The 57671-nt window shown below is 71.6% G+C and carries 50 protein-coding genes and 2 pseudogenes (1 of these 52 cut by a window edge); 23 read left to right on the forward strand and 29 right to left on the reverse strand.

All coding sequences use genetic code 11. The annotated features are described in order from the left end of the window. A protein-coding gene (locus ACFY7C_RS07890; protein ID WP_389645352.1) for an FAD-dependent monooxygenase crosses the window boundary here: on the reverse strand, nt 1-1309 show its 5' portion. It extends 1115 nt beyond the left edge of the window; only the first 1309 of its 2424 coding nucleotides appear in the window; the start codon lies at nt 1307-1309; its stop codon lies beyond the left edge, outside the window. Next, complete coding sequence (locus ACFY7C_RS07895; RefSeq protein WP_356691129.1) at nt 1294-2121, reverse strand: enoyl-CoA hydratase family protein; 828 nt, start codon at nt 2119-2121, stop codon at nt 1294-1296. Before ACFY7C_RS07895 ends, ACFY7C_RS07890 begins: the two co-directional genes overlap by 16 nt. A 153-nt stretch (nt 2122-2274) precedes the next feature. On the opposite strand from ACFY7C_RS07895, the gene ACFY7C_RS07900 reads away from it, so the two are divergent. Beyond that, entirely contained in the window at nt 2275-2763 is a 489-nt protein-coding gene (locus ACFY7C_RS07900) for an ATP-binding protein (protein ID WP_389645355.1), read from the forward strand. Here ACFY7C_RS07900 and ACFY7C_RS07905 read toward each other — a convergent pair. Together ACFY7C_RS07905 and ACFY7C_RS07910 are read right to left on the reverse strand one after the other, a co-directional pair. Beyond that, complete coding sequence (locus ACFY7C_RS07905) at nt 2714-4252, reverse strand: amino acid permease (RefSeq protein ID WP_389645358.1); 1539 nt, start codon at nt 4250-4252, stop codon at nt 2714-2716. The genes ACFY7C_RS07900 and ACFY7C_RS07905 overlap by 50 nt on opposite strands. 113 nt (nt 4253-4365) lie before the next feature. Beyond that, nucleotides 4366-5217 carry an MBL fold metallo-hydrolase gene (locus tag ACFY7C_RS07910; RefSeq protein WP_389645361.1) on the reverse strand — a complete coding sequence of 284 codons (852 nt, stop codon included), beginning with the start codon at nt 5215-5217 and terminating at the stop codon, nt 4366-4368. Nucleotides 5218-5282: 65 nt separating this feature from the next. Here ACFY7C_RS07910 and ACFY7C_RS07915 point away from each other — a divergent pair, with 65 nt between their 5' ends. Then, a complete protein-coding gene (locus ACFY7C_RS07915; RefSeq protein ID WP_389645365.1) occupies nt 5283-5738 on the forward strand; it encodes a MerR family transcriptional regulator in 456 nt (151 codons plus the stop codon). 25 nt (nt 5739-5763) lie between these two features. Here ACFY7C_RS07915 and argF read toward each other — a convergent pair whose 3' ends face one another. The 6 genes from argF to ACFY7C_RS07945 form a co-directional block, all read right to left on the reverse strand. Next, nucleotides 5764-6774, reverse strand: coding sequence for an ornithine carbamoyltransferase (gene argF / locus ACFY7C_RS07920; protein ID WP_389645368.1), 1011 nt, complete (start codon nt 6772-6774; stop codon nt 5764-5766). 131 nt (nt 6775-6905) lie between these two features. Next, a complete protein-coding gene (locus tag ACFY7C_RS07925; protein WP_389645371.1) occupies nt 6906-8138 on the reverse strand; it encodes an arginine deiminase in 1233 nt (410 codons plus the stop codon). A 164-nt stretch (nt 8139-8302) separates the two neighbouring features. Further along, nucleotides 8303-10951 carry a polynucleotide kinase-phosphatase gene (locus ACFY7C_RS07930; RefSeq protein ID WP_389645373.1) on the reverse strand — a complete coding sequence of 883 codons (2649 nt, stop codon included), beginning with the start codon at nt 10949-10951 and terminating at the stop codon, nt 8303-8305. Further along, nucleotides 10948-12489 carry a 3' terminal RNA ribose 2'-O-methyltransferase Hen1 gene (locus tag ACFY7C_RS07935; protein ID WP_389645376.1) on the reverse strand — a complete coding sequence of 514 codons (1542 nt, stop codon included), beginning with the start codon at nt 12487-12489 and terminating at the stop codon, nt 10948-10950. Before ACFY7C_RS07935 ends, ACFY7C_RS07930 begins: the two co-directional genes overlap by 4 nt. Before the next feature lie 86 nt (nt 12490-12575). Then, entirely contained in the window at nt 12576-13478 is a 903-nt protein-coding gene (mmuM, locus tag ACFY7C_RS07940) for a homocysteine S-methyltransferase (protein ID WP_389645379.1), read from the reverse strand. A gap of 4 nt (nt 13479-13482) precedes the next feature. Then, entirely contained in the window at nt 13483-14406 is a 924-nt protein-coding gene (locus ACFY7C_RS07945) for an LLM class F420-dependent oxidoreductase (protein WP_389645382.1), read from the reverse strand. Nucleotides 14407-14655: 249 nt separating this feature from the next. Here ACFY7C_RS07945 and ACFY7C_RS07950 point away from each other — a divergent pair, with 249 nt between their 5' ends. After that, on the forward strand, nt 14656-14922 hold the full coding sequence (locus ACFY7C_RS07950) for a hypothetical protein (RefSeq protein ID WP_389645385.1): 267 nt from the start codon (nt 14656-14658) through the stop codon (nt 14920-14922). Nucleotides 14923-15042: 120 nt separating this feature from the next. On the opposite strand, the gene ACFY7C_RS07955 is transcribed toward ACFY7C_RS07950, so the two are convergent. The 5 genes from ACFY7C_RS07955 to ACFY7C_RS07975 all read right to left on the reverse strand — a co-directional run bounded on the left by ACFY7C_RS07955 (nt 15043) and on the right by ACFY7C_RS07975 (nt 21818). Further along, the gene (locus tag ACFY7C_RS07955) at nt 15043-15546 is read right to left on the reverse strand and encodes a DUF6099 family protein (RefSeq protein ID WP_389645388.1); all 504 of its coding nucleotides are present in this window, start codon (nt 15544-15546) and stop codon (nt 15043-15045) included. A 146-nt stretch (nt 15547-15692) separates the two neighbouring features. Continuing rightward, nucleotides 15693-16073 (reverse strand): nucleotide pyrophosphohydrolase, encoded by a 381-nt coding sequence (locus ACFY7C_RS07960; RefSeq protein WP_389645391.1) that lies wholly within the window; start codon nt 16071-16073, stop codon nt 15693-15695. Next, nucleotides 16060-17196: an ATP-binding protein gene (locus ACFY7C_RS07965; protein WP_389645394.1), complete on the reverse strand. Its 1137-nt coding sequence runs from the start codon at nt 17194-17196 to the stop codon at nt 16060-16062. The genes ACFY7C_RS07960 and ACFY7C_RS07965 overlap by 14 nt, the downstream gene beginning before the upstream one ends. 499 nt (nt 17197-17695) lie before the next feature. Further along, a complete protein-coding gene (locus ACFY7C_RS07970) occupies nt 17696-18118 on the reverse strand; it encodes a cell division protein SepF (protein WP_389645396.1) in 423 nt (140 codons plus the stop codon). Between the two features lie 169 nt (nt 18119-18287). Next, nucleotides 18288-21818, reverse strand: a complete 3531-nt coding sequence (locus ACFY7C_RS07975; RefSeq protein ID WP_389645399.1) for a BTAD domain-containing putative transcriptional regulator — start codon at nt 21816-21818, stop codon at nt 18288-18290. Between the two features lie 157 nt (nt 21819-21975). Between ACFY7C_RS07975 and ACFY7C_RS07980 the strand changes: the two genes are divergently transcribed. After that, complete coding sequence (locus ACFY7C_RS07980; protein ID WP_389645402.1) at nt 21976-23265, forward strand: MFS transporter; 1290 nt, start codon at nt 21976-21978, stop codon at nt 23263-23265. A gap of 76 nt (nt 23266-23341) precedes the next feature. Here the strand turns inward: ACFY7C_RS07980 and ACFY7C_RS07985 are convergent, their stop codons facing one another. The 8 genes and pseudogenes from ACFY7C_RS07985 to ACFY7C_RS08020 form a co-directional block, all read right to left on the reverse strand. Next, nucleotides 23342-25423: a calcium-binding protein gene (locus ACFY7C_RS07985; RefSeq protein WP_389645405.1), complete on the reverse strand. Its 2082-nt coding sequence runs from the start codon at nt 25421-25423 to the stop codon at nt 23342-23344. 223 nt (nt 25424-25646) lie between these two features. After that, nucleotides 25647-27452: a rhamnogalacturonan lyase gene (locus ACFY7C_RS07990; protein WP_389646069.1), complete on the reverse strand. Its 1806-nt coding sequence runs from the start codon at nt 27450-27452 to the stop codon at nt 25647-25649. Between the two features lie 203 nt (nt 27453-27655). Next, nucleotides 27656-27892: pseudogene (locus tag ACFY7C_RS07995) on the reverse strand (Na+/H+ antiporter NhaA); the annotation flags it as partial. Then, complete coding sequence (locus ACFY7C_RS08000) at nt 27862-28107, reverse strand: Na+/H+ antiporter NhaA (RefSeq protein WP_389645408.1); 246 nt, start codon at nt 28105-28107, stop codon at nt 27862-27864. The gene ACFY7C_RS08000 and the pseudogene ACFY7C_RS07995, both read right to left, overlap by 31 nt. Before the next feature lie 163 nt (nt 28108-28270). Continuing rightward, nucleotides 28271-28681, reverse strand: a complete 411-nt coding sequence (locus ACFY7C_RS08005) for a hypothetical protein (RefSeq protein ID WP_389645411.1) — start codon at nt 28679-28681, stop codon at nt 28271-28273. Nucleotides 28682-28761: 80 nt separating this feature from the next. After that, nucleotides 28762-29760, reverse strand: coding sequence for an ABC transporter ATP-binding protein (locus ACFY7C_RS08010; RefSeq protein WP_389645414.1), 999 nt, complete (start codon nt 29758-29760; stop codon nt 28762-28764). 7 nt (nt 29761-29767) lie between these two features. Further along, nucleotides 29768-30814 carry a FecCD family ABC transporter permease gene (locus tag ACFY7C_RS08015; protein WP_389645417.1) on the reverse strand — a complete coding sequence of 349 codons (1047 nt, stop codon included), beginning with the start codon at nt 30812-30814 and terminating at the stop codon, nt 29768-29770. Continuing rightward, entirely contained in the window at nt 30811-31905 is a 1095-nt protein-coding gene (locus ACFY7C_RS08020; protein WP_389645420.1) for a FecCD family ABC transporter permease, read from the reverse strand. The genes ACFY7C_RS08015 and ACFY7C_RS08020 overlap by 4 nt, the downstream gene beginning before the upstream one ends. A gap of 172 nt (nt 31906-32077) precedes the next feature. Here ACFY7C_RS08020 and ACFY7C_RS08025 point away from each other — a divergent pair, with 172 nt between their 5' ends. From ACFY7C_RS08025 to ACFY7C_RS08045, 5 genes are all read left to right on the forward strand, one after another. Then, the gene (locus ACFY7C_RS08025; RefSeq protein ID WP_389645423.1) at nt 32078-33079 is read left to right on the forward strand and encodes an ABC transporter substrate-binding protein; all 1002 of its coding nucleotides are present in this window, start codon (nt 32078-32080) and stop codon (nt 33077-33079) included. A 247-nt stretch (nt 33080-33326) separates the two neighbouring features. Continuing rightward, complete coding sequence (locus ACFY7C_RS08030; RefSeq protein WP_389645426.1) at nt 33327-34958, forward strand: serine/threonine-protein kinase; 1632 nt, start codon at nt 33327-33329, stop codon at nt 34956-34958. Nucleotides 34959-35105: 147 nt separating this feature from the next. Continuing rightward, a complete protein-coding gene (locus ACFY7C_RS08035) occupies nt 35106-36248 on the forward strand; it encodes an EcsC family protein (protein ID WP_389645429.1) in 1143 nt (380 codons plus the stop codon). 1100 nt (nt 36249-37348) lie between these two features. After that, nucleotides 37349-38638 (forward strand): hypothetical protein, encoded by a 1290-nt coding sequence (locus tag ACFY7C_RS08040; RefSeq protein ID WP_389645432.1) that lies wholly within the window; start codon nt 37349-37351, stop codon nt 38636-38638. Between the two features lie 265 nt (nt 38639-38903). Continuing rightward, complete coding sequence (locus tag ACFY7C_RS08045; RefSeq protein WP_389645435.1) at nt 38904-39689, forward strand: DUF4145 domain-containing protein; 786 nt, start codon at nt 38904-38906, stop codon at nt 39687-39689. Nucleotides 39690-40010: 321 nt separating this feature from the next. Here ACFY7C_RS08045 and ACFY7C_RS08050 read toward each other — a convergent pair whose 3' ends face one another. After that, complete coding sequence (locus ACFY7C_RS08050; RefSeq protein WP_389645438.1) at nt 40011-40931, reverse strand: hypothetical protein; 921 nt, start codon at nt 40929-40931, stop codon at nt 40011-40013. Nucleotides 40932-41088: 157 nt separating this feature from the next. Here ACFY7C_RS08050 and ACFY7C_RS08055 point away from each other — a divergent pair, with 157 nt between their 5' ends. Both ACFY7C_RS08055 and ACFY7C_RS08060 read left to right on the forward strand, forming a co-directional pair. Continuing rightward, entirely contained in the window at nt 41089-41253 is a 165-nt protein-coding gene (locus ACFY7C_RS08055) for a hypothetical protein (protein WP_389645441.1), read from the forward strand. Between the two features lie 358 nt (nt 41254-41611). Continuing rightward, nucleotides 41612-41926 (forward strand): phosphotransferase family protein, encoded by a 315-nt coding sequence (locus tag ACFY7C_RS08060; RefSeq protein WP_389646072.1) that lies wholly within the window; start codon nt 41612-41614, stop codon nt 41924-41926. Nucleotides 41927-42018: 92 nt separating this feature from the next. Here ACFY7C_RS08060 and ACFY7C_RS08065 read toward each other — a convergent pair whose 3' ends face one another. The 3 genes from ACFY7C_RS08065 to ACFY7C_RS08075 form a co-directional block, all read right to left on the reverse strand. Then, nucleotides 42019-42954: a tyrosine-type recombinase/integrase gene (locus tag ACFY7C_RS08065; RefSeq protein ID WP_389645443.1), complete on the reverse strand. Its 936-nt coding sequence runs from the start codon at nt 42952-42954 to the stop codon at nt 42019-42021. 211 nt (nt 42955-43165) lie between these two features. Beyond that, on the reverse strand, nt 43166-43372 hold the full coding sequence (locus ACFY7C_RS08070; protein ID WP_389645455.1) for a helix-turn-helix transcriptional regulator: 207 nt from the start codon (nt 43370-43372) through the stop codon (nt 43166-43168). A gap of 44 nt (nt 43373-43416) precedes the next feature. Further along, nucleotides 43417-44187: a helix-turn-helix domain-containing protein gene (locus tag ACFY7C_RS08075; RefSeq protein ID WP_389645458.1), complete on the reverse strand. Its 771-nt coding sequence runs from the start codon at nt 44185-44187 to the stop codon at nt 43417-43419. A 54-nt stretch (nt 44188-44241) separates the two neighbouring features. Here ACFY7C_RS08075 and ACFY7C_RS08080 point away from each other — a divergent pair, with 54 nt between their 5' ends. The 7 genes and pseudogenes from ACFY7C_RS08080 to ACFY7C_RS08110 all read left to right on the forward strand — a co-directional run bounded on the left by ACFY7C_RS08080 (nt 44242) and on the right by ACFY7C_RS08110 (nt 50208). Next, entirely contained in the window at nt 44242-45171 is a 930-nt protein-coding gene (locus ACFY7C_RS08080) for a hypothetical protein (RefSeq protein WP_389646075.1), read from the forward strand. Beyond that, a pseudogene (locus ACFY7C_RS08085) lies at nt 45168-45854 on the forward strand (ATP-binding protein); the annotation flags it as partial. The gene ACFY7C_RS08080 and the pseudogene ACFY7C_RS08085, both read left to right, overlap by 4 nt. Before the next feature lie 106 nt (nt 45855-45960). After that, a complete protein-coding gene (locus tag ACFY7C_RS08090; protein WP_389645461.1) occupies nt 45961-46773 on the forward strand; it encodes a DUF2637 domain-containing protein in 813 nt (270 codons plus the stop codon). Nucleotides 46774-47087: 314 nt separating this feature from the next. After that, the gene (locus ACFY7C_RS08095; protein ID WP_389645463.1) at nt 47088-47579 is read left to right on the forward strand and encodes a plasmid mobilization protein; all 492 of its coding nucleotides are present in this window, start codon (nt 47088-47090) and stop codon (nt 47577-47579) included. Then, nucleotides 47576-49285: a relaxase/mobilization nuclease domain-containing protein gene (locus ACFY7C_RS08100; protein ID WP_389645466.1), complete on the forward strand. Its 1710-nt coding sequence runs from the start codon at nt 47576-47578 to the stop codon at nt 49283-49285. Before ACFY7C_RS08095 ends, ACFY7C_RS08100 begins: the two co-directional genes overlap by 4 nt. Before the next feature lie 102 nt (nt 49286-49387). Continuing rightward, nucleotides 49388-49768: a hypothetical protein gene (locus ACFY7C_RS08105; RefSeq protein WP_389645469.1), complete on the forward strand. Its 381-nt coding sequence runs from the start codon at nt 49388-49390 to the stop codon at nt 49766-49768. 128 nt (nt 49769-49896) lie between these two features. Beyond that, nucleotides 49897-50208 carry a hypothetical protein gene (locus ACFY7C_RS08110; protein WP_389645472.1) on the forward strand — a complete coding sequence of 104 codons (312 nt, stop codon included), beginning with the start codon at nt 49897-49899 and terminating at the stop codon, nt 50206-50208. Nucleotides 50209-50489: 281 nt separating this feature from the next. Here ACFY7C_RS08110 and ACFY7C_RS08115 read toward each other — a convergent pair whose 3' ends face one another. Then, nucleotides 50490-50915, reverse strand: a complete 426-nt coding sequence (locus ACFY7C_RS08115; protein ID WP_389645475.1) for a hypothetical protein — start codon at nt 50913-50915, stop codon at nt 50490-50492. A gap of 427 nt (nt 50916-51342) precedes the next feature. On the opposite strand from ACFY7C_RS08115, the gene ACFY7C_RS08120 reads away from it, so the two are divergent. From ACFY7C_RS08120 to ACFY7C_RS08140, 5 genes are all read left to right on the forward strand, one after another. Continuing rightward, entirely contained in the window at nt 51343-52332 is a 990-nt protein-coding gene (locus ACFY7C_RS08120; RefSeq protein WP_389645478.1) for a hypothetical protein, read from the forward strand. Next, nucleotides 52329-52946: a hypothetical protein gene (locus tag ACFY7C_RS08125; RefSeq protein WP_389645481.1), complete on the forward strand. Its 618-nt coding sequence runs from the start codon at nt 52329-52331 to the stop codon at nt 52944-52946. Before ACFY7C_RS08120 ends, ACFY7C_RS08125 begins: the two co-directional genes overlap by 4 nt. Next, nucleotides 52940-54217, forward strand: coding sequence for a HesA/MoeB/ThiF family protein (locus ACFY7C_RS08130; protein ID WP_389645484.1), 1278 nt, complete (start codon nt 52940-52942; stop codon nt 54215-54217). The genes ACFY7C_RS08125 and ACFY7C_RS08130 overlap by 7 nt, the downstream gene beginning before the upstream one ends. Continuing rightward, a complete protein-coding gene (locus ACFY7C_RS08135) occupies nt 54214-54696 on the forward strand; it encodes a Mov34/MPN/PAD-1 family protein (protein ID WP_389645487.1) in 483 nt (160 codons plus the stop codon). Before ACFY7C_RS08130 ends, ACFY7C_RS08135 begins: the two co-directional genes overlap by 4 nt. Before the next feature lie 66 nt (nt 54697-54762). Beyond that, complete coding sequence (locus ACFY7C_RS08140; protein ID WP_389645490.1) at nt 54763-56238, forward strand: SAVED domain-containing protein; 1476 nt, start codon at nt 54763-54765, stop codon at nt 56236-56238. Between the two features lie 221 nt (nt 56239-56459). Here ACFY7C_RS08140 and ACFY7C_RS08145 read toward each other — a convergent pair whose 3' ends face one another. Continuing rightward, nucleotides 56460-57644, reverse strand: a complete 1185-nt coding sequence (locus ACFY7C_RS08145; protein WP_389645492.1) for a hypothetical protein — start codon at nt 57642-57644, stop codon at nt 56460-56462. Nucleotides 57645-57671: the final 27 nt, after the last annotated feature.

Genomic DNA, 57671 nt, shown 5'->3' on the forward strand with positions numbered 1-57671 from the left:
GGCAGCCGAACTCGGCCTCGACGGCGGCGGTGAAGCCGGGGTCGCGCAGCCGCAGGTTGTCGTGGGTGACGCGGCGGCTGCGGGTGAGCAGGTTGAAGGCGAACTGCCGTGACGGGCGGTCGAGTTGGCCGGCGAGCTCCTCGAACCAGCGCAGGCTCGCGGCGGCGGCCCGCTGGGTGGACTCGACGACGGGGCGGCGCTCGGCCTCGTAGGCGGACAATGCCTCGGCGAGGGTGGGGTGTTCATCGACGCGGGCGGCGAGGGCGACGGCGTCCTCGACGGCGAGTTTGGTGCCGGAGCCGATGGAGAAGTGCGCGGTGTGGGCGGCGTCGCCGAGCAGGACGACGTTGCCGTGGGACCAGCGGGCGTTGACGACCGTACGGAAGGCGGTCCAGGCGGACTTGTTGGAGCGCAGGGCGCGGCCGTGCAGCGCCTCCGAGAAGATCTTGGCGCAGCGGGCGGCGGACTCCGCCTCGTCGAGTTCGTCGAAACCGGCGGCCCGCCAGACCTCCTCGCGCATCTCGACGATGACGGTGGAGGAGCCGGGACGGACCCACGGCCCGGAGGACCCGAAGGACCCGGAGGGCCCGGAGGGCCCGGAGGCCGGCCGGCCGGGGCCGTCGGCTGCGGAGTGGGCGGACGAGTCGGCGGAGGAATCGGCGGAGGAATCGGCCGGGAGGGCGTACGGGTAGGCGTGCAGCTGCATCACGCCGTACTCGGTCTCGGCGATCTCGAAGCGGAAGGCGTCGAGGGCGAAGTCTGCCGCGAGCCAGATGTAGCGGCAGCGGTGGGTGGTGATCGTCGGCCGGAAGACGTCGGCGTGCGCCTCCCGGGTGCGGCTGTGCACGCCGTCGGCGGCGACGACGAGGTCGTGGGAGGCGGCGAGTTCGGCGGCGGGCGGGGCCTCAGCGCGGAAGCGGAGCCGTACGCCCAGGTCGGCGCAGCGCGCGTGCAGGACCTCCAGGAGCCGGCGGCGGCCGAGGGCGGCGAAGCCGTGACCGGTGGAGGTGAGCAGCCGGCCGCGGTGGACGATGTGGACGTCGTCCCAGTGGACGAGCTCGCGACGGAGCGCGGTGTGGACGGCCGGGTCGGCGTTCTCGATGCCGCCGAGGGTCTCGTCGGACAGGACGACGCCGAAGCCGAAGGTGTCGGTGGGTGCGTTGCGCTCCCAGACGGTGACCTCGCGCTCGGGGTCGCCTCGCTTCAGGAGGGCCGCGGCGTAGAGCCCGCCGGGGCCGCCGCCGATGACGGCGACCCGCAGCGGCCGCCGGGCCGGTGCCGGGGGGCGCACGGTCACCGCCCCCGCCATTTGGCGGGGCGCTTCTCGGTGAAGGCGGCGTGGAACTCGGCGTAGTCCTCGCCGTGCATGAGGAGGGCCTGGGTGGCGGCGTCCATCTCGACGGAGGCGGCCAGCGGCATGTCGAGCTCGGCGGTCAGCAGGGCCTTGGTCTGGGCGTGGGCGAGGGCGGGCCCCTCGGCCAGCCGGCGGGCCAGGGCGGCGGCCCGGGTGCCGGCGGCGCCCTCCTCGGTGAGCTCGCTGATCAGGCCGATGCGCTCGGCCTCCGCGGCGCCGACCGGATCGCCCAGCATCAGCAGCCGGGTCGCGTGGCCGAGTCCGACGACGCGGGGCAGCAGATAGGCGGCGCCCATGTCGCCGCCGGAGAGCCCGACCCGGGTGAACAGGAAGGCGAAGCGTGCGGTGGGGTCGGCGACCCGGAAGTCCGCGGCCAGGGCGAGGACCGCACCGGCGCCGGCGGCCACGCCGTGGACGGCCGCGATCACCGGGAACGGGCATTCGCGCAGGGCCCGGACGGTCTGGCCGGTCATCCGGTTGAAGTCGAGGAGCTGGGCGGTGTCCATGGACAGGGTGGCGCCGATGATCTCGTCGACGTCACCGCCCGAGCAGAAGCCGCGCCCCTCGCCGCCGAGGACGAGCGCGCGGACGGCCCGCTCCCTGGAGAGCTCGGCGAGCAGGTCGCGCAGGTCGGCGTAGGCGCCGAAGGTCAGGGCGTTCAGCTTCTCTGGGCGGGCGAGCGTGATCGTGGCGACCCCGTCGTCGACGGTGAGGCGCAGGTGCCGCCAGCGTTCGGTGCGGGTCGCGGAGCCGGTGAAGGGGCTCATCCGGGAGGACCTCCCTGTTGTGTGCACGTACGGGTACGGCATCACCACGAAGAGGGTATCACTGACATGTGACTGTCGTCACGAGTACGCGATAAGGGGCGCCCCTCTACGCCCCCACGCCCCCCACGCCCTCGAACCCGAACGGATCCCGCCGTGTTCGAAGTCTCAGGACCCGCATCCTGGCGCGTCGAGCTGCCGCACACCACGGCCGCCGTACCGATGGCCCGCGCCCTCGTCCGCACCGTCCTCACCGACCTCGCCGGCCTCGCCGCCATCGGCGAGAAGGGTGCGGAGAACGGTGCCGCCGACACCGACACGGCCGAGCTGCTCACCGCCGAGCTCGTCGCCAACGCCGTCGAGCACACTCCGGGCGACGGGCCCATCGAGCTCGTCGTGGAGCTGCTCCCGGCGTCCGGCGGCTGTCAGATCGAGGTCCACGACCCCCGGCCCGCGGCCCCCGGCGACCTGATCGGCCCGGGACCGGTCGCCCCGGTGGACCCCTGGCAGGAGCACGGCCGCGGACTGCTTCTGATCCGGGCCCTCAGCAGCGACTGCGGTCACCGTCCCACGCCGCACGGCAAGGCGGTCTGGTTCACCCTTCCCGCCGTGCCGGCGCAGCGGCGCCGGCCTCCGTCGTCGTGACCGGTGCGAGGACGGGCGGGACGGACGGGGCGGGCGACACGGGTGGGGCGGTGGGCAGGCCGGCCGGCTCGGCGTCCTCCTGTCCGAGGCGAGAGTTGCGGCGCCCGTAGAAGGTGTAGACGAGCGCGCCGACGGCCAGGAAGACCGCGAACTGCAGCCAGGTCGTCCAGCCGGTGCCCCAGATCAGATAGAGGCAGAAGCCGACGCCGAGCAGCGGGCTGAGCGGATAGAGCGGTACGCGGAAGGAGCGCGACAGCTCCGGGTCGCGCCGGCGCAGGGCGATCACCGCGATGTTCACCACGGCCATGATCGCGAGCGTGCCGATGGTGGTCAGGCCGACGACGGCGTCGAGCGACGAGAACGCGGCCGGGACCGCGAAGACGGCGGCCACGATCCAGGTGTTGGCCACCGGCGTGGCGCTCTTCGGCGAGACCCGCTCGAAGACGCCGGGCACGAGCCCGTCGCGGGACATCGACAGCAGGATGCGGGTCTGCCCGTACATCACGGCGAGCACGACGGAAGCGATGGCGACGACCGCGCCGAAGGCGATGATCCCGCCACCCACGGCCGAACCGGTCACCTGGTCGACGACGAGCGAGAGCGCGGCCGGCTTGCCCGCGACGGCGTCGCCGCCGAGCGCGCCGATCGCGGAGAGCGCGACCGCGCCGTAGAGCAGGGTCGCCACGCCGATGCAGATGAGGATGGCCAGCGGGATGGTGCGCCGCGGGTTCTTCACCTCCTCGCCGGCGGTGGTGATGGCGTCGAAGCCGATGTACGAGAAGAAGGCGACGGAGGCGCCCGCGGTGATCCCGGCGACGCCGTGGCCTGCGAACGGCGACAGGTTGCCGTCCCGGAAGGCGCTGAAGCCGATGGCGCAGAAGACGACCAGGATCCCGATCTTCAGCACCGCCATGGCAGCGGTCGCCCGGGCGCTCTCGCGCACCCCGCGGACGAGGAGCGCGGCGGCGAGCAGGATGACGACCACCGCGGGCAGGTTGACCACCCCGCCGTCGGCGGGCCCGGCGGAGAGCGCGGCGGGCAGCTGCCATCCGACGAGGCTGTCGAGGAGCTCGTTCAGGTACTGGCTCCAGCCGACCGCGACGGCGGAGACGGACACGCCGTACTCCAGGAGCAGGCACCAGCCGACGAGGAAGGCGACGCGCTCGCCGAGGCTCGCGTAGGCGAAGGAGTACGAGGAGCCGGAGACCGGGATCGCACCGCCGAGCTCCGCGAAGGAGAAGGCGGTGAAGATGCAGGTGATCGCGGCGAGGACGAAGGAGAGCACCACGGCGGGGCCCGCCTCGGCGACGCTGTCGGAGAGGCCGACGAAGATGCCGGTGCCGACGATCGCGCCGATGCCGAAGCACACGAGCTGGAACAGGCCCATGGTGCGCTTGAGGCCGTGGCCTTCGAGGTCGGCGCCGGACTCGGCGATCAGCCGTTGCGGGGACTTGATCCGCGGGGCGGACGGGGACATGCGGGGGCTCATCTCTGGTCGTGCATGCGAGAGGGGGGCCCGGGTGCGCAGGACGCACACCCGAACCCCCCTGAACCCGTCGATCGTAAGCCGCACGGCGCATATTCACCCAATCGGGCGTATTGCTATCGCGAGGGGGAGGGAGCGGTCCGGTGGGGGGTGGTGTACCGCGCCAGCTCCCAGGGGTCGTGCGCGGAGAAGACCTCCACCCGGTCACCGTGGTCGCGGATCAGCTCGCGCAACCGGGCCTGGGTGCCGAGCCGCAGGTCACGGTGGACCTCGGAGCCGGTCTGGACGACGTCGAGGACGGGGTGCGGTTCCTTCGCGTCCTCCAGCTCGCGGTGGTAGTAGTACGCGTCGCCGCAGTGCAGGAGCCACCGGTCGCCGTCGCGCACGGCGATCCCGGTGTGCCCGGCGGTGTGGCCGCCGAGCGGGACCAGCCGGAACCCGTGCGGCAGGCCGTCCGGCCGTACGGCGGTGAAGCCGAACCAGTCCTCTGCGGGAGCGGTGAGGGTGCCGGCCGGTTCGTGGTCGTAGGTGACCCAGTCGGGGCCGTGGGCCCAGTGGGCCGCGCGGTAGCGGCCGCCCGTCACGTCCGCGCGGGCCGCGGCGAGCTCGTCGGCGAGGACGTGCACCCGGGCGCCGGGGAAGTCGGGGAGGCCGCCGCAGTGGTCGACGTCCAGGTGGGTCACGAGGATGTGGCGCACGTCGGCCGGGTCGTGGCCCAGCCGGGCGACCTGCCGGACGGCCGTCTCCTCCTCGTCGAGGACCGGCTCGGCCATCGCGATCCAGTCGGCGCCGAGCGTGGCCTCCGGATCCCGGACGTCGCCGAGGCCGAGACCGGTCTCGACCAGGACCAGGCCGTGGGCGTCGGTCTCGACGAGCAGACAGTGGTTGACGGCGGGTGCGGGATCGGGTCCTTCGTAGGTGGCCTCGATCGTCCGCACCGAGCCGCAGTTCAGGTGATGGATCTTCATGACCGATAGGCTGCGACTTGAACCGCGCTTCAAGTCAAGGAGCGCCCGTCGAGGAGGAAGCCCGAATGTCCGCGCCGACGGAGGCGGGTGAACCGCTGCTGGACATCGGGGAGGTGGCGCAGCGGTCCGGCCTCGCGCCCTCCGCACTGCGGTTCTACGAGAAGAAGGGCCTGATCGAGGCCGCCGGACGCAACGGGCTCCGCCGCGCGTACCGCCCGGAGGTACTGGAACGCCTGGCCTTGATCACCTGCGCGCGCGGCGCCGGGCTCTCGATCGCCGAGATCCACCGCTTTCTGGTGGCGCGGCCCTCCGACGCGGACCTGCGCGCGCGGATGACCGCCCGGGCCGAGGCCCTCGACGAGCAGATCGGCCGCCTCACACGGCTCCGCGACAGCATGCGGCACGCGGCCGTGTGCACACACGCACCGATCGTCGACTGCCCCGACTTCAAGCGGGCCGTCGGCGGCGTGCCGACGGCCCTCTCGCCGACCGCGCCCCCGGCCCCGGCCCTGCAGCCGTAAGCGCGGACGGGACGGAGGAGCCCGGTCAGGCCACGGCGTCGCCCATGGTGGCGACCATGACCGCCTTGATGGTGTGCATGCGGTTCTCGGCCTCGTCGAAGACGACCGAGTGCGCCGATTCGAAGACCTCGTCGGAGACCTCCAGCTCGGTGAGCCCGTGCCGGGCGTGGATCTCGCGGCCGACGGCGGTGCCGAGGTCGTGGAAGGCGGGCAGGCAGTGCAGGAACTTCACGTCCGGGTTGCCGGTGGCCCGGATGACGTCCATGGTCACCGCGTACGGGCCGAGGGCGGCGATCCGCTCGTCCCAGACCTCCTTGGGCTCGCCCATCGACACCCACACGTCCGTGGCGACGAAGTCCGCGCCCCGCACGCCCTCGGCGACGTCCTCGGTGAGGGTGATCGTCGCACCGCTGGTCTCGGCGAGCCGGTGCGCCTCGGCGACCACGGCCTCAACGGGCCAGTACGCCTTCGGGGCCACGATCCGGACGTCCATGCCGAGCAGGGCGCCGGTGATCAGGTAGGAGTTGCCCATGTTGAAGCGGGCGTCGCCGAGGTAGGCGAAGGTCGTCCCGTCGAGCGGCTTGTCGCTGTGCTCGGTCATGGTGAGGACGTCGGCGAGCATCTGGGTGGGGTGCCAGTCGTCGGTGAGCCCGTTGAAGACGGGCACGCCGGCGAAGGCGGCCAGCTCCTCGACCGCCGCCTGGCTGTCGCCCCGGTACTCGATGCCGTCGAACATCCGGCCGAGCACGCGCGCGGTGTCCTTGACCGACTCCTTGTGACCCATCTGGGAGCCGGACGGGTCGAGGAACGTGGTGGAGGCGCCCTGGTCGGCGGCGGCGACCTCGAAGGCGCAGCGGGTGCGGGTCGAGGTCTTCTCGAAGATCAGGGCGATGTTCCGGCCCCGCAGCCGCTGCACCTCCGTACCGGCCTTCTTGGCCGCCTTGAGCTCGGCGGCGAGCGCGATCAGGCCGCGGAACTCCTCGGCGGTGAAATCCAGCTCCTTGAGGAAGTGGCGGCCGATGAGGTCGGTGGCCATGAGCCCTCCTGGGTTACGGTCGGGACGACGGACAGGCCCCCCGAGCGGGGACCTTGGAAGTCTATACGTAAGCCAGCATTCTTATACAGCCCCTCTCGCCGTCCCCCGCCGGCCGCCGCCCGGCCTCCGCGTCAGACCGCGTCCCGCTCCACGGGGCAGCTCATACAGCGCGGCCCGCCCCTCCCCCGGCCCAGCTCGCTCCCGGGGATCTCGATCACCTCGATGCCCTGCTTGCGCAGATGCGTGTTCGTCGTGACGTTGCGCTCGTACGCGACCACCACCCCCGGCTCCACGGCGAGCACGTTGCACCCGTCGTCCCACTGCTCCCGCTCCGCCGCGTGGACGTCCTGGGTGGCGGTCAGCACCCGGATGTCCTGGAGGCCGAGGGCCGCGGCGATGGCGCTGTGCATCTGCTCCGGCGGATGGTCCGTCACCCGCAGGGACTGGCCCTCGTCGCCCGGTTCGATCGTGTACGAGCGGAGCATGCCGAGCCCCGCGTACTGGGTGAAGGTGTCCTGGTCCACCATCGTCATCACCGTGTCCAGGTGCATGAACGCCCGGCGCTTCGGCATGTCGAGCGCGATGATCGTGCGCGCGGAACCGGCCGCGAACATGCCGCGGGCCAGCATCTCCACGGCCTGCGGGGTGGTGCGCTCGCTCATGCCGATGAGCACGGCGCCGTTGCCGATGACGAGGACGTCACCGCCCTCGATCGTCGACGGGTAGTCGGACTGCCCCTCCGACCAGTGGTGGAAGCCGCCCGCCTGCGCGCCGGTGAAGAGGGGGTGGTGCTTGTAGATCGCCTCGAAGTGGACGGTCTCGCGCTGCCGCGCCGGCCACCGCATCGCGTTGATCGACACCCCGTCGTAGATCCAGGCGGAGGTGTCCCGGGTGAAGAGGTGGTTCGGCAGCGGGCCGAGGACGAACTCGTCCAGGTCCAGGGCGTGGAAGCGGACGGAGGTCGGCTCGCGGTGGGACGCCAGGAACTCCCGCTTCGTCATCCCGCCGACCAGCGCCTCCGCCAGGGCGGCGGCGTCGAGCGAGTCGAAGGCGGCCCGCAGGTGGTCGGCGGCCAGCGGACCGTACTCCTTCTCGTGGAAGACCCGGTCGAGCACCATCGCGCGCGCCGCCGGCACTTCCATGGCCTCGCGCAGGAGGTCCCCGAAGAGGTGGACCGCGACCCCGCGGTCCCGCAGGACGTCCGCGAAGCCGTCGTGCTCCTGGCGGGCCCGGCGCACCCACAGCACGTCGTCGAAGAGGAGGGCGTCCTTGTTGGTCGGGGTGAGCCGCTTCAGCTCCAGATCGGGGCGGTGCAGGATGACGCGGCGAAGCCGCCCGGTCTCGGAATCGACATGGAATCCCATGCGCCCATCCTGACGGAGCGGGGCGGCCCGCGCACCGTCCTCGCCCCCGCCGCCCGACCGCCACCCCACCGCCGCCCGACCATCGCCCGACCATCGCCCGACCGCCGCCCGACCATCGCCCGACCATCGCCCGACCGCCGCCCGCCCCCGCTCCTACGGAGCCGTCACAGCCGGGGGTCGACCGGCTCCGACTCCAGGGCGAGGACCGCGAACACGGCCTCGTGGACCCGCCACAGCGGCTCCCCCGCCGCCAGCCGGTCGAGCGCCTCGAGCCCGAGCGCGTACTCCCGCAGCGCCAGCGAGCGCTTGTGGCCGAGGAACCGGCCCCGCAGTCGCTCCAGGTTGTCCGGGCGGGTGTACTCGGGGCCGTAGATGATCCGCAGGTACTCCCGGCCGCGCACCTTCACGCCCGGCTGTACGGGGCGACCGCGGCCGTCCCGCACCAGGGCCGCGAGCGGCTTGACGACCATGCCCTCGCCGCCCGCCGCGGTGAGTTCCCGCCACCACTCGACTCCGGCCCGTACGGACGCCTCGTCGGCGGGGTCGACCACCAGCCTCCGGGTGACCTGGAGCAGCCCCGTCGGATCGTGCTCGACCAGCCGGTCCAGCCAGGCCAGCTGCTCGTCGTGCGGTACGGCGGCCAGCGAGCGCCCGCGCGCCGCGAGCACCTGGAACGGCGCGAACCGCACTCCCTCAAGCCCCTCGGTGGGCCAGCAGTAGCGCCGGTACGCGTCCGTGAACGCCGCCGCGTCCGCCGCCCGCTCCCGCTGTCGGCCGAGGAGCCCGTCGAGACCGGACACGCCTCGCGCGGCGGCCTGTTCGAGCGCCCCCAGCGCGCCGGGGAACACCGCGCGGGAGGCCGCGCCGACCGCCGCGTACTGGGAACGCAGCAGACCGGTCGACTTCAGCGACCACGGCATCAGCTCGCCGTCGAACAGCAGCCAGTCCGTGTCGAGCTCCTCCCACAGCCCGGCGGCGTCGATCGCCGCCCGCAGCCGCGCCAGGACCTGCTCGGTGGTCTCCCGGTCGTCGAAGAACGGGCGCCCGGTGCGGGTGTACAGGGCGCCGGTCACGTCCTCCGTCACCCCGGCCCCCTCGGTGCCGGCCCCTGGGGCGGCACCGGTCACGCCGAATCGTTCCGCCGCCACCTTCGCGTCCCGGCAGACCAGCGCGACGGCCCGCGAACCCATGTGCTTCTCCTCGCACACGACCCGCTCGACCCCGTCCGCCGCGTACTGCGCGAACGCCTCGGCCGGGTGCTCCAGATAGCCCTCCACCTTCGACGTCGCGGTCGGTGCCATCGTCGGCGGCAGATAGGCGAGCAGCCGCGGATCGACCGCGAACCGGCTCATGACCTCCAGCGCGGCCGCAGCGTTCTCCTCGCGCACCGCCAGATTGCCCATCAGCCGGGTCTCCACGATCCGCCGTCCGTGCACGTCGGCGAGATCGAGGGGGCGGCCCTGGTGCCCGCCCGGCGCCTCGGAGGCGAGCGGCCTGGCCGGCTCGTACCAGACCCGCTCGGCCGGTACGTCGACGAGCTCGCGCTCCGGCCAGCGCAGCGCGGTCATCCTCCCGCCGAACACCGCACCGGTGTCCAGGCAGATGGTGTTGTTGATCCAGGACGTGGTCGGCACCGGCGTGTGTCCGTAGACGACGGTGGCCCGGCCCCGGTACTCCTCCGCCCACGGATAGCGCACCGGCAGCCCGAACTCGTCGGTCTCCCCGGTCGTGTCCCCGTACAGCGCGTGCGAGCGCACCCGTCCCGACGTACGGCCGTGGTACTTCTCCGGCAGACCGGCGTGACAGACCACCAGCCGGCCCTCGTCGAGGACGTAGTGGCTGACCAGTCCGTCGATGAACCGCGCCACCTCGGCGCGGAACTCCTCCGGCTCCCGCTCCAGCTGCTCGATCGTCTCGGCGAGACCGTGCGTCTGCTGCACCTTGCGTCCGCGCAGCCAGCGTCCCAGCTTGTTCTCGTGGTTGCCGGGCACGCACAGCGCGTCCCCGGCGGCCACCATGCCCATGACGCGGCGCAGCACCCCCGGGCTGTCCGGACCGCGGTCGACCAGGTCGCCGACGAAGACGGCCGTGCGGCCCTCCGGGTGGTGGCCGTCGACGTAGCCCAGCTTGCCGAGCAGGGTCTCCAGCTCGGAACGGCAGCCGTGGATGTCACCGATGATGTCGAAGGGACCGGTGAGGTGACGCAGGTCGTTGAACCGCTTCTCCAGGACGACCTCGGCCGCCTCCACCTCCGCCACGCTGCGCAGCACGTGCACCTTGCGGAAGCCCTCGCGCTCCAGGCCGCGCAGCGAGCGGCGCAGCTCACGGCGGTGCCGCTGGATGACGTGGCGGGGCAGGTGAGCCCGGTCGGGCCGGGCCGCGTTGCGCTCGGCGCACACGTCCTCGGGCAGGTCGAGGACGATCGCGATGGGCAGCACGTCGTGCTCGCGGGCGAGCTGGACCAGCTGGCGGCGCGCCTCGCGCTGCACGCTGGTGGCGTCGACGACGGTCAGCCGGCCGGCCGCGAGCCGCTTGCCCGCGATGTAGTGGAGGACGTCGAAGGCGTCCTTGCTGGCGCTCTGGTCGTTCTCGTCGTCGGCGACGAGCCCGCGGCAGAAGTCCGAGGAGACGATCTCGGTCGGCTTGAAGTGCCGCCGCGCGAAGGTGGACTTGCCGGACCCGGTCGCGCCGATCAGGACCACGAGGGAGAGGTCGGTCACGGGCAGCGTACGGGGGGCGTTTCGGTTCGCCTCGATGGTCCCGGTCGTCTCGGTGCTCTCGGTGCTGTCGGTGGTCTCGGTGCTGTCGGTCATGCCGCGTCCTCCTTCGGGGTCTCGTCGGTACGGGTCTGGTCGGTACGGGTCTGGTCGGTACGGGTCTGCTCGGTGCCGGTCTCGTCGGTGCCGGTCTCGTCGGTACGGGTGAAGACGGCCATCTGCGTGGGCGCACCGACCTCGGGGTCGTCCGGGCCGACGGGAGTGAAGGCCACGTCGTAGCCGTACCGTCCGGCGACGTCGGCGGCCCACACCCGGAACTCCCCGCGGGTCCATTCGAAGCGGTGGTCGTGGTGCCGGACGTGACCGGCCGGCAGCGACTCCCAGCGCACGTTGTACTCGACGTTCGGCGTCGTCACCACGACCGTCCGGGGTCGCGCCGAACCGAACACCGCGTATTCGAGCGCGGGCAGCCTCGGCAGGTCCAGGTGCTCGATGACCTCGCTGAGCACCGCCGCGTCGTAGCCGGTCAGCCGCTTGTCCGTGTACGTGAGCGAGCCCTGGAGCAGGCTCACCCGGGCGGCCTGCCGCTCGCCCATCCGGTCCAGGCGCAGCCGGCGGGCGGCCACCGACAGGGCGCGCGCCGACACGTCGACGCCGACGATCTCGGTGAACCGCACGTCCTTCAGCAGCGCCTGCACCAACTGGCCCTGTCCGCAGCCCAGGTCGAGCACCCGGGCCGCGTCGGCGGCGCGCAGTGCGCCGAGGATCGCCTCGCGGCGCCGCTCGGCGAGCGGAACGGGCCGCTCCTCGGTGTCGGTGGCCTCGTCGACCGCGTTGTCGACGTCCTCGACGTCCAGGCCGTCCGCCTCGGCGAGACGCACCAGCTCCAGACGCTCCGTCGCCTCGCGGGTCAGGCCCCAGCGGCGCGACAGGTAGCGGCTGGTGATCAGCTTCTGCTCGGGGTGGTCGGCGAGCCAGCCGTCACCGGCCCGCAGCAGCTTGTCGACCTCGTCCGGCGCGACCCAGTAGTGCTTGGCGTCGTCGAGCACCGGCAGCAGCACGTAGAGCTGGTTGAGCGCGTCGGCCAGCCGCAGCTCGCCCTCCAGGACGAGCCGCACATAGCGCGAGTCGCCCCACTCGGGGAACTCCGGGTCGAGCGCGACCGGCTCCGCCACCACGCTCGTCCAGCCCAGCGGGCCGAACAGCCGGGCCACGAGCTCCGCCCCGCCGCGCGCGGGCAGCGCGGGGACCTCGATCCGCAGCGGCATCACGGCGGCGGCCCGCTCGGGCATCGCCGCACATGTGCCGTGCAGCGCGCTCTTGAACACCCGGGCGAGCGCGACCGCGAGGAGCGACGAGGCCGCGTACGGGCGGTCGTTCACATACTGGGCGAGCGCCGCGTCCGGTGCCCCGCCGCGCCCCTTGCCCCTGCCCCGCCGGACGAGCGCCACGGGGTCCACCTCGAGCAGCAGCGCGGCCGTGCACCGCTCCGCGCTCGCCTCGGGGTAGAGGACGTGCGCGGTGCCGTGCGAGGTCGAGAACGCCTGCGCCTTGCCGGGATGCTTGTGGAGCAGAAAGCCCAGGTCGGTGGCGGGTTTCTCGGCGGTGCCGGTGGTGCTGATCGTCAGGAACATGCGCTCAAGGATGACCTGCCCCGCCGTCACCGGACAACGCATTTCAGGGGCGCCGGTCCCTGGCTCCGGCCTGACGCACTCCGGCCTTACTCCTTCAGCGTTCCGGCCAGGGTCTCGATCGCGCCGGGGCCGACCCGGCAGCAGCCGCCGATCAGGCGGGCGCCCGCGGTGCGCCAGGCGGCGGTCGTGGCCGGGTCGAAGGTGGCGCCGCCGTGCCAGCCGCGGGCACCGGCGTCCCACTGCTCACCGCTGTTGGGGTAGACGACGACCGGCTTGCCGGTCACCGCGGCGGCGATCTCCGCGGCCGGCCCGGCGTCGGCCGGATCGCAGCAGTTGACGCCGACCGCGACGACCTGGTCGAGACCGGCGGCGAGTCCGAAGGCGTCCTCCAGGCGCTGCCCGGCCCGGGTGTGCCGGCCGTCGACCGTGTACGAGAGCCAGACCGGCACCCCGCATCCCTCGACGGCCCGCAGCAGCCCTTCGGCCTCGTCGGCGTCGGGCACCGTCTCCAGGGCCAGGACGTCGGGGCCGGCCTCGGCGAGCACCTCGATCCGCGGCCGGTGGAACCGCTCGAGCTCGGCCACCGACAGCCCGTACCGGCCCCGGTACTCGCTGCCGTCCGCGAGCATCGCCCCGTACGGCCCGACGGAGGCCGCGACCCAGATCTCCCGCTCCGACCGCTCGCCCGCCGCCCGGGCGAGTTCCACGCTGCGCGCCAGCAGCCGGGCCGCCTCCGCCCGGTCCGTCCCGCGCCGGGCGAAGCCCTCGAAGGTGGCCTGGTAGCTGGAGGTGATCAGCACCTGGGCACCGGCCCGCGCGTAGGCCGCGTGGGCCGCCTCGATCTGCTCGGGCGCGTCGGCGAGCATCCGGGCGGACCAGAGGGCGTCGGAGAGGTCGCAGCCCTGCGCCTCCAGCTGGTTGGAGAGCCCGCCGTCGAGGACGAGCACCTCTTCCGCGAGTGCGGCGGCGAGCGTGCGGTCGGGTTTCATCGGGTCACCCCAGCTGCGTCTGGACCTGTGCGGAGATCAGCTCCAGGTGGTCCAGATCGTCCAGGTCGAGGACCTGGAGGTAGATCCGGGTGGAGCCCAGTGCACCGTACCTGCCGATCTTGTCCACGACCTCGGCGGGTGAGCCCGCGAGTCCGTTGGCCTTGAGCTCGTCCACGTCCCGCCCGATGGCCGTCGCCCGGCGGGCGACCTCCGCGTCGTCCCGGCCCACGCACACCACGAGCGCGTTGGAGTACACCAGCGCGTCGGCCGATCGCCCGGCCTCCGCCGCCGCGGCCCGCACCCGGCCGAACTGCCGCTCGGTCTCCTCCAGCGACGCGAACGGGATGTTGAACTCGTCGGCGAAGCGGGCCGCGAGCCTGGGCGTACGGCTCGCGCCGTGCCCGCCGACGAGCACGGGGATCCGCTCCTGGGCCGGCTTGGGCAGCGCGGGCGAGTCGGCCAGCTGGTAGTACTCCCCCTCGTACGAGAACGTCTTGCCGACCTCGGTGCCCCACAGCCCGGTGACGATCTCCAGCTGCTCCTCCAGGCGCCCGAACTTCTCCTTGGGGAAGGGGATTCCGTACGCCCGGTGCTCCTCCTCGAACCACCCCGCGCCCAGGCCGAGTTCGATCCGTCCGCCCGACATCCGGTCGACCTGGGCGACCTGGATGGCCAGGACGCCGGGGAGCCGGAAGGTGCCGGCCGTCATCAGCGTGCCGAGCCGGATCCGCCGGGTCTCCCGGGCGAGACCGGCCAGCGTGATCCACGCGTCCGTGGGGCCGGGCAGCCCGTCGGCGGAGCCCATGCGGAGATAGTGGTCGGAGCGGAAGAAGGCGTCGAATCCGAGCTCCTCCGTGGCCTTGGCGACCTTGAGCAGGGTGTCGTAGTCCGCCCCTTGCTGGGGTTCCGTGAAGATTCGAAGATCCATGCCTCCATCCTGCACCTTCGGTGCGCGTCAACCATTTCGTCAGCGGATGATCTCCACCGGCCCGGTCGGGTGAATATCCGACCTCCTGGCGGGCGGCCTCCCGCCGGGCCAGTGACCGGCGCCCGTGACCCGTCGTTGGCTCGGGCGGAGCCGGACCGCCCGGCCCGCGTGCCGGCGGCCGCTGCCGGTGCGTCGCTCTTTCTTGTGGTCCTGCCCTCGCCGGAGGACCCCCGGGCCGAGGAGGCCGCCATGTCCCAGGAAGCCGCGCCGGAGCGGGCCGTGCCCGAGCAGCCCGTCACACCGGTGCCGCTCGCACAGCCGTCGGTCCCGACGGTGCCCGAGCAGCAGCAGGGCGGCGGCGCCCCCAAGGGCCTGCTCCAGCAGATGGAGGAGCTGATGGCGGCCCTGACCGCCGACCTCTCCCGGCTCGACGCCGACCTCCAGTCCTCGGCGGACCGCCAGTCTCCCGCCGCGAGCCGCACGGCGCCCGACCACCCGGACGCCACCCCCGCCTGACGCCCGGGCCGCCTCCGCCACGCCCGCGCCGGCCGAGCCACTCCGGCCCACTCTCGCCCCCGCCCCGCAGCCGCTCCGGACGGCTCTCCAACCGCTCCGGCCAGGCACCGGCACCGGTGATCAGCGCGGGCCCGGGGCCGGGCCCGCGCGGTTGCGGGCGGGGTCGGGTGGGCGGTCACGCTCGCGCTCCCGTACGGCAAGGCGGCGGAGCATCGCGCGCACGCGGTCGCCCGCCTCGTCGGCGGCGTCGATGGCCTCGATGCACTGCCAGTAGAGCCCCTCCTCGTCGGTGGCGCAGGCCACGCCGACGAGGGCGATGCCCACCTCTCCGAGGAGCGCGCCGAGCGCGATCAGCGCCGAGCGTGCGTCGCTCACGGCGGTGAGCTGCGCGGCCCGCGGTCCCCCGGTGCGCAGAGCGGGGTGGTCGACCATGCCACGGCCGCCGCCTATTTCGCTCAACCCCCTTGCCTCGCCCCGCAGTTCCGGCGGACCGCAGAGTGCGAGGTGACTTCCTATCGCCTGGGCGAGGGCCTGGGTCTGCCAGGCCTCCGCCACGATGTCCTGTGCCGTTCGGCTCTCGGCCAGCGCATGCCGACCGCTCGCGACGAGTCGCTCCGCTTCCATCAACGCCGCCCCCGTTCCCACGAGTTATCCGCTCATTCATTCCATTACCCAGCGTGAGACCGACTGAGCCCAAACACCAGGGGAATTCGGAAATCTGTGGACAGGAGGCTCGATGGGGAAAACTCGATCACTCCGAAGAGTGACGATCAGCGTCCTCCAGTGTCCTCGGCGGGCGGTTCGGGGGCCTCGGACGGGCGTGGGCGTCCGCGCACCGGAAAGCGGAGCTCGTTGCGGTCGATCTTCGCCGAGAGCGCCGCGAGCGGGTCGATCCCCAGCACCTCGCAGAACTGCAGGAGATAGGCGAGGACGTCGGCGACCTCGTCCGTGACCCGGTGCGCCTGCTCCGGGTCCGCCATCACCCGCCCGGCCTCCTCCGGGGTCAACCACTGGAAGATCTCCAGGAGTTCGGCCGCTTCGACGGTCAGCGCCGCGGCGAGGTTCTTGGGCGTGTGGTAGGGCTGCCAAGCGCGGGCCGCCGCGAAGTCCGCGAGGCGGCGCCGCAGGCCGGCCACATCAAGTTCTGTCACGCCTCAGGTCTACCACCGCCACGTTCGCCAATTCCGGCCCGTCGACAACGTCCGTCACGCCGTCCCCGACCGTCGCGACGAGCCGGAGGTGGCCGCTCGCGCAGACCTCCGCGGCCAGGGCGAGCAGCGCGCGCACCTGCGGGCCGTCGAGTCCCCGGTCGAGACCGTCGGCGAGGACGGTGAGCGTCTGCATGGCCTGGGGCACCTCGGCGACCGGGTCCATCGCCAGCACCCCGGGCCCGGTGAGCAGGACGAGACCGAGGGCCAGATAACGCAGTTCGCCGTCCCCGAGGCGGCCCAAGGGCGTCACGGCGTCGGCGGTGTGGGTGCCGTGGAGGGCATGGGTGGCGTGGCCGGCGTGGCCGGCGTGGGCGGCGTGGGCGGCGCGCTCCAGTACGGCCTGGACGGTGTCGCCGTCCGCCGACTCCCGTAGCCCGAGGCCCGTGACCGGCCCCGCGCAGCCCGCGGCGGCGAACGCGGCGAGGCGGGCGTGGCGCCGGGGGCACTCGGTGGCCGTGCGGTGCAGCACCTCCGCGAGATTGCGGCAGTCGCGCCGCAGGCGCCCCTCGCCCACAGGGACCGGCGCCCGCATGTCCCACGGCCGCGGATCGCACGGGAAGACCGAGCGCAGCCCGACCACCACCTGTTCCGCCGCGGCCAGGACGTCCCGCTGCCCCTGGGTCTTCCCGGCGACGCGCAGCGGAAGCAGGGCGGTGGCGAGCAGATCGTCCGGCAGCGGGGCACGGGTGACGGGCGTGCTGCCCGCGGTGTGCCATTCGGCCTGGACGGTGCCCCGGCCGGGATCCCGCAGGGCGGTGGTGAGGAGGACGCGGCCCTGGGCGGTGAGGCGTTCGCCCACGATCCTCAGGGAGGGTTCCGCCTGGACGGCCAGGTCGAGACGCACCGGCCCCACCGGCCCGTCGACCGTGCAGCCGATCCGGAACCCGCGCCTGCCCTGCGCGTCGGGCCGCGCCCGCTCCGGTACGCGGTCCGCCGCGTCGGGCAGCGCCTCGGCGAGCCCCGCTCCCGCGCCGAGCATCGTCAGCACCTCGTACGCGCGCAGGGCGGTGGACTTGCCGCTTCCGCTCGGGCCCCGCAGCAGCGTCACGGGGCCGAGCGGCACGACGGTTCCGCGATGCGGGCCGAAGGCCGAGAGCCGTAACTCCGTGACGGCCGGCCGCGCGACCACCGGCCCGCCACCGCGCCCGGCGGAGGCGGTGGCGGCAGCGGCTACGGGGGCAGGGGCGGAGGCGGGGCCGCGAGCCCGCGCGCGTCCTTGCGAGGGGACGAGCCCGCCCGCCGGCGCGTACGTACGGTCGCGGGCGGGCGAGCCGGTCGAAGCCGGGACTGCGCCCGGCGCCCGGGCCGGGACTGCGCCGGGAGCCGGGGCCGGGGCCTGGCTCGATGCCGAGGCCGATGCCGATGCCGATGCCGAGGCCGAGGCCGATGCCGAGGCCGAGGCCGGGACCGAGGCGGAGGTCGGCGCCGAGTGAGGGGCCGAGGCCGTGGTCGGGGCCGGGACGGTGGCCGGTGTGCGGTCGGGGGCGGTGCCGCCGGTGAGGGTCATGACCGGACCGTACGCATCGGCCCGGACGACGAACCGTTACGGCGGAACGACCTTCCTACGAACGGGGGACCGCACCCTCGTCGATGTCCTCCGCGCTCCCGTCCTCCGCGCCCTCCACCTCGGTGCCGGCCGGCGCCAGCAGGAAGACGTTGCGGTCGACGCGGTGCATCCCGCTGCCGAGCCCGAAGACGACACCGCTGCTGAAGTCGAGGATGCGCTTGGCGACCTCGGTGTCGGCGCTCGTGAGGTCGAGCAGCACGGGGATCTGGGCGATGAGGTACTCGGCGACCTCGCGGGCGTCGGCGAAGACCTGGACGCGCAGCACGACCATACGGCGCTGCTCGGCGGCCTCGTACCGCTCGGGGATCGTGTGGTGGTCGACCCTGGACGGCCATTCGTCCCGGCCGCGCAGGGGCACGACCTGTGCCAGGCCCTCCCACTGCTCGTCGGTGACGTCGTACCTCTCGTACCTACTCATGCGCCCATCCTCCCGTTCCTCACCCGTTCGGCCCAACACCGACACGAACAACCGACTCGCCGCCGCTCGACGAGGCATGCGCCGTCCCCGCTCCGAGCGCGTGCCCATCTTCCGGCGAGCCACCCGGTTCCGCTCCGAGCCGCGCCCGGCGCCACGGGAATCACCGTGCTCATCCGGTCTCGCGGGCGGCGTCGAGGACGGTGAGGGCGCGGCGCACCGCCTCGTGCGGGCTGAGGCGGGTGCCGCGTGCGAACTCGGCGTCGTACGCGGGGTCTCCGAGAGCCGTCCGGGCCGCCGTCGTGACGCGGTCCACGTCGCCGCGCTCGGCCGGCGGCAGCGGGGCGCCCGCCTCGAGGCGCGCCGCGGCGGCGGCGCCGAGCAGCAGCGCCGCGGAACAGGCCGCGGCGGTCCGGTCGTCGCGCAGCAGGGCGGCGCCCGCGAGGCCCTCCAGGGAGAGGGCGAGGGCGCGCGGTTCGGCGAGGGCGCGGGCCACCTCCCAGCCGCGCAGGTGGAGTGCGGCGGAACGGTCCGCCTGACCGCGGAGTTCGGCGACGAACCCGAGTTCGGCGAGGAGGAGGTGATCGCCGGCCTGGGAGGACACGTCGGCGTGGCCGTCGCGCAGGTGCAGCAGGTGCGCCTCGGCCGCGTCGAGGTCGCCGGAGCGGCGCGCACCGAGGGCGAGGCCCATCTCGGCGTGGATCTCGCCGTAGGCGTAGCCCTGTTCGACGGCGATACGACGGGCCTCTTCGTGCAGCTCGCGACCCCGTTCCCAGTCACGGGCCAGGAGCGCTAGCCGCCCGAGCCCGGAGAGGCGGGCCGACACCTCGGCGGCGAGCCCCAGCTCACGGGCCATGGCGAGCCCTTCGTGCTGGAGGCGCGCGGCCCTGTCGTACTCGCCCTTGATCTCGGCGAGCGCGGCGAGCGGTGCGACGGTCTGCAACTCCCCCCAGCGGTCACCGATCTCGCGGAAGAGCGCCGCTGCGCGCAACCCGTCCCGTCCGAGGCCGGTGAGGTCCCCGCGTACGAGCGCGAGGGCGGCCCGCAGCCCGAGTGCCGCGGCGGTCCCCCATCGTTCGCCGGCCGCGGTGGCGAGCGCGAGGGCACGCTCGTTCAGCTCTCCGCTCGCGGCGGTGTCACCCGCGCTGAACAGCCCGTACGCGCACAGCCACAGGGCGCGGACGCGGCGCGCCGGGTCGGCCACGAGCTCGGCGGATCCGACGGGGGCGGGCTGCCTCCGATCGCCGGTGAGCAGGGCGAAGGCGCCGTGGATCAGGGCGAGTTCGGTGGATGGGGAGGGCGCGGTGTACGGGGAGGGGCCGGCGTACGGGGAGGGGTCCGGCGTCGCGTGGAGGAGGGCGGCCAGGCTGCGCCGGGCCTCGGCGAGCCGGCCGCGCAGCAGCCACCACCAGGCGAGGGCGGTGACAAGCCGTACGGCCTCGTCCGCGGAGCCGCCGTCGGCCGCGGCCCCACCCACCCCGTCCGCCTGCCGCGCGGCCTCCGCCCTCCGGACCGCCTCGTCGAGCGCCGCCCGCAGATTGCCCGCGTCGGCGTCGAGACGGTCCAGCCAGACGCGCTGGTCGGCGCCGCGCAGCCGGGGTTCGGCGCGCTCGGCGAGGGCGAGGTAGTGCCGCAGATGACGGTCGCGTACGGCGGCGACCTCGTCCGTCTCGTGCAGCCGCTCGGTCGCGTACGCCGCCACGGACTCCAGGAGCCGGTAGCGCCGCCCGGCCGGCCCGTCCACGACGACCACCAGCGAACGGTCGACCAGCCGCGTCACCAGGTCGAGGACCTCGTCCCGGGCGACGGCTCCTCCGGCGCAGACCGCCTCGGCCGCGGCCAGATCGCATCCGTCGGCGTGCACGGAGAGCCGGCGAAGGACGGTGCGCTCCGGCGCGCCGAGCAGCTCCCAGCTCCAGTCGATGACGGCACGGAGTGTCTGCTGGCGCGCGGGCACTCCGCGCCGCCGGGTGTTCAGGAGCCGGAAGCGGTCCCCGAGCCGGTCCGCCAACCCCCGTACGCCGAGGGCACGTACGCGGGTGGCGGCGAGTTCCAGGGCGAGCGGGATGCCGTCGAGGCGGCGGCAGATCTCGACGATGGCGGCGTCACCCCCGCTCTCGCCCCCGCCCCCGCCCTCACCCTCAGAATCACCCGCGCCCTCGGAATCACCCGCGCCGAACGCCGGATCGTGGGCGGCGGCCCGCTCGCGGAACAGCCGCACGGCGTCGTCCATCGGGAGCGGCTCCACCAGGAACACCGCCTCGCCCGGCAGACCGAGCGGCTCCTGACCGGTGGCGAGGATCCGCAGCCCCGGGGCCGTCCGCAGCAGCAGTCCGGCGAGTTCCGCGGCGCCGTCCACGACGTGCTCGCAGTTGTCCAGGACGAGCAGCATGTGCCGGTCGCGCAGCGCCGCCGCGAGTCGCCGGGCCGGGGACGCCGAAGCGTGGCCCGCTCCGGTGCCGGGCAGGGCGGCCGGGGCGTCGTCCCGGATGCCGAGGGTGGCGGTGACGACCTGGGCGAGGTCGTTCGCGGTGCCGCCGCCGATCCCGGCGAACTCCACCAGCCAGACGCCGTCCGGGTGTTCGGCCGCGGGCGCCGTGCGCGCCGGCGGCTCCGAACCGGCCGCCGCGACGGCCAGCCGTGTCTTGCCGACGCCGCCGGCGCCGGTGAGCGTCACGAGCCGTGCCTCGCGGAGGAGTCGGGTCACCCGGGCGACCGCCCGGTCACGGCCGACGAGACGGGTCAACGGGACCGGCAGGTTCGACGGGACCGGCAGGTTCGACGGGACCGGCAGGTTCGACGGGACGCCGGCGGGTCGCGGGGCCGGGGACGGAAGGCCGGGCGGCGCTCCGTCCGCGAACCGCACGTCGTCGGGACGCGCCGCCGCCCGCGCGCCGGTGCCGTCCCGGTCCGCCTCGACTGCCACCGCCGCCGGCGGCGTTCCCTCCGCGGTCAGGCGCGGGTCCTGGCGGAGGACGGCCCCGTGGAGGGCGGTCAGGGCCGGGCCGGGGTCGACGCCCAGCTCCTCGGCGAGGCGGCGGCGGAGGTCCTCGTACGTGGCCAGGGCGTCGCCCTGACGGCCGGCGAGGTAGAGCGCCCGCATCTGGACGGCGCGCAGGCGCTCCCGGAACGGGTGGCGCTCGACGAGGTCGGCCAGCTCCCCGGCGAGGAGCAGGTGGTCGCCCGCGAGGAGACGGGCCTCGGCCTGTTCCTCCAGGACGGAGAGCCGCTGCTCGTCGAGGCGCCGCGCCGCTCCCCGTACGAACTCCTCGTCGGCGAAGTCGGCGAACGCCGGGCCCCGCCACAGGTCGAGAGCGGCGGTGAGCAGCGCGGCCCGGGCGCGCGGTTCGCGTACGGTACGGGCCTCGGCGACGAGCGTACGGAAGCGGTCGGCGTCCACGTCCCAGGGCGGTTCGTGAGCGGCGTCGTCGCCGAGACGCAGCCGGTAGCCCGGGGCCTCGCGTACGACACGGTCGCGGCCGAGGACCCGGCGCAGTTGGGAGACCTTCGCCTGGAGGGCGCCCGAGGGCCTGCCGGGCGGGTGGTCGCCCCAGAGGTCGTGGACGAGGCGGTCGGCGGAGACGGGGCCGCCGTCGTGGGCGAGCAGATCCGCGAGCAGGGCCCGGACCTTGAGCTCGGGGACCGTGACCGCCTCGCCCTCGTCGTCCCACACCACGAGTGGACCCAGTACCCCGAACCGCATGCGGGCCACCGTACCCCGGGCGTTCGAACGCCGAGCTTTCGAACCCCGACCGCCGGCCGTCAGCCGCCCCGAGGCGGATCCGAAGCGGATCCGAAGCCTTCCCGAAGGGACGACGCGGAGGGTGAACGGAACGCCGTCCCTTCCAGGAGCACCCACGATGAGCACACCCCGCACCGGCACACCGGTCTCCGCCCCGCCCGAGCCCTCCGCCTCCTCCGCCTCCTCCGCCTCCTCCGCCCCCGTCGCCGCCGAGCCGGGCGGACTCCCCTGGTTCGCGCTCCTCGCCCTCGCCACCGCCGTCTTCGTCACCAGCCTCACCGAGACGCTGCCGGCCGGTCTGCTGCCGGCGATGAGCGGCGACCTGCACGTGAGCGAGGCCGCGACCGGCCAGACGGTCACCATCTACGCCATCGGCACCGCCCTGACCGCGATCCCGCTCACCGCGGCCACCGCCGCCTGGCGGCGCAAGCGGCTGCTGCTCACGGCCATGGCGGGCTTCGCCGTGGCCAACACGGTCACGGCGGTCTCGTCGGTCTACGGCCTGACGATGGCGGCGCGGTTCGTCGCGGGCGTCGCGGCCGGTCTGGCCTGGGCGCTGCTCGCCGGGTACGCGCGGCGCATGGCGCCCGTACCGCTCCAGGGCAAGGCGATCGCCGTCGCCATGGCGGGCATCCCGGTGGCCCTCTCCCTCGGCGTCCCGGCGGGAACGTTTCTGGGCGAGCAGCTCGGCTGGCGGGTGGCGTTCCTCGCCATGACCGCGCTCACGGTCCTGCTGCTGCTCTGGATCTCGGCGGCCGTGCCGGACCACCCGGGCCCCGGTCAGGAGGCCGGTGGCGAACGGCCGGGGATGCTACGGGCTTTGCGCGTGCCCGGGGTCGGCGCCGTGCTGTTCGTGACGCTGGTCTTCGTCCTCGCGCACACCGTCCTGTACGCGTACATCGCCACGTTCCTCGACGGTGTGGGGCTGGGCGGCAGCACCGACCTGGTCCTGCTCGTCTTCGGCGCCGCCTCGCTGTCGAGCATCTGGGTCGTGGGCGTGTGGATCCACCGCCGGCTGCGGGCCCTGACCGTGGCCGCCACCCTCCTCGTCGCCACCGCGGCCGCGTTGCTCGCGATGCTCTCGGACGACGCGGCCCTCGTCTACGTCGCGGCGGGGCTGTGGGGCCTGGGCTGGGGCGGTGTTCCGACCCTGCTGCAGACGGCGGTCGCCGACGCCGGCGGCGAACAGGCCGACGCGGCACAGGCGATGCTGGTGACGCTGTGGAACGTCGCGATGGCGGCCGGCGGGATCATCGGCGGCGTCCTGCTCGACGCGATCGGCAGCGTCTCCTTCCCCTGGACGGTGCTGCTGCTTCTGCTGCCGGTCCTGGTGGTGGTCCTGGCCGCACGCGCCCACGGCTTCCCGGCGGCGAGGAAGCTCCCGAGCGGGAGCGGGCCGACGGCCTGAGTGCGACGCGCGCCGGGCGCGCGGCTGCCCCTGGCCGGGCCAGGGGCAGCTCAGCTGGGAGACGGCTCGGATCGGGTCAGGGGCAGCTGATGCGGGTGTCGCCCGCGTCCGTGGTGCACGTGTCGGTGCCGGGGCCGCCGTTGGCGGTGTCGTTGCCCGGGACGCCGTCGGTGGTGGTGAGGCGGTCGTTGCCGTAGTAGCCGGTCAGGGTGTCGTTGCCCGGGCCGCCGATCATGGTGTCGTCGCCGAAGCCGCCGTCGAGGTTGTCGTTGCCGAAGTTGCCGTGGACGGTGTCGGCGCCGTAGTTCGCGCGGACGGTGTCGTTGCCGCCGAGGCCGCAGATCACGTCGTTGCCGGAGCCGCCGTTCAGGGTCTCGGCGGCGCTGGTGCCGATGATCGTGCAGCCGCGCGCGTTGTTCACCGTGGTGGTCGCGGTGGCCGTGTTGTTGCCGCTCACCGGGTCCGTCTGGGTGGCGCTGACGGTGGCCCTGTCGGTGAGGGTGCCGGTGGCGCGCGGCTCGGCCGTGACCGTGACCGTCGTCGACGCGCCCGGGGCGAGGGAGCCGAGCGCGCAGGTGGCGCTCGTCGTGGTGGTGGAGCAGGTGCCCTGCGTGGAGGTGGCCGAGATGAGGGTCGCACCGGCGCCGGAGAGCGTGTCCGAGAGGGTGACTCCGGTCGCGGTGGCGGTGGAGCCGGCCGCGTTGGTGACCGTCACCGTGTACGTGGCGCGATCACCGATGCTCACCGTGGTCGTACCGCTCTTCACCACCGACAGGTCCGCGTACGGCGCCGGCGGGGGCGGGGTCGGCGTGCCGTCGCCGCCCAGGTAGCGGGCGAGGGCGAAGGCGAAGCCGGATCCGTAGCCCGCGGCGACGATCTTGCCGTCGGGCTGTACGAGGACGCCGCGGGCCTCGTCGAAGTCGTTGAAGCCGGTGACGACGAAGCCGTCGCCGCCGAAGCCGGTGTCGACGGTGCCGTTGGCGTGGAAGCGGACGACGCCGAAGTCGTTGGCCTCGGAGCTGTTCGGGTCGTCGGCCCGTCCGGCGAGGACGATCTTGCCGTCCGGCTGGAGCGCCAGGGCGTTGGCGCTTCCGCCGTCGCCGGGGAAGCTGACCGAGGTGCGGCCGCCGGTGCCGAAGCCCGCGTCGGCGCTGCCGTCGGCGTTGTAGCGGAGGAGGGCGAAGCCGAGGCCGCCGGAGCCCGCGGCGACGATCTTCCCGTCCGGCTGCACGGCGACGTCGTTACCGAACTCGGTGCCGCCGAAGTCGGCGGTGACCATGCCGTCGCCGCTGAAGGTGGTGTCGAGGCTGCCGTCGGTGTTGTAGCGGACGAGGCCGATGTCGAAGGCGGTGTTGCCGACGTAGCCGACGGAGACGATCTTGCCGTCGGACTGGAGGGCCATGCGGCGGGCGATGCCGCCGGCGTCCTGGGGCGAGGCGGGCGTGAAGCCCGCGACGACGGCTCCGTCGCCGCCGAGGGTCGGGTCGAGGCTGCCGTCGCCGTTCAGGCGGACGAGCGCGAATCCGCCGCCTCCGCCCTTGCCGACGGCGACGATCCGGCCGTCGGACTGCACCGCGACGTCGGCGCCGTCCGCGGAGCCGCCGAACTCCTGGACCCGTACGAGGCCGCCGTCGCCGAAGGCCGTGTCGAGGCTGCCGTCGGCGTTGTAGCGGGCCACGGAGAAGAAGCAACAGCCGCCGCCCTCCTCCGCGATCACCTCGGTGGTGCCCGCGACGACGATCTTGCCGTCGGACTGGAGGGTCACCGCGTTGGCCGTGTGGCCACCGCCGCCGAAGTCACTGGCGACGATGCCGTTGCCGTGGAAGGTGCGGTCGAGGCTGCCGTCGGTCTGGTAGCGGGCGAGCGTGAAACCGGCCTCGCTCACGCCCGCCACGACCAGTCTGCCGTCGGGCTGCCGCGCGATGTCGTGGCCTTCCGCGTAGTTCGTGATGGACGTGATCACCCGGCCGTCCGCCCCGAACGTCGGATCCAGATCTCCGGGCGCGGCCACCGCGGTCCCGGGCACCACGAGCGCGAACGCCAGCCCGAGCGCCGTCCCGAGGGCCGTACCGAGCACGGCCGGGGCCCCGGCCCTCCCGGCCCGTCCGCGGCGTCGCCGTTCCTTGGTTCTCGGGTGGGGGTGAGCGTGAGGGGTCATGCGCGTACGAACCTCCGTCTTGGCGACGTACAGGGAGCAGCGCACAGCTTCGTGGTCCCCCGCGCCGCACCCCCGCGAACCGTGCCGCACTGCGCCCACTGGCCCCGCCGGAACCACTCCGGAGAGGGAGCGCGCGCGGCCACCCGCCCGCGCCAGCCATGCGGGCGACGCCGACGCGCGGCCCCGCCGCCGGCGGACGAGCGGCAGGCGGCCCGGACGCCCGTCAGGGGGTGTGGACGGTGGGGCGCGGGGCGGTGGGCATGCCGGCGCCGATGAAGAAGCCGGGGTGCGGGGGCTGGTTGTAGGCGGTGTTCTGCCAGGCGAGCGCGGTGCGGTACTGGCTGTCGTGGAGCAGGGTGGTGATCCTGGTGCCGGTCTGGTGCGGTGTCGCGTAGATGCGCAGGGCGCGGTTGTCGCCGGTCCGCCAGACGACCTCCTCGCGCCAGTCGCCGAGGATGTCCCCGGAGAGGGCCGGGGTGGACTTGGTGGAGTTGTTGGAGGAGACGCCGGAGCCGGTCAGGAGGCGGGTGTCGCCGGAGGTGCCGTACTTGTCGATGCGGGTGCCGTCGAGGAGTTCGCGGAGGGTGTCGCCGTCCCACCAGGACAGGAAGTTGACGCTGGACGGCTCGCGGCCGAGGGAGGCGCCGGTCGCCGAGCGCAGGGTGGTGTCGGAGGCCGACCACGCCTCGGCGCCCGGGCTGCCGGCGTGGATGTCGGCGGCGACGCCCCGGCCGTTGTCGGCGCCGGAGGCCGTCTGCCACAGGATCCGGCCGGTGCGCGCGTCGGCCGCCCAGGAGCCGGGCTTGCTCCTGTCCTCCGAGACCTTGAAATACTCCAGGCCCGGCCGGGTCGGGTCGAGGTCGCCGACATGGCCGGCGTCGCCGTGGCCGAGCCGGGTCGTCCAGAGCCCGGCGCCGTTGTCGTCGACGGTCATCGCGCCGTAGACGATCTCGTCCTTGCCGTCGGCGTCGACGTCCGCCACGGACAGACTGTGGTTGCCCTGGCCGTCGTAGCCCTTGCCGGCGTTGGTGGAGGAGTTGGTGTCGAAGGTCCAGCGGCGGGTGAACCGGCCGTCCCGCCAGTCCCAGGCCGCGATGACCGTACGGGTGTAGTAGCCGCGGGCCATGATCAGGGAGGGGCGGGCGCCGTCCAGGTAGGCGGTGCCGGCGAGGAAGCGGTCGACGCGGTTGCCGTAGGAGTCGCCCCAGGACGAGACCGTGCCGCGGGCGGGTACGTAGTCCACCGTGCCCAGCGCCCTGCCGGTCCGGCCGTCGAACATGGTCAGGTACTCGGCCCCGGTCAGGACGTATCCGCTGGAGTTGCGGTGGTCGGCCGAGGAGTCGCCGATCACCGTTCCCGCACCGTCGCGGGTGCCGTCGGCGGTCTTCATGGCGACCTCGGCCCGGCCGTCGCCGTCGTAGTCGTACACCTGGAACTGGGTGTAGTGCGCGCCGGAGCGGATGTTGCGGCCGAGGTCGACGCGCCACAGCCGGGTGCCGTCGAGCCTGACGCCGTCGACGATCGTGTTCCCGGTGTAGCCGGACTGCGAGTTGTCCTTGGCGTTGGTCGGCTGCCACTTCAGGACCAGGTCGAGCCTGCCGTCGCCGTCGAGGTCGCCGGTGGAGGCGTCGTTGGCCTCGTAGGTGTACGCCACGCCGTCCGGGGTCGTACCGCCGGCGGGCGGCGAGATCGGCACGTCCAGGTATCCGGCGCGGAACTGGAGCGCGTGCTCGGAAGGCGGCTGCTCGATGCCGTTCACCACCGCTCGGACCGTGTAGTCGGCCGAGTCGGGTGCGCCGGCGTCGAAGTAGTTCGTGGAGCTGGTGAGGGGCGCGGGGGTGAGCTTGGCGGAGCCCCGGTAGACGTGGAACGCCACACCGTTCGGATCGGTGGCGAGCCAGCGCCACGACACCAGGTTCCCGCCGGCGGTGTGGGTGCTGATCAGCCCCCGGTCGAGCCGCTCCACCTGCCGCGCGCTGGCCGCGTGCGCGTCGGTGCGCGGGAGCCCGGCGAGCGCGGACACGGTCAGCGCGGCGGCGGTGACGCCACGTATCAGCCGGCTCCCGGAGCGGGGGCGGCTTCTCGCCGCGGGGGATTGCGGGGTCGGGGCCGTACGGGAGTTCCGGTGCGGGTCGGTCACGGTGACCTCCGGTGGGGGGTGGGGGCCGGGAGCCCAGCAGGCGTGGGAACGCTCCCACGCCGGAGCGAGCGTAGGAACGGGCTGACGCCCGGTCAAGAGCGCTGCCGACCCGCCTGGTGGATGTCCGGGATCCCGTCCGCGTCGGCGTCGACGGTCTCCGCCTCGTACAGGCGCCGGTAGACGCGGTTGCGGCGGCGCGGGAGTACGGCGGCGAGGACCGCGGCCGTGGGGGAGCCGATCAGGACGGCGGCCTTGATGTGTTCCGCCTCGGCGGCGTCCGGGAAGGCGAGTTCGCCGATCAGGAGGGCGACGGTGAAGCCGATGCCGGCGGATCGAGGCCGAGGGCCGGTATCCCGACGTGGAAGTCCCGGACGGCGGTGCAGGACTCGGCCCACGGGCTGTTGGCCCAGGCCAGGGCGACCGCGGCCGCCGCGAGGAGGACGGGCCCACCGACCGTCTCGGTCCGCAGGGCCTCGGCGACGGCCTGCCGCTCGGGCCGGGGCAGAAGACCGAGCACGGTCCGGCGCGGGCGTGGCGGCGTCATGGGTCGGGTCCTCCGGGGCGTGTCGACAAGGGGACACACGGGCCCTCGGACACCGACCGGACTTCCCGGCACACCAGCGTCATGTCCTGACGCGTTGTTACTCCCTCACGGGAGTACGGGAGCTCACCACGCGGCTCTGACCTGCTGGAACGGGTGTACTGGGTCACGCCCCTGCGGCTGCCCGCCGGGCCGGCGGACGGGAGGCAAGGACCCGGGCGAGGTCGAGGGTGCTGAGGGCGAACATCACCACGCCCACGGGGACATGGAGCGCGGAGACGTGCGCGACGCCCAGGGCGACCTGCACCGAGGCGAGGAGGAGGAAGCCGGTGGCGTACAGGACGGGGCGGGCCGGGCCGCCGCCCGGGCGCCACGCCAGGATCGCGGCGACCAGGTAGAGCATGGCGGCGGCGTACATGACCTTCGAGCCGACGTCGTGCAGCAGATAGCCGCGGGACGACGTCAGGAGCGCTCCGGCGGTGGCGGCCTGGAAGAAGAGGCTCAGGGTCTGCAGTGCGACCGCGATCTTCAGGAACGACAGGGTGCGGCGCTCGACGTTCGTCGTCCGTCGGCTCATGGCGGTTCTCCTCCGTTGTGTGCAGGGTCCGGCCGTGAAGACACCGGACCTCACGCGGCTGTGACAGCGTGTGGCGCGGATCACTCCGTGCCGGAGGTGGAGAACGAGGAGGCCGCCGCACCGGACTTGCGCACGGCCGTCCGGTGACCGCCTTCGGGGATGACGAGCGGCGTGCCCGCGACCGGGCACTCGATGACGGCGGCGCGCAGGGCGAAGACGTCGTGGACCAGCTCGGAGGTGACGACCTCGGTCGGGGGTCCCGCGGCGACCACCTCGCCGTCCCGCATGGCGATGAGGTGGTCGGCGTACCGGCAGGCCATGTTGAGCTCGTGCAGCACCATGACGACGGTGCGGCCGTCGGTGCGGTTGAGTTCGGCGACGAGTTCCAGGACGTCGACCTGGTGGGCGAGGTCCAGGTAGGTGGTGGGCTCGTCCAGCAGGAGCACCGGCGTGTCCTGGGCCAGGGCCATGGCGATCCAGACGCGCTGGCGCTGGCCGCCGGAGAGGGCGTCGAGCGTGCGATGGGCCAGCTCCGTCGTACCGGTGGCGTCGAGGGCCCGGTCGACGACGGCGTCGTCGGCGGAGGACCACTGTCGCCACCAGCGCTGGTGGGGCGTGCGGCCACGGGCCACGAGATCGCGCACGGTGATGCCCTCCGGCGCGGTCGGGGTCTGCGGCAACAGGGAGAGCTGGAGGGCGAGTTCGCGGGAGGCGATGCCGGCGATGTCCTGGCCGTCCAGATGCACGGCGCCCGCGGCCGGCTTCAGCAGGCGCGCGAGGGCCCGCAGGGCGGTGGACTTGCCGCAGGCGTTGGGACCGACGAGAGCGGTGACCTTGCCGGGCGGGATCTCCAGGTCGAGCCCGCCGGCGACGATCCGCTCGCCGTACGCGAGGCGCAGCGCGGTGCCGGTGAGTGTGGCCAGGGGCCTGGGAGGGATGGTGGCGGAGGCGTTCCTCTGGACCTCGTTCGGGTCGGACTGGTCCGTTCCGGAGCCGTTGGTGTCGGAGTCGTTCGTTCCGGAGTCGTTCGTTCCGGAGTCGTTCGTTCCGGAGTCGTTCGTGTCGGGCGCGGTGGTCATGCCGGCGTCAGCCTCCTTGTCCCGAGCGGTTGGCGCGGGCGAGCAGCAGCAGAAGATACGGTGCGCCGACGGCTCCGGTGACGATGCCGACGGGCAGTTCGACGGGCGAGAAGAGCAGCCGCGCCGCGAGATCGGCGACGAGGAGCAGCACGGCGCCGGTGAGTCCGCTCAGGACGAGGGGAACGCCGGCCGTGCCGGCGAGGCGGCGGGCGATCTGCGGGGCTCCGAGCGCGATGAAGGCGATGGGCCCCGCGGCGGAGGTCGCGAGGGCGGCCAGGCAGGTGGCGAGGACGAGGAGGGCGATCCGCGCGCGGTGCAGCGGAATGCCGAGCCCGAGGGCGGTGTCGTCGCCGAACTGCAGGAGTTGGTACGGCCGGGCGAGGGCCAGCGTGAGCGGTACGAGGAGCAGCAGGGCGAGCCCGGCCCACTGGACGTGCTCGTGGCCACGGCCGTTGAGGCTGCCGGTGAGCCAGACCATGGCGCGGGAGGCCTGGTCGATGTCGGCCTGGGCCAGCATCCAGCGGGTCAGGGCCATCAGGGCGCCGTTGGCGGCGATGCCGACGAGGACGAAGCGGTAGCCGGTGACGGTGCCGCCCCGGTAGGCGAGGAGGTAGATGACGGTGGCGGTGGCGAGAGCCCCGGCGAGCGCGCCGAACGGGACGGCGCCGAAGCTGCCCGCGCCGGCCGCGGTGACCCCGCCGAAGAGGATGGCGCCGACGGCTCCCGCGCCCGCTCCGGCGGAGATGCCGATGAGGTCGGGGCTGGCGAGCTGGTTGCGGGTGACGGCCTGGTAGACGGCGCCCGCGACGCCGAAGGCGACGCCGACGAGGACAGCGGTCAGGGCGCGGGGCAGCCGGAGTTCGCGGACGATCAGGTCGGCGTCGCCCGAGCCGGTGCCGAGGAGGGCGCCGACCACGTCGGAGACGGGCAGGGCGAACGTACCGAGGGAGAGGGACGCGACGAGCCCGGCGAAGCCGGTCAGCACGAGAGCGGCGGCCGTCGCGGCGACGCGCGGGCGCAGCCGCAGGCCGATGGGCCCGAGCTCGAGTCTCATCGGGTGTGCTCCTTGAGCTTGCCGCGCTTGACGAGCAGCGCGAGGAAGGGGGCGCCGATCAGGGCGGTGACGACTCCGGCCTGGAGCTCCGCGGGGCGGACGACCACCCGGCCGACGACGTCGGCGCCGACCAGCAGGATCGCTCCGCCGAGCGCGGAGAAGGGCACGAGCCGGCGGGCGTCGGGGCCGCTGAAGGCGCGTACGACATGCGGGACGACGAGCCCCACGAAGCTCACCGGTCCGCAGGCGGCGACCGCGGCGCCCGTGAGGACGATGACGGCGAGGGCGCCGAGGGCCCGGGTGACGGCGACCTTGGTGCCGAGGGTGGCGGCCAGGTCGTCGCCGAGCGCGAGGGCGTTGAGGCGGCCGCTCAGCGCGAGCGCGAGGACCAGGCCGGCGGCGACGAACGGGAGGATCTGGGCGCCGAGTCCGGCGTCCCGCCCGGCGAGGGAGCCGACGGCCCAGGAGCGGAACTGGTCGAGGGTGCGCACGTCCAGCAGGACCAGGGCGTGGGTGAAGGACTCCAGCAGGACGGTGACGGCCGCGCCGGCCAGGGCGAGTTTGGCGGGGGTGGCGCCGCCGTGGCCGCTGCCGCCGACGACGTAGGCGAGGAGTCCCGCGAGGGCGCCGCCGACGAAGGCGAACCACACGTACTGGTACGAGCTGGTGAGTCCGAGGAGGCCGATGCCGGCGGCGACGGCGAAGGCCGCGCCGGCGCTGACGCCGATGAGGCCGGGGTCGCCGAGCGGGTTGCGGGTGATGTCCTGGGCGACGGCTCCCGCGGCGCCGAGGGCGAGTCCGGCGAGGAGTCCGAGGAGCGTGCGCGGCATGCGCAACTCCCGTACGACGACGGCGTCCCCGTCCGTCGAGCCGGCGAGCGCGGCCAGGACGTCGCCGAGCGGGACGGACTTGGTGCCGATGGCGAGGGATGCGCAGAGGACGGCGGTCAGGAGGGCGAGCAGCACGAGCAGGAGGGCGACGGGCCGGCGCGTGTGGAGCCGCGGTGAGGAGGCGGAAGTCCTGGCGGCCTTCGGGCCCTTGGGGGCTCGGGGCGCTTCTGCCGCTGCGGCTGGGGAGGGTGGCGGGGACACGTATACAAGGTAAGGGACACCTAAGTGCGCACTTTCCTCACCCCCTGTGAGCATCCGGTGCGTCAAACGGCTATGCTCACGTCGACTTACTCAGGTAAGCCTGCCCTAACCACCCGCCTCCTCCGTCCCGCCCCTTCCCTGCCCACTCCCCCTCCGCTCTGGGAGACTCCCCATGTTCACCCTCACCGCCGGACGCCGTGGAGCCCGCCTCGGCGCCCTCGCCCTCACCGCGGTCCTGGCCGCCGGTCTGTCCGCGTGCGGCAGCGGCTCGGACACCGCCGACCCGAAGTCCGGGGGTGCGACGACCGCCGAGAAGGCCGCCGGCTTCCCGCGCACGATCGAGCACGACAAGGGCAAGACCGAGCTCAAGGACAAGCCGCAGCGGATCGTGGCGCTGGACAACAGCCTGGTCGAGGCCGTCGTCGCGCTCGACGGCAAACTGGTCGGCGGCATCGGCTCGTACCGCGACCAGGCCGGCTTCCCGCCCTACCTCGGCGACGCGGTGAAGGACACCAAGGACGTCGGCCCGCTCGACAGCCCCAACCTGGAGCAGATCGCCCTGCTCAAGCCGGACCTCATCGTCTCGGCGACCGTCCGCCACGACGAGCTGTACGCCAAGCTGAGCCAGATCGCGCCCACCGTCTTCGTGAAGACCACGGGCCCGCTCTGGAAGGAGAACATCACCCTCCTGGGCAAGACCCTCGGCCAGGAGGAGAAGGCGAAGGCCGAGCTCACCGCGTACGAGACCCGCGCGAAGAAGATCGGCGACGCGATCAACGCCAAGAAGAAGAACCCGACGGTCTCCATCGTCCGCTTCGTCGACGGCCCGACGCGCGTCTACCTGCCCAAGAGCTTCAGCGGCATCATCCTCCAGGACATGGGCCTGGCCCGGCCGAAGAACCAGCAGGACGCGGAGAAGTTCAACCTGGAGATCAGCGAGGAGCAGATCCAGCAGGCGGACGCCGACATCGTCTTCTACAGCGCCTACTCCAAGGGCGAGGAGCGCGAGAAGAAGTTCCTCGCCAACCCGCTGTGGGGACGCCTCACCGCCGTCAAGAACGGTGACGTGCACAAGGTCCGCGACGAGATCTGGATGACCTCCGTCTCGCTCCAGGGCGCCGCCCTGGTCCTCGACGACATGGCCACCTTCTTCAAGGTCGACCCGGCCAAGTAGCGCGCCCTCCGCGGCCCGGACCCCACCCCCGACGCCCCGCTCTCACCTCGTGAGGGCGGGGCGCAGCCGTGGAGCGGCTCGTTCACCGGTGTCAGCCGTGGAGCTCGACGCACTCCCGGAGCAGCGGTTCCGGGCGCAGCTGGGTCTCGCGGTCGAACACCTGGAGGGCGTGCGGACGGCGTGAGCGGGCCGATCGACGGCACGGCGGGCGGGGGCATGAGGGCCGGGGGCTCCACGGCCTCACCACGTGACGCCGGACGGCGAGGTCGGCCATACTGGCGCGCGGCATTCCGACGGGGGCGTGGGGCGCATGGGGCGGGACGGGGGCGGCGCGGTGGATCTGCCGGAGCGTGTGGGCGACTACACGGTGGAACGCGAGCTGGGCGCGGGCGGCATGGGGACGGTGTACCTGGCCCGTTCCCGGGGCGGGCGCACCGTGGCCGTGAAGGTGGCCCGTTCCGAGCTGGCGGCCGATCCGCATTTCCGTGCCAGGTTCCGCGCGGAGGTCGAAGCCGCCCGCAAGGTCGGCGGGTTCCACACCGCGCAGGTCGTCGACGCCGACCCCGACGCGGCTGCCCCCTGGCTGGCGACCGCCTACATCGCCGGGCCGACCCTCTCGGAACTGGTCACCGCCCAGGGGCCGATGGACGAGCCCGCGCTCCGTCTGCTCGGTGCGGCATTGTCCGAGGCGCTGCAGGCCATTCACGCCTGCGGTCTCGTACACCGCGATCTGAAACCGGGCAACATCATCATGGCGGACGACGGACCCCGGGTGCTCGACTTCGGGATCGCCCGGGCCCTGGAATCGACTCGGCTCACCTCCACCGGAGCGGCTTTCGGCACCCCCGGCTTCCTGGCCCCCGAGCAGGCGCAGGGTCTCGAAGTCGGTGCCGCGGCCGATGTGTTCGCACTGGGCGCGGTGCTGGTCGCGGCGGCGGGCGGCAGGGCGTTCGGAGAAGGTACGCCGATGGGGCTGATGTACCGGGCGGTGCACGAGCAGCCGGACCTGTCCGACGTCCCCGAAGGCCTCCGCCCGATAGTTGCCGCCTGCATGGCCAAGGACCCGGCGCAGCGGCCGACCGCCCGAGGACTGTTGGAGCTGTTCGCGCCCAGCACCACTCCGCGGCCGACGGCGGCGGCGCATCCGCTGACCCTGCCGGACGCAGGCGTGCGCTCCTCGCCCACGCCCACCCCCACGCCGACGCCTGGGGCGGCGGCGACCGAGCCGAGCGACGGGGGCGTCCACAGCGCCCTGACCGTCGCCGCCCTTCCGGACAGCGCGCCCGGACCTGCTCCCTCGCCGCTCGCAGGGAAGACGAGGCGCACGAAGCTGTACGTCGCCGGAGCCGTGCTCGTGCTCACCGGTGCGGGCTACGCAGGGTATGAGTTCTCCGACCTGTCCTTCCCCGACGCCACATACGAACTCACGGCGCCCAAGACCCTGTCGGGGGGCGCGTACGCACACGACGGCAATTCGCCCCTCACGCCGGACGGGCCTTCGGACGGCTTCTTCGAGCGGGGAGTGCGGAGCTTCTCGGTCACGTACGTCGGCACCACCGAGGCCCGCAAGTCCGAGTCGGTCGAACTCTGGGGGAGGTTCGGCCGCTTCAAGTTCGTGGAAGCGAAACGCGACAGCCTCATGCATTCCTCGGAGAGGGGTGACGACGCCATTGTCGAGGAGGCCACCACGAAACGCGCCCCGGGCGCGGACGTGGACTTCCGCTGCGAGGCGACCACCAAGCAGACCCTGTGCGCGTGGGGAGACGCCAACACCATCGCTCTGGTGACCTTCCCACCCACCTTCACCATCGACCAGGCAGCGGCGGAGACCCACAAGATACGCAACGAGATACGCAAGCCATCGGCCCACGGCTCCTGACGGCTCGTGACGGCTCCTTCGGAACGACCCTCCCCCTCCACGCCCCCCGTGGACGGCGAGTCCGCACCTCGCCGCTCGCGCCGCACCTGGCCATGGCCCCCGCCCCCCACCTGACAGCTCGTCCCAGAGACTGGAGCGCCACCGACCATGAGCAACCCGCAGGACCCGCAGCAGCCCGATCGGCTTCCCTCGGACTACGAGATCGAGGCATGGCGCGCCATCCAGGAGTTCAAGGGCCGCCCACTGTCACGCACCATGCGAAACGCCGGCGAGGCAGTGGGCAACGGCGTCGCGGAACTCGGCAAGCGGGCGTCGAAGCAACTGGAGAATCACCCACGCGCCAGATCGGCGGTTTCGCGTGGACAGGAATTCGTGGCCAAGAGCGCTCAGAAGGTCGGTGCCGGGGCTCGCGGGGCCGCCGAGGCCATGCCGGACTGGAGCGGCGCAGCCGTTCAGTCCCTGCGGAAGACAGTGGGACGGGTCTCGCGGGCGGGCCTCTCCCCCAAGCGGGTGGTGGCGCGCCACCAGAAGCACGGGCACGAGGTCGAGTCGCTGCGCGACGTACGCCGGCTCGACCTCAAGCAGGTCGACGCGGTCCGAGGAAAGGCGGCGAGCTGGTACTTTCCGGCCGCCGCTGCCCTCTCGGGGGCGACCACAGGACTGGTGATCTCCGGCGGACAGCTCGCCATCGCCGCCTCCGCCGGCGCGGCGGCGGCGCCGTCGGGAGGTGCCATCGCGGGCGCCTTCGTCGCCGACACCGCGGCCGTCCTCGGACTGGCGTCCCGCGCCGTCGGCCAGGTGTCGCTGTTCTACGGCTACGACCCCGAAGAGCCGGCCGAGAAGCTGTTCGTGATGTCGGTCGTCAATGTCGGAACGGCAAGTTCGGCGACCGCCAAGAACGCCGCGATGTCCGACATCTCGCGACTCACCCAAGCCCTGTTCCGCGGCAAGGCGTGGGACGTCCTGAACGAGTCGCTCGTCACCAAGGTCTCCCAGCAGTTCGCCAAGGCGTTCGGCTTCCGCCTCACCAAGAAGGGGCTCGGCAAGGCCGTCCCCGCCTTCGGGATCGCTCTGGGAAGCGCCTTCAACTGGACCACCCTGGAGGGGATCGTCGACGCCGCGGACATGGCGTACCGGCGGCGGTTCCTCCTGGAGAAGTATCCGCATCTCGCCGACGAGGAGGCGTCCGGTTGGTTTGCCGACAACGACTCGGATGTCCCGGACGACGCCGACGAGGAGATCAGTCTGCTCGGTGAGATCGTGGTGGCGGGCGGTCCCGATCTCCGCTGACCCTGTGCCCGGCGGGAACGTGGGTGAACACGCGACCGCCGGGACGACAGCGGAAGACGCTGGGCCCCAGGGCGCGCTGTCCCGGGAGGCAAGCGGCCGGGGCTCGTCCGGGTGCCGCGCGTGGAGGGCATCGGCGTACACGGCCTGGCCGGGGAAGTCCGGCTCCTCCCTTCCCCAGAACTACCCGTTTTCCCTTGCTACTGATCTTGAATGTGAGATGTCGTCACAGTGAATCGAGGAGCCTGGTGCCGGTGAGGCAGCCGTCGAGGCCCCCAGGTCAGGCGCCCTACTTCACCGGCTCCAGGATCGCCACGCACTCCACGTGGTGCGTCATCGGGAAGACGTCACGGAGAGCGGGGACTAGAGAAAACACAGGTCAGAGGGCCTATTCCTGCCGCATCGGCGACCGGTGAAGTCGCCCGAGCGTCAGATGAGCGTCAAAGGGAGCCGGGCCCGCGCTTCTGCCAGTGCCGCATCAGACAACGTTCGCCCCACCGAGTATCCCGCATAGCTGTTCGTCGGTGGCGTGCTCGTTCTGCCAGACGAGCGGCTACCACGCTCGGCATCACGCAGGCCTCCGGCAGGGTGAAGCGGACCCGCGAGGAGATGTGGGCCCCACCACCTTGAGGGCGACTGCCCAGTACCACACACGCGAGGGCCACCTCAACCTGCCCCGCAGCTACAGGAAGCAGGCCGACGGCGAAACCGTGCGGCCTGGGTCTGGATCAGCCATCAGCGAGTCAAGGCCGGGAAGCTGTCGCCTCAGCGGGGCGAGGAGCTGTCCGTCCTGGACATGCGCTGGTCGTAAACGAACGGCCGCGGGCACGCTACGCGGGCGGATCGGTGGCTGACTGACCTCTCCAATTCTCGCCGCGGCGACAGCCCGTAGGCGGTGGCCGCCTCGCGGGCGATGCTCAGGCGGCGAACCCTCGCGCCGCGCAAGGCCGCCGTCGCCGGGCGGCTGCCGAGACGAGCCTTGCCGGCCGCGCCGATCCGAGACGGCCGTGCGGCTCTCGCAACCGCTGCCATAGGGTGATCGTTTGGCTACTGAGAAAGGTGCATCGCCTCGTGAATCAGTCCGCAAGTCCAGCAGTTCGGCCTTGATCGCCGCCCTCGCGATGGTCTTCGCTGCCGGCTGCACCCAGCAGCCCGAACGTGTCGATTCCGCCCCTCCCGCCCCGACTGGCGAGCAGACCTTACCGGCCCGCGCCGTCTACGATCCCCCGGCGAAGTTCGACACCCAGGCCGGTGTCCTCATGCCCTGGGAGGCCACATCCGGGCTGCTGAGCGTCGGCGGAACCTGGCTGGGCGACAGCAAGATTCCGGTGACGCTCCACAAGGACAAGGCCTACGTGGCAACCCTCGACCGCCTGCTGGCCTTCAACACGACCACTGGTTCACTCACAGCCACTATCGCTCCCACGGCTGATGCGCTGAGTGTGCTCAACCGGGACGACCGCAACAACGCCGCTCCTCCGGTCGTCACCCCAGGAGCCGATCCGCTGGTCCTCGCGCCGTTCTTCGTACGGCGGCCCGGAGTCGGAACCCAGGCAGCCACCAACTTCATCGAACTCACTGCCACCAACGCGTGCAGCGACAAGGTCGACTGGATACTGCCCCTGACACCGCCGTCCTGGACAAGGGAGGGCAGCCCACGCACCGTCTCGGTCGTAGGAGTCTCGGAGAAGGTCGCCGTCGTGACGGTCAGCACCGGCGAGTCCTCACTGTTCTCCGCTGCTACCACCTACGGCATCGACCTCACCGCACGCCGTGTCCTGTGGACCAAGGACCGGTTCGAGGCAACCGCCGTAACCGGGAACATCGTGGCAGGCGAGCTGGAAACCTCCGACGGGACCTACGAATCCGCACGCGGTTACGACCTGCTCACTGGCACCGAGCGCTGGCGCGGAGAGGACCGTCTCAACCTCGACGTGAAGCCCGCCGGACCGCACCTCCTCCTCGTCCAGGCGCAGAACAAGGACGACTACCGCGTACATATCCAGCAGTTCCTCGATCCCGCGACCGGCACGGTGAAGCACGAGGCCCCGGAGGACATCGCCGCCTCCCGCTGTGACCATGATGGGCAGAACACCGTTGTCTGCTCCTGGAACCAGGGAAACCTGTACAAGGTCTGGGCCTTCAACGACCGCACCGCCTCCCTGCTGTGGCAGCTGCCGGACCAGACTGCCAACCGCATTGCTCCCCGGGTAACAGCCGTCTGGAACGGACGGGTCTACGGCAAGACGGACAACGGCCCCCTCGCTCTGGACTCACGGACCGGAGCGGACCTGCCGACCCGCCCAGGTGTCGCCCCCTTCCTCGTCAACGGGTACACCGGACTCGCAGTGTCCCCGGAAGACGACCTGACCGCGTACCCGGCCGCTGGGTAACCGCGATGCTGCCCGGTCGACGCCCCCGGCCGAGGGTGGCCGCCGCCGCACAGAGCCGGGCATCGGATGAGAGCTGCCGGCAAGGCCGCATGCCGTGCCCGCCGCTCCGCCTTTGCTGAAGTTCTTTGGCGGGCTCCCCAATTGGGGAGCCCGCAGGCCTGTCCGGTCTACGTAACCTGGGGTTGGTGAGTACGCTAGAGCCGTCCTTCTACGTCCTCGTAAAACCTCGCCCATGGGTGCGTTGCCGCTGGCAGGATGAGACGCTATGGCAAACGTCTTGATCAAGGATCTACGGGAAATCTCGAAGGGCTTCTCCGAGAAACTGGAAGAGTGGCCCCACATCCCGTGTCCCACGTGCGTGCGGGGGGTCTTGCAACCGGTCCCCGAATCCTTCGTGGAAGAAGAGAGGGTCACCAGTAAGTCCTGGCGCAACCATGAAGCATGGGAGCCCGAGTGGATTCTGGGCGACTTCCTCTGCATCCTCACGTGCCGGAAAGGGACCTGTGACCACGTACGCGTCGTCGGGCACAGCGCGGTCGAAGCGACAGGCAACTGGGAGTGGGAGGGAGAACAGTACGAGCAGCGCTTGACGCCGACCATGTTCTTCCCAGCGCTGCCTCTGCTCGAAAGCCGCCCCCTCTGCCCGAAGGAGGTGGGGGAACGGGTGGATATCGCAGCCAAGATCATTTGGCTCGACCCCAACTCTGCTGCGAACCGGATCCGGTCGGCGGTCGAGGCCCTGATGGACGAGCAGGGGATCATCCGCTACAAGCCCGACCGTAGAGGGAAGCCGTCGAGAATCAGCCTCGACCAACGAATCTCTACGTTCAAGACAGCGCTGCCAGAGCACGCAGAAGCCGCTGACCTGCTCTTGGCCGTCAAATGGATCGGCAACGTGGGCAGCCACGAGGATCTTCTCCGCAGCCGTGACGTCCTGGACGGAGTCGAGTTCCTGGACCATGCCCTGTCCCTGATCTACGACACGAACCACGACGACATCAAGAAGCGGGCAGCCGACGTAACTGCGCGGCGGGGACACCCCAGCAGCTGATCCATCGCTGACTCATAGTGACCGTGAGCGCGGGGCAGTCAGGGCGGACGAGCGCGTCCGCGCTCGGCGTCCCGGGTGCGGGCCCCTTGCGGGTCACGCGTTCACCGGCAGCGACCGAACCGGCCCCGGAGGGCCTCCCGGCAGCTGCCGGGCGTGGCCCGCGGCCTACCGCACGTCACACGCCTCGCCACACCTCTGCCGCTCGGTGGAGCGCTGCGGCACGGTTCACCCTGGGTGCCATCTGGCTCCCGCTCTTACTGCACCCGACAGCATTGCGAGACTCCCCCTGGGGTGAATGCTGCGGGCCGGCCTTGGGAATCGTCAGCGCGCCAGTTTGAGGCGTGCAGTCTCTGCGGCATGGGAGGCTGCTTCGATCAACCCGAGTTCGCCGGCGAGCGTTCCCACGAAGGCATTGACCGCCTCGATCGCGCGGCCCTCCATGGTGTCGGGCTCTGCGAAGTACGGCGCGAACTCTCCGGCGCCGATGGTCGCCATGGCGGGCCGACGGGCCTGATAGTCGGCCCACATCGGTCTGTAGACGGCGCGCACTCGGTCGAGCTCGGTTTCGTCGATCTCCTCATGCCGGAGGCGGCGGATTGTCTGCTGGTGGGCCTTCCACATCGCAATGTGGTGCTGGACGGAGACCGGCCCGAAAGGTCCGGGAAGGGCTCGTTCAATCCTCGGCATGCCGGGCTGGACAGGCCAGGGCGAGTTCAACTTTGCAAGGACCGCGGTCAGCCTGTCGATGTCGATCCGGCCGGTCCGCTCGCCTTCCTCGAGGACGAGCTGGGCGGCGCGCCGTTGCTTGGGAGTGGCCGAGGGGTGGGCGAGCTGCTCGACGATGGCGCGGACGTTCTCCCTGCGCCGAACGGCGGTCGTCTGACCGGTGGCGCGCGCGTGGGTACGCCAGGCTCGGCGCGCCTGCGGGGTGAGCACGATCGTGTCGTCGATCAGCCACAGGTACAGCACGACGCGGATCAGGGAGCGTTGCGGGATGCGCCCCAACGGGGAACGCTCTCGGGCTTCGAGAAGTCTGGTGAACAACTCGCGTTGCTCGGGCGGAAAGACTCGCGGATCACTGCCGTGCGCGCTGGTCTTGCGCGGCTCGGGGTTGGCGAGCATGCCGTCCTCGACCCAGGAGGTCACCATCCTGGGACTGGCCTTCACGCCCAGCACGAGCCCGTCAGCAACCAGATCGGCCGAGGTCCCCTCAACCCACGTGGTGGCCTGATTCCCGTTCATGGCGCCGAACTTACACCGAGATTCGAGCCCCGGAAGATGCGTTCAACCCACGTCAGCCATAAGGCTTGGGGCCAGCAGAAACTGCGCCCCGCACCGTATCCCTGGCAGGAACACCCGGTGCGGGGGCAGCCGACTCATCCCCTGAACGGAGACCGTCATGTCCCACCGTACGCACCGTCCCGCCCCGAAGCAGCGACGCGTACGCCACCGTCTTGTCCAGGGCCTCGGGCAGGCGGCGTTCTACGCCGCTTCCGCCACGTTGGCCGGCGGGCTGGTCCGCGAGCTGCTCCACCTGGTCCACATGTCCGTCTTCTCGTGCTGACCTGAAGACCAGGGAGATGCCGCGTCCGAGCCTGCCGGGCGCGGCATCTCAGTGGCCCCCTAGCTTGACTCTGTCGGTGATCTTGGAGGCGAGGTCAGGTACCGAGGCTTCACCAGGACTTCGAGCCCGTGGCGAGGGCGGCGATCGGCTGCTTGAGCTGGCCGGCCCCCTCGCCGCCGTCCACCGCATCACAGGTCCCCATACCGGTCGGCTCACCGGAGCCCGGCAGTACCGCACCTGACACTGCTACCTTCGCGGCCGTCTCGACACGTACACGACTGCCGCACCCGACCTCTCGCCCGCCCCGACAGCCCTACGCCGCCAACTCGACACCACAGACCTGGACATCGAGCCCAGACTGCTCCACCACGACCTGCAGCCGGGCCACCTCGTCAGGCCCGCGGCCGGCGGGTCGCTGCTGCTGGACTGGGAACTCGCAGCCTTCGGCGAACCGCTGTCCGACCTCGCCCGCCTCGCCGTCTGTCTCGACCTGACCGACCCCGCCGACGTGCTTCAGGTCGCCCACCAGCCCACTCCGAACGCCGTTCGCAGAGCCCAGATGTACTGGCGCATTCATCAGCTCGCCGGCGCAGCCCTCAGCACCGATCCGGTCGTACGGCAACGCGGTCGGGCTCGCCTGGGGCGAGAGCTGTATCCACTCCTTCCCTCGTAAACCACGATCTGTCGCAGGCCCATCGCTGTCACCGCCGCTATAAGCGGGCAAACACCTCCACCCTGTCCACGTGGAACAGGGCGGGAAGTCGTTCATGCGGCAACGATCAAGGGAGTGTCCAGGCGCTCCCAGGCACCGAGGACCGCCTTGTGCGCGTCCGGTTGCAGGTGTGCGTAGCGTTGTGTGGTCTGGAAACTCTCGTGGCCGAGGAGGTGCTGGACCTCGTACAGGGAGACTCCCTTCTGGACGAGCCACGAGGCGCAGGTGTGGCGCATGGAGTGGGGCGGATAGTGCGGGACGGGGAGCTGCTCCCCGTCGGTGTCGAAGTAGTGGGCATTCTCGATGGCTGGCCACCAGGTCTGGCGGCGCCAGTTGCCGTCATCGAGCCGACGGCCGGCACGGCCCTTGGTGATGGTGGTGAAGACCAGGGCGTCACGGTCGAGTGGATGGACGTGTCGTTCGAGGGCGTCCAGGACGTGTGACGGGAGCGGGACCTCTCGGCGGCTCCTCGAACTCTTGGGGTACTCCTTGATGCCGCTCTTGGTGTTGACCTCCACCACGAACAAGCGGGAACGGCGCTGGTCGATCCGATGGCGATGCAAGCCGGCGAGTTCGCCCCAGCGCAGGCCCGTGTAGAAACCGAGCAGGCACATGGTGCGCCACGGGGCCGGGAGCTCGTCGACGATGCTCTGCGCCTGATCGAGGGTGAACCATTGCGGGGGCTTGATCGCGACCTGCGGCAGGTCGATGTTCCGGCAGGGGCTGACCGCGATGACATCGTCGTCGACGGCCGCACGCATGATGGACGACAGCAGGTTGTACGCCCTCTTGATCGCCGAGGCGCCGACCCTCTTCTCGACCAGTCCGCGAATCCAGCTCTGGACGTCCATGCGGGTGACGGCCCGCATCTCCCAGTCGGCCCATTGGGGCAGCACGTGGTTCTTGATGCTGAAGGCGTCGCCGCGCAGCGTGTGGGGCTCGACGACGCGGGCCTGCCACCAGCGGGCGTGCCACTCGCGAAACGCCATCTCGCCCGCTCGGGGTCCCACATGCTTCCGCGGGCGAACTGGGTCTCCATGTCGGTACCCCAGGCGCGGGCCTGCGCCTGAGGGGAAACGACTCGCTGAACCGGTCTCCAGCCCGGTTGCGGACGGTCGCCTGCCATTTGCCGGACTTCAGCTTCCGGAGGTACGTGGTTCCGTTCCTTCCTGTTTCGCGTGCGGAGGGACTCGGTCCTGGTCAGCGGCGGCGCGCGGGCGCGGAGACCGCCCGGCTGTTGATGAAGTTGTCCAGGCTCGCGGCGGGGACGCGGACGCGAGAGCGAGCCGGTCCCGTGCGCAGGTCGACGACGGGCAGCTCGCCGGCGGCGATGAAGCGGTAGACCGTTCGGCGGTCGACGTCCAGAGCGGCGGCGACGGCGGGTATGGACAGCAGGCGCGGGGCCATAGGCGGTTCCTTTGCGTGAGAAAGAGCGACGGGAATTGAGAGATCTAGCCGGGGCGGGAGGCAACAAGCACAGCCGCTGCTGCAAGATCGTCGAATAGGGCTTCTACGTACGTCCGGGATTTCCGAGCGGAGCAGAACAGGAAGCGAGTGGGGCTACGTGTGCGCGGCGGGGAATCTGAAATCGGCGCGTAGGTGAATCGAGCAAGGCGTCCTCTGGGGATGTGGGCAGACTTCTGGCAGGGACCGGCACGACTGGCGTTCCGGGACCCACAATCATCCGGAGAATCCCCGGTTTCGCTAACCGGGGATCGTCGGCTATATTTCGCCCGCCCCGGCCCCCATGAGGGTGTGAGGGCGCTGGCGAGAAGGGCCTGCGGAGCGATTCCGAGGGCTGTGGCGATGGCGACGAGGTCGTCGATGTCGCAGCGGCGGACGGTGCGTTCGATGCGGGAGAGCGCGGTGAAGGTCATGGGGCGGCCGAGTGCGGTGACGCGGGCGGCGAGCTGGCGCTGGGAGTAGCCGCGGGCGGTGCGGGTGCGTTCGATGACATGGGCGGCGGCGTGTCCGGCGGGTCCGATGGCGAGGGGGCGTGGCGGCATGGGTGGTGTTGTAGCTTGCGCGCCGGCCGGTCCGGAAGGGTTTTCCTGTCTGCCGTGAGCGATGCGAATCACCCGGCGATTTTCGGTGGCGATTTCGGTGACCGGGAATCCGGCCCTACAGTTACCGGACTCGCCGAGGCGGCATGCCGGCGGGATGTACGGAATTCCAGTGCAAAGTCTGGACTTCTGCGCACCAGGTGTGGCTGTGTTGGCCATGCACCCCGGCACCGCCGGATTCCCCTGCCCTCCCCTGAAAGGTGGTCGATCGCCATCGCCCGTATCCGCACCACCAAGCCCGAGGCGTTCTCGTCCGAGTCGCTCGCGGCGGTGTCGCTGTCCGCCGAGCGGACCTTCTTCGGGCTGCTCACCCAGGCCGACGACCAGGGCCGGTTCCGCGACCAGGCCGCCGTCATCGCCGGCCAGCTGTGGTCGCTGCGCCGCGAGCACGGGCCGGAGGCGGTCGAGGACGACCTGATCCAGCTCGATGACGCCGGGCTGATCTGCCGTTACGAGGGCGGGGACGGCAAGCGGTACCTGCACATCGTGACCTTCGCCCAGCACCAGAAGATCAACCGGCCCAGTGTCGCCCGCACTCCCCCGTGCCCGCACCACGATCTCGGGATTCCGCGCGAGCCCTCACCACAGATGCGGGGAGCCATCGCGGAGACTTCCGCGAGTAGTCCGGGAGGGCTCACTGAGCCTTCCGTGACACGACTGGGAGGAGTGACCGAGCCCTCCGTGAACGGCGAATCCGCAGGTCAGAGTCGATTCCGTGAGCACTCACTGCAGTCTCAGGGAGGGCTCCCCGAGCCCTCCGTGAGCCCTCACCGTCCGGATCTAGGACCTAGGAACAGGGATCTAGGATCTACCCCGTTGGGGGGCGCAAGCGCCCCCGCGCCCGACTCGGTCTCGGTCTCGGTGAAGGACCTGATCGGCGAGTACGCCGCCGGGTGCACCCATCGCCCGCCGCAGGACGTGCTCAGCCGCCTCGGCCGCGAGGTGAGGAAGCTCCTCAACGAGGGCATCGCCCCGGACCACATCCGCGCCGGCCTCGACCGCCACCGCACCAAGGGCCTGCACCCGAGCACCCTGCCCAGCCTCGTGCACGAGGCCATGAACGCCGTCCCGGCCGCCACCGCTGCCCACCGGCCGTGGACCAACCCCACCGACACCGCTGCCGCCTACGGAGGCGACCTCTGACCACCGCCGCCCTCACCCGCGATCCGCAGCAGCCCGCCCGGATCACCGGCCGACTCGGCAACATCCTGGCCCAGCGCGGCATCGCCCCCGACACCGCCGCCCAGGAGCCGGTACCTGAGCCGGTCACCGCACTGGAACTGACCGAGGCCCGTATCCCCGCCCGCTTCCGGCACGCCCTCGCCGACCACCCCCAGGTCACCGCCTGGGCGGACGAGATCGCCCGCGCCGGACGCCCCGGCCCCGCCGGCGCGCCGGGCATCGCGGAGGGCCCCTCGCTGCGGATCGTCGGCCCGACCGGCACCGGCAAGACCCACCAGGCGTACGGCGCCATCCGCACCCTGCTCGCCGCCGGAGTCCGCCTGCGCTGGGAAGCCATCACCGCCGCCGACCTCTACGCCCGCCTGCGCCCACGCCCCGGGTTCGACAGCGAGCGCGACCTGCAGAGCCTGATGCGCTGCCCTCTGCTGCTCCTGGACGACCTCGGCGCGGCGAAGACCAGCGAGTGGACCGAGGAGCTCACCTACCGGCTGATCAACCACCGGTACGAGCACCTGCGCCCCACCCTGATCACAAGCAACCTCACCACCGACACCCTGCGGGCAGCCCTCGGCGACCGCGTCGCCTCCCGCCTGGCCCAGATGACCGAACGCGTCACCCTCGACGGCGACGACCGCCGCCGCCAAAAGCCCACCCGCCTGACACTCGCCGCTACGTCGCGGCAGCTCCCTCTCCCAGCGTCCGTCCCGACCTCGACGGCCGCCTCACCACCCTGCCCTTGGAGCCCCCCGCTTGACCTCGCCTTCCCCTGCCCCGCACCCCGCCGACCGCTACACCCTCCTCGCCGCCGGTGCCGTGATCATCGCCCTCACCGCCGCCGCTTTCTGGCTCTCCTACGCCCACCTCGCCGAGGTCGCCGGAGAACACGGACTCGGCAACTCCCCCGCCCGTATGTGGGCCTGGCCGGCCACCCTCGACGCCTTCGTCGTCGCCGGCGAACTCCTCATGCTCCGGGCCGGCCTGCGCCGCAAGCCCGACTGGTGGGCCATCGCCCTCACCGCCACCGGCTCCTTCGGATCCATCGCCCTCAACGTCGCCGGCGTCACCGGCACCCGCGATCCCGCCGAGGTCCCCGTCCTCGACTACGTCGTCGCCGCCATACCCCCGACCGCAGCGCTCCTCGCCTTCGGCGTCCTCATGCGCCAGATCCACCAGCACCTCGCCTACCCGAACCGTAAGGCGCACCTTGGCCATCTTCGGGTAGCCGGACCTGCGGTGACCGAGCACCCGCGGGAAGGGGACCGTCCCCGCCCGCATCCCGTCCCCGCCCCGTCCGCTGCCGAAGGCCCAGACCGCGCCACCGAGGCAGCCACTGCCGTCGAGCCCCCGGTACGTCCGCGCAAGGTCGGCCGTCCCCCGACCGGGGACCTCGACGAGTTCGTCCCGATCGTCGAGCAGATGGAGGGCGAGCAGACCCGGAAGGCCATCCGGGCAACCCTCCGCGCGGCCGGTCACACCATCAGCAACGAACGGCTCACGGAACTCCAGAAGCTCCTCGACGGGACGGTCCCCGAGGAGCCGTCCGAAACCCCCGAGGACCACTGACCGGAAATAACCGCAGGTCAAGCCACTTCCGGACGGGCCGGTCACCCCGCCCCGGGTCGACCGGCCCGTCCCTTCCGTGTTTCCGGGCAGCCTCCAGACCCGTTGAGACGTCCACGAAGCGCGGACTGCCCTCTCCCTCCACCTCGCAGAAGGATCCACGCATGACACCTGCCGCGCAGCGCCCCGTCCCTGCCACAGCGGTCCCGTCCCTCCCGAACGACCAGCCCGACCCGTCGCAGACGTCCGCCAGTCCTGCCCGAGCCGGAGCAAGTTGGAGGTTCGGACACTCTCCCGTCGGGGGCGCGTCCGAACCCGTGCCCGCCCCGGGGGTGGCGGGCACCCTCCCGCGCCAGGGGGCGCGGGAGGGCGGGGCTGCGGCCGAGGGCGGACCGCAGCCGGTGCGGCATCGCCGGGGCAAGCCCCGCGTACGCGCCCGTACGCAGCGCCGCGCGCACAGCGTCCGCCTCAGCGACGCCGAGCACTCGACCGTCGCCGCCGGCGCCGAAGCGGTCGGCATGAGCATCGCCGGCTTCCTTGCCCACAGCGGACTCGCCGCCACCCGCGACCTCGACCGCACCGCAGCCGCCATCGCCACCCGCCAAGACACCCTGGCCGCCCTCTTCTCGCTCCGCCGCCAGCTCGGGCACGCGAACAACAACCTCAACCAGGCCGCCCTCGCACTCAACAGCGGCGCCTACCCCGACGGCCTGGAGGACACCATCGCCGCCGTCCGAGGTGCAGTCGTCGCCGTCCGCCACGTCACCGCCCGCCTTACCGACCCGAACTCCGAAGGCACCGCCGCTTGATCCCCCGCATCCACAGGCAAGGCCGCAACACCGCCCGCCTGCTCGCCTACCTCTACGGCCCCGGCCGCCGCGAGGAACACACCGACCCCCACCTCGTCGCCTCCTTCGACGGCCTCGCCCCCGACCCCGGCCGCGACCCGAGCACCACCCTCGCCAACCTCGCCCAGCTTCTGGACGAACCCCTTCACCTGCTCGACGAAGACAGCCGCCCCGCCACGCACGTGTGGCACGCCTCCGTCCGCGCCGCTCCCGGCGACCGCACCCTCACCGACTCCGAGTGGGCCAGCATCGCCCGCCGCGTGGTCGCCGCCACCGGCATCGACCCCGACGACGGCGCAGGCTGTCGCTGGGCAGCCGTCCGCCACGCCGACGACCACATCCACCTCATCGCCACCCTCGTCCGCGAAGACGGCCGCCGCCCCGACCACCACCGCTCCGCCAAGCGCGCACAAACGGAATGCCGCCAGATCGAAGCCGACTACGACCTCCATCACGTGGCAGCCGGGGACGGTACCGCTGCCAAGCGCCCCACCAGCGCCGAACGCCACAAAGCCGACCGCCTCGGCCGGCAGCGCACCCCGCGCGAAGAACTCCGCGAGGCGGTCCGCCGCTCGGCGGCCGGCGCGGCGAACGAGGAGGAGTTCTTCGACCGCCTCGCTTCGGCCGGCCTACTCATCCGGCGCCGCATCGCACCGTCCGGCGACACTCTCGGCTACACCGTCGCCCTCCTCGGCGACCGCAACGCCAAGGGTGAGCCCATCTTCTACTCCGGCTCCAAGCTCGCCCCGGACCTGTCCCTGCCCCGCATCCGCGAACGCTGGACCAGTCCGGCCGACGAACCCGCCCAGGAGCCGGCCCTGCCGTCGGTGACCGGGCCCGCGTCCGCACGCCGACGCGCCACCACCGCCGCCTGGCAGGCGCTGCTCATCATCGGCCAGGGAGACGACGGCGTGATCGCCGCCCAGATCGCCGCCGCAGGGGAGGTCCTCGACGCCCTCGCCGAAACTTCTGCCGTCCACACCCGCCACGAACTCCAAGCCGCAGCAGCTGCGTTCGAACGCGCCTCCCGTTCCCACGTCCGTACCGCACGCGGTCACGACCACGCCCTGCACCGAGCCGCCCGCGACCTCGCCCACAGCGGTCCGGCCCTCGGCCGGGGCGAGGACGGAGCCACCACGGCCATGGTCATCGACATGCTGTTCTTCCTCGCCGTCGCCGCCGCGCACTGGCACGCCAGGAAGCAGCACGCCCAGCAGGCCGAAGCCGCCCACCGGGCAGCCGCACACCTCCGTGCCGCCTACCCGGCCGCTGCCGGGCACTCCATGGCCCTGCTCCACCAACAGGGCAGCCGCCTGGCCCCCACCTGGCAGCGCCACCACGCCACCGCCGTACGCCAATCCCTGCCCGAACTGGCCGACCGCATCCTCACCGAACCCGGCTGGCCCGCCCTCGCAGCCACCCTCGACGAAGCCCGGACCGCCGGCCACAACCTCCCCGCCCTGCTCAACCAGGCTGCCGCCCGAAGGGAGTTGGACACAGTGGAACGTATGAGCGACGTGCTCGTGTGGCGACTACGGCGGATGGCCGACCTCCCCGCCGACCCTCAGAACTCCCGGAGCCCACACGCACGAGGCACCGCTGCCGTCTCCTCACCACAGCGGGCAGAGAGCACCAAGCCCGCAAATGACCCCCGCAGGAGGCGCTGACCGGCGAAACGAGGCGGAAAGATATCCCAGAATCGCCGGTTAGCCTAACCGGCGATTCTCCAAACAATTGACCTTCCGACCCCAAACCGAAAGGAACCCTAAATGCCCCAGCCCGAAGCCCGCCCCGAGATCGTCGCCCTGCTCTGCGACGCGGACTTCCAGCACTTCCGCGAAACCGGCACCTGGTCCCACCGAGACGGCCACCCCTTCAAAGAGGAGGAACGAGCCCTAGTCTTCCGGGCCACCCGCATCGACCTTGAAGAGCTGCAGGCCCAGCACTCGCGCTACCTGGAATATATCCAGACGTACGAGGAAGCACCCGAAGCCATCCAGCGTTTTCTCGCCCCGTTCATGGAGCAGCTCGACGAGAAAAACCTCGGCAACGCCCACGAACTCATGACAGAGGACGAGCGAGCCGAGTTCGACCGCCTGCTCGGACTCATGATCGGACCTGCTCGCCCATTCGCCGCATACGCCTCCTGACAGGTCACGCTGAGCGCGGTCAGGGCCTGGTTCCAGCCCCGAGCAAGCCCTGAACCATGAACGGACACACATAGCCCCTAGAGGAGATTCCCCATTCCCGACCCTCTCCCCGTCTCCACGTCACGGCCTTGCCGTTCGACACGGACTTCAGCCGACCCTCAGGCACCCGATATTTCCGTCACCTCGACGGACGCCCCTTCACCGACGAAGAACAGGCCCTCGCCGATGACGCCACTCTCGAAGAGCTCCAGGCCGCCGGCGTTCGCGTCCACAACCCCGAAGTCGAGGCTGACTCAGTGGCGGCTGCGAAGGAACTGATCAAAATGCTGTGCGGCTACGCCGTAGATCATCACGAAGCCCTCATCCCGTTCATGGCCCACGAGGACGTGCTCGAATACGCCCGGTTGTGCAGCATCATCACCGCGGGTGTCAACTCATGACCCAAAGGACCTGAGAACACAGACGAAGATCCCTGTTGAAAACCAGCGGCCGGTGGCGGAAACCTCCCCACCACCGGCCCTCCGGCCTCCAGGAGCCGCCAGGACTCAGCGGTGCGGAGGTCCGTCGGCCCGGCGCCCTGAAGCAGGCGTGTTCGCAGTTGAGTTGTTGGTAACGCTCAGGCCGTTCGCGGCGGAGGCGGTAGGGGTGTGGATGCTGGCGCCTACGCCCTGACAGGCACGGCCCCAGGAATGATCGACGAGCGGGGCGCTGCGACACTCGCTCACACGCCCGGGCTGCCGTCCTCAGACGACGAGCCGCCTCGGGAGTGCGGCGGTCGATAGGTCTTTCCGGGAGGCAAGTCGCCCCCTACATCGCGGCGGTAGTTCTCCTGGGCTTTCTGGCTGGCCTGCCGACCGCCGAGGTCCACTAGCGCACCCTTCACCTGATGCTGTGCGCGCTTCGAATCCTCGCCCTCAGCGGATTCGGAGGACTTCTCGGCGTCCTCGGCACCCTCGGTGGCCCCCTGCTCCTCGTCCTGACGGGCGGCCACGGCTGCTACGAGGGCAAGGGCCGCGCCGCCGACGACGAGGAACTTCGGCCCGTTCTTCTTGACGAAGCCCTTCACCTTCTCGATGACGGGAACGGCCTGGCCGTCCTCGTGGGGGGCCTGATCCTTGGCCTCGGGGAGCCCGGCGGAGGTGTTCACCCGCATAGATTTACCGGGGGTGTCCCTCAGTTGTCAGGTGATCACACGACATCGCCCAGCGAGTTCGACAGGCGAGAGTTGCCTCCTGGCCGCCCGTAGCGAGGTGGGATGGCTCCGAACGACGGGATTCACTCGGCCCGCAGCTGCGCGTGCAGGGTCTCACGGATACGCCGGCCCAGCCCGAGCACCGCCGACGCCATGCCGAGGGTAATGAGTCGTAGCGTTTCGGTACTGACCCGCTCATTTGCGTTCCCCTCTGCCTGTTGAAGCGGGGGCGGGACATCCCTTCCCTGGGCCGTTGTCAGTGGCGACGTCTACGCTGGCTGACAGCTGCCCGATGCCTCCCGAACACGGACGAAGCCTGCCCCACCAGGCGGCCGAACTCGGTGCGGAACCAGGGCTGGACACGCGAGATCGAGGAGGCACCATGCGGATCGACGAGGCGTTTGACGACTTCCAGAGAAGCGTCAACGAGGACGTGGGCCAGACCAGGCTCGCCCGGGACCGGCGTGATCTGTTCAAGAGGGCGCTGATCAGCGAGCCCGATGTCACCGAAGCGTTCGGCTCGGGATCACTCCGCCGTAGCACCCAGCTCAAGCCCATCAACGACGTCGACATCATCGCCGTCTACGACGCTTCCCAACACCCTGACTGGGGCAGCGCCGGCCTCAGCGCCGAACATGCCCTGGACCACGCCCGCAGTCAGGTCAACCGGCTGCTGGGCAAGACCAACGGCAGCCACGGCAACGAAGTCCGGCTGGCACTGCCGAGGAACCACGCGGTCAAGTGCTTCCTCGACGACCCCGACGACGAGAACGCGTTCACCGTCGACGTGATGCCAGCCCTCCGGCAGGCCGACGACACCCTCCTCATACCCGAGAAGCTCACCCAGACCTGGGTGCCCGCCGACCCCGAGCACCTGATCAACCTCGTGGCCGACCGCCAACGGGACTGGGAGCACTTTCGCCCCCTGGTCCGCATCCTGAAGCAGTGGCGTCACGACGCTGCGGTCACAGGACGGATCAAGTCACTCGTCATCGAGGTCCTCGCTCTCGACTGCATGCCCACGTCCGGTAACCGCCCCAACGGACTGCGTACCTTCTTCACCGCCGCGGCAGCACGCGTCAACGAAGGCGTGAAGGACCCGGCCGACCTGTGCGGTGAGATCCAGCCCGACCTTGACTACGACGGTCTGCAGACCGCGCTCGCCGAAGCCGCCGAGCTCGCCGACCGGGCCTGCGCCGCGGCCGCGGCCGGTCACACCGACCAGGCCCTGCGCCTATGGCAGGAGATCCTGGGCGACTCCTTCCCCGCCCTGCCGAAGCCCGCAAATCCCGTCACCGGAGCCCCGGCTCTGATCACCGGCGCACCCGCGCTCATCACCCCTCGGCCGATCAAGGACGTACCTCAGGGATGACGGCCACCACCGGTCCTCACAAACCCGCCCAGCCAGCCCCCCTCACATGGTGGGCCACCGAGCCACGCCGTTTCGAACGGGACCAGCGCGAGATCACCGGCGCCTTCCCCGACCTCGTCTATGACGCCGAAGGCGCCGGGAGCTGGCACGGCATCTTGCCGCTGTGGCCATTCGACCGGCCCCAGCCTGCACACCTCACCGACTGGACAGGAACCATGGGGCTCCACGTCCTCATGGCCTATCGGCAGGCCTATCCCATGGTGCCGCCCCGCATCTTCCCTCTCGACCCGGTTCCCGAGCCGGCCGAGTGGACGCAGTCACGCTGGCATGTCAACGGCGATCGCACCCTGTGTCTCCTGCGTGCCGACTCGCTGTGGACCGGCCGACAGTCTGTGGTCGACCTGCTCCTGAAGGCCGCGGCATGGAAAGTGGAGTATGCGCTGATGAAGCACGGTGCCATCACGCAGATGTCCGACCGCGGCATCGTCGAGGACGACCGCTTCGACCACTTCCTCGCCCGCCCGCCCGCCAAGGAGCCCACCCACAGCAGCCCGGCGACCGCGCCCGACACTGCACGGGATCATCAAGACCCCGGGAGTGAGCCCTCGTGCTGATCCTCGTTCCCCATCGCGCCGCAGCCACCATCCGCCAGGCCGGCCCCTGGGGTCTGATGACCCTGCGCGGCAACCACGAGGACCTGGCCGTCATCCGAGGGATCTCCGCTCCCGACGGCGTGATCCACCCCGTCGACGCCACACCGGGCCCGACCCTGCTCGCAGCTGGCGGCGACGTCCACCTGTCCGGCTGCTGGTACCGCGTAGCCCCCATGCTCCATCTCTACTGGCGCCAACTGAGCGGCAGACTCGGCACGGGCATACCCCTGTCCGTGTTCCAAGAACACCTCACCAGCGGATACAAGAACCCCGGCCCCAATCCGTACCTCGCCCTGACCTACGCGCCCGATGCGAAAGAATCCTTTCCCGAGCACGAGGTGTCCGACATCGTCGCCTGGCGCATCGGACGCGACGGCGCATACCCCCTCGGCTCCCTCGTCGAGCCGCCGACCACCGGCATCGACCAGATCCAGGACCACTGGCCCGTCAGGGACCTGCAAACAGCACGCGTCACGCTCGTCGGCACCGGCAGCATCGGATCCGCCGCCGCACACGCTCTCGCCGGCTACGGCATTGGACACCTCACCCTGGTCGACCCCGACCGGCTTTCCTGGCACAACCTCGTACGCCACACCACCGGCCGCCGCCACGTCGGCCGCCCCAAAGCCACCGCCCTCGCCGAAGAACTCACCTCACTGCGCCCCGACACCACAGTCGTCCCCCTAGTCCTCGACGTCATCGACGACGCCGACCGGATCAGACCGCTACTCCAGGAAAGCAACCTTGTCGTCTGCACTGCCGACGGCGTCGCCGCCCGCCGTGTCACCGGACACCTCGCCCGCCGTGCCGGCATCCCCGCCATCATGGCCTGCGTCCTGCAGGACGGCGCCCTGGGCGAGGTCCTGCGGCTGAGGCCCTGGCCCCAGCACGGATGCCTCACCTGCCGGCGCCAGACGCTCGCCGAGCACGGCGGCATCGATCCCGAACCCGCACTCGATGCCGGATACGGCACCGGCACCCGACACCGACCGATGACCGCGGTCGGCCCCGACCTCCACCTCGTCGCCCACCTCGCCGCCAAAACCGCCGTCGCCACCCTCCTCGAGCGCCACGGCCACCCCGACCAGCGCCTCCCCGGCGAACACGGCCTAATCAGCCTGCGCCGGCAGCCCGACTGCGCACCACCCTTCGACCTGAGCCGAACCGGCGAGACCCGATGGTTCCCCGCCACACCACCGCACCCCGGCTGCCCCACCTGCGAAGCCCCATGACCCCGCGCCCCGTCACCGCCGTCCGCCTCACCGAAGAGGCCGTCCGGGTCATCACCGACGAGCTGCGCACCGCCGACACCAGGAGAGAGACCGGAGGCATCCTGCTGGGACATCACGTTCACGACACGGTGATCGTCCGGCACGCCGGAACCCCCGGCCCCGACGCGGTTCAGACCCCCACCTACTTTCTCCGCGACCTGGCCCACGCGCAGACCCTGGCCGACCAGGCCTACGACCAGGACCACAGCGTCTGGATCGGCGAATGGCACACCCACCCCACCAGCCGGCCCGTCCCCAGCGCCCGCGACGCAGCCACCTACCGCCAACTCCTCAACGACCCCGAACTCGCCTTCCACAGCTTCATCGCCGTCATCCTCGGCCTGCGAGCACCGCACTGGGACATGGCCGCCTGGACCTGCCACGACAACACGATCACCCAGGTCGTCGTATACGGCCCGCCCTACCAGCCGCAGCATTAATAACGGCCGGATGCCGGTGCGATTCACCCACCGCAGCGCCACACGCCCCCACCCCGGAGAGCGCCCATGGAACCTCTGCCCGCGCCGAGCCCCACCAGCGTCAGGATCACCGGCGACCACTATCAGTGGCTCATCGCCTGGACCGGCTGCCTCAACCTCCTGCGCGAGAACGCCATCCACACCGCCAACCCCGTCATCTCCGTCGGCGTCGAAGCCGACGACGCAGGCAACCTCGACGACGTCGTCCTGCTGCGCCGCACCCCGCCCCACACCTACACCCAGGTCAAGTACACCGTCAGCAGCGCCACACCGGTCAACGAGGAGTACCTGACCAAGCCCAGCCCCACGGGCGGTCCGTCGATCCTGAAGAAGATCGCCAAAACCTGGCGCGCTCTCACTGCCGACGGCACCGAAGCGGACCTCGCGATCGTCACCAACCGGGCCCCGGACCCCAAGGATCCCCTCATCGCCGTACGGGACGCCCGCACCCAGCTACTACTGCCCAAGGCCGCCGACGGCACCGCACGCTCGAAGACCGGCCAGGCACGAACCCGCTGGGCCCAGAACGCCGGCCTGAGCGAAACGGAGCTTCATGAGCTCCTCTCCCGCCTGCGCTTCGACGTGTCCCGAGAACTGGCCCACGTGTACGAGCAGCTGCAGCTCCTGATGGCTGTCTGCGGTCTGCGCAACGACAGCCGCGCGGTCGACGAAGGCGCTAACTGGGTCGCCCAGCAGGTCCGCGACGGCCACCGCACCCTGACCCTCGACATGGTCAAGACAGCCGTCGACAGCCTCGGCCTCAAGACGGGACCCGCTTACGCGATCCTGTCGATCGCCACCCTCAAACCCGACCCGCTCGCTGCCGAAGCCGACCACGCCATCAACTGGATCGACCGGTTCGAAACCGACTCCGAATACACCAAACGCCGCCCGCTCGCCCCCGCCACCTGGGCACAGCTCCAGGACGACATCGAGGCGGCCCCCGACCGCCTGCCCGGCCGCACCGACATCTCCGTGTCGGGAAGCCTCCGCCTGGCCCCCGCGTTCCTGACCGGCACGGCCTTCCGCATGGTCACCGGAGCCGACCTCGCCGTCCTCCAGCGTGGAGACCTGTGGTCCACCCGCGACACCTACGACGCCGAATACGCCCCCACCGTCGAGGAGTACGACATCGGCCAGGGCGAGGACCTCGCCGTCGGCATCAACATCACGGTCAGGGCCGAAGACTTCACTCAGGACGTCCTCGAATACGTCGAAGGACAGAACATCCCCGCATCCAAACTCCTCATCCTCACACCCCCCACCGGTCCTAAGGACCGCTCCATCCTCGACAGCCCCGCAGCCAACGCCCTCGCTGTCGGCATTCGCAACGCCCTGCGCCGGCCCGCCCGCACCACCCCCCGAATCCACCTCTTCCTTGCCTGCCCCATGGGGCTCGCCCTGCTCCTCGGCCACCGCTGGAACCGGCTGCGGCCCACCGTGGTGTACGAAGACGTCAGCACGGCACAGGTGTACGAGCCAGCCTTCTTCATCCAGGCCTGAACTCCACGGCCACCGCGAGCGCCCGGCCCTGGGCCATGCGATACCGGTGTAGGGGCCTGCCTCTCATCGGACCTCCCCGTGAGGCAAGGGCCCGCAACGGGTTCTCGGACGGTCACCGGGCTGCGCGACGCTTGTGACCGCAGCGCTGGAGTGCCGGCCTGTCCGGGCCAGCGCTCGCTCCGTCTACCCACCATCGGTGTCGTCCGCCAAGCAGGCAAATTTCAACGGGGGATGATCAGGTCGCTAAGCTGCCCAGCAGTTGGCATCCGACCGCGGTTGAAGACCACCGCGACGAACAACACCACCACTGGTAGAAGTGGGACGAGTGCGGCCTCGGGCAATCCAAGGGTTGCCGCACCGGCCATAACCAGCACGACCACGGCACCCACCGTCAGCATTCGCGTTCGCTCCCGCGGCGTGGCCGGAGCCACATCGACGAGCTGGTCAGCGTCAAGAAGGTCGTCGATGCGGCCTTCGGCGTAGCGCTCGGCAATAGTCAGCAGCATCACGATGAGGTCTTCCAGGGCGCGCCCCGGCTCAGAATCCTGCCGGGCCTCGGCTCTTCGTAGCGCTCCCACTACCAGGGCGGCGTGCGCCTTGAACTGGCGTTCGTTGTGCCGTCGGGCCCTGGCACGGCGGGTGCGGTGGACCCTCCAGATGACTTGCTCGACTGGTTGCATAGAAACTCGTGGAATCTGGCAGTCCGGCTGGGTCTCCTCCCAACGGCGGAGCACTGTGGCGCACTGAGCTGCGACCGTCAACAGAGCTACGGTCGGCCAGCAACGCCGGTACTCCATTCGGGCACTCGCCTTGTCGGGGTACCCGGCCAGAGATTCCAGATCATACGCCGCGTGGGTCGCGGCGCTGCCGGAGCTGGTCAGGTTGGTGCGCTTGATGATCCACACCTCGGCGACCAGGAGCAGGGCGAACGCCGTGATCTTGGCTACCGGACCGATCACACCCAGGTTCCAGGTACGCACGGCGATCGGCACTGCGATCACGCTGCTGAGCAGCTTCTGAACCACGCCGGGCGTCGACCCCGGATCCGCGCTCAACCGCAGATGCTCCCAGTCGGCTATGTCGTCGACGTTCATCAAGACGATTTCCAGCAGGATGAACTGGAGTGTCCTGATTGGCATCGCCAGCGGGGCGACGCGCCACCAGCGCACGACGTACAGCGGGGCCAGCCCATGACCGTCAACACGATCTTGTATTCGAGCAGGCAGTACCAGTATCTGCGTCAGAAGCGGAGCGGCTCGACGCACCCCTGAGGCGTGGCGTATCCGCTCGAAGCGCTCCAAAGAACGCACCCCCCAGCGCTGGACGGGCCCGGGAATCAGGAAGAGGGGGACTGCGACCAAGACCGCAAGCTCAACAGCCAGGATGAGATAACCGATTGACGACACCTCGACAGTCTCACGTACCCCACCGAC

The sequence above is a fragment of the Streptomyces sp. NPDC012769 genome, from assembly GCF_042901205.1.
GTDB lineage: Bacteria > Actinomycetota > Actinomycetes > Streptomycetales > Streptomycetaceae > Streptomyces.

Coding starts and splice junctions, on each gene's coding strand:
- ACFY7C_RS07895 (WP_356691129.1), bottom strand. CDS start 2,121: ATGAGCCCCTTCACCGGCTCCGCGACCCGCACCGAACGCTGGCGGCAC.
- ACFY7C_RS07905 (WP_389645358.1), bottom strand. CDS start 4,252: ATGAGCCCCCGCATGTCCCCGTCCGCCCCGCGGATCAAGTCCCCGCAA.
- ACFY7C_RS07910 (WP_389645361.1), bottom strand. CDS start 5,217: ATGAAGATCCATCACCTGAACTGCGGCTCGGTGCGGACGATCGAGGCC.
- ACFY7C_RS07915 (WP_389645365.1), top strand. CDS start 5,283: ATGTCCGCGCCGACGGAGGCGGGTGAACCGCTGCTGGACATCGGGGAG.
- argF (WP_389645368.1), bottom strand. CDS start 6,774: ATGGCCACCGACCTCATCGGCCGCCACTTCCTCAAGGAGCTGGATTTC.
- ACFY7C_RS07925 (WP_389645371.1), bottom strand. CDS start 8,138: ATGGGATTCCATGTCGATTCCGAGACCGGGCGGCTTCGCCGCGTCATC.
- ACFY7C_RS07930 (WP_389645373.1), bottom strand. CDS start 10,951: ATGACCGACAGCACCGAGACCACCGACAGCACCGAGAGCACCGAGACG.
- ACFY7C_RS07935 (WP_389645376.1), bottom strand. CDS start 12,489: ATGTTCCTGACGATCAGCACCACCGGCACCGCCGAGAAACCCGCCACC.
- mmuM (WP_389645379.1), bottom strand. CDS start 13,478: ATGAAACCCGACCGCACGCTCGCCGCCGCACTCGCGGAAGAGGTGCTC.
- ACFY7C_RS07945 (WP_389645382.1), bottom strand. CDS start 14,406: ATGGATCTTCGAATCTTCACGGAACCCCAGCAAGGGGCGGACTACGAC.
- ACFY7C_RS07950 (WP_389645385.1), top strand. CDS start 14,656: ATGTCCCAGGAAGCCGCGCCGGAGCGGGCCGTGCCCGAGCAGCCCGTC.
- ACFY7C_RS07955 (WP_389645388.1), bottom strand. CDS start 15,546: ATGGAAGCGGAGCGACTCGTCGCGAGCGGTCGGCATGCGCTGGCCGAG.
- ACFY7C_RS07970 (WP_389645396.1), bottom strand. CDS start 18,118: ATGAGTAGGTACGAGAGGTACGACGTCACCGACGAGCAGTGGGAGGGC.
- ACFY7C_RS07975 (WP_389645399.1), bottom strand. CDS start 21,818: ATGCGGTTCGGGGTACTGGGTCCACTCGTGGTGTGGGACGACGAGGGC.
- ACFY7C_RS07980 (WP_389645402.1), top strand. CDS start 21,976: ATGAGCACACCCCGCACCGGCACACCGGTCTCCGCCCCGCCCGAGCCC.
- ACFY7C_RS07985 (WP_389645405.1), bottom strand. CDS start 25,423: ATGACCCCTCACGCTCACCCCCACCCGAGAACCAAGGAACGGCGACGC.
- ACFY7C_RS08000 (WP_389645408.1), bottom strand. CDS start 28,107: ATGACGCCGCCACGCCCGCGCCGGACCGTGCTCGGTCTTCTGCCCCGG.
- ACFY7C_RS08005 (WP_389645411.1), bottom strand. CDS start 28,681: ATGAGCCGACGGACGACGAACGTCGAGCGCCGCACCCTGTCGTTCCTG.
- ACFY7C_RS08010 (WP_389645414.1), bottom strand. CDS start 29,760: ATGACCACCGCGCCCGACACGAACGACTCCGGAACGAACGACTCCGGA.
- ACFY7C_RS08015 (WP_389645417.1), bottom strand. CDS start 30,814: ATGAGACTCGAGCTCGGGCCCATCGGCCTGCGGCTGCGCCCGCGCGTC.
- ACFY7C_RS08025 (WP_389645423.1), top strand. CDS start 32,078: ATGTTCACCCTCACCGCCGGACGCCGTGGAGCCCGCCTCGGCGCCCTC.
- ACFY7C_RS08035 (WP_389645429.1), top strand. CDS start 35,106: ATGAGCAACCCGCAGGACCCGCAGCAGCCCGATCGGCTTCCCTCGGAC.
- ACFY7C_RS08045 (WP_389645435.1), top strand. CDS start 38,904: ATGGCAAACGTCTTGATCAAGGATCTACGGGAAATCTCGAAGGGCTTC.
- ACFY7C_RS08050 (WP_389645438.1), bottom strand. CDS start 40,931: ATGAACGGGAATCAGGCCACCACGTGGGTTGAGGGGACCTCGGCCGAT.
- ACFY7C_RS08055 (WP_389645441.1), top strand. CDS start 41,089: ATGTCCCACCGTACGCACCGTCCCGCCCCGAAGCAGCGACGCGTACGC.
- ACFY7C_RS08065 (WP_389645443.1), bottom strand. CDS start 42,954: ATGGCGTTTCGCGAGTGGCACGCCCGCTGGTGGCAGGCCCGCGTCGTC.
- ACFY7C_RS08070 (WP_389645455.1), bottom strand. CDS start 43,372: ATGGCCCCGCGCCTGCTGTCCATACCCGCCGTCGCCGCCGCTCTGGAC.
- ACFY7C_RS08075 (WP_389645458.1), bottom strand. CDS start 44,187: ATGGCCAACACAGCCACACCTGGTGCGCAGAAGTCCAGACTTTGCACT.
- ACFY7C_RS08105 (WP_389645469.1), top strand. CDS start 49,388: ATGCCCCAGCCCGAAGCCCGCCCCGAGATCGTCGCCCTGCTCTGCGAC.
- ACFY7C_RS08120 (WP_389645478.1), top strand. CDS start 51,343: ATGCGGATCGACGAGGCGTTTGACGACTTCCAGAGAAGCGTCAACGAG.
- ACFY7C_RS08125 (WP_389645481.1), top strand. CDS start 52,329: ATGACGGCCACCACCGGTCCTCACAAACCCGCCCAGCCAGCCCCCCTC.
- ACFY7C_RS08135 (WP_389645487.1), top strand. CDS start 54,214: ATGACCCCGCGCCCCGTCACCGCCGTCCGCCTCACCGAAGAGGCCGTC.
- ACFY7C_RS08140 (WP_389645490.1), top strand. CDS start 54,763: ATGGAACCTCTGCCCGCGCCGAGCCCCACCAGCGTCAGGATCACCGGC.